The 57,671-nt window shown below is 65.5% G+C and carries 48 protein-coding genes (1 of these 48 running past the window's edge); 17 read left to right on the top strand and 31 right to left on the bottom strand.

What is annotated here, in order from left to right; genetic code table 11:
- Nucleotides 1-937, bottom strand: partial view of a glyceraldehyde-3-phosphate dehydrogenase gene (locus F3I62_RS17315; RefSeq protein WP_160490887.1) — the 5' portion only. 530 nt of this gene lie to the left of the window's left edge; only the first 937 of its 1,467 coding nucleotides appear in the window; the start codon lies at nt 935-937; the stop codon falls past the left edge of the window.
- A gap of 333 nt (nt 938-1,270) precedes the next feature.
- Complete coding sequence (locus F3I62_RS17310) at nt 1,271-2,620, bottom strand: amino acid permease (protein WP_160490886.1); 1,350 nt, start codon at nt 2,618-2,620, stop codon at nt 1,271-1,273.
- Between the two features lie 149 nt (nt 2,621-2,769).
- On the opposite strand from F3I62_RS17310, the gene mfd reads away from it, so the two are divergent.
- Nucleotides 2,770-6,210 carry a transcription-repair coupling factor gene (gene mfd / locus F3I62_RS17305; protein ID WP_160490885.1) on the top strand — a complete coding sequence of 1,147 codons (3,441 nt, stop codon included), beginning with the start codon at nt 2,770-2,772 and terminating at the stop codon, nt 6,208-6,210.
- Nucleotides 6,211-6,222: 12 nt separating this feature from the next.
- Complete coding sequence (locus F3I62_RS17300; protein ID WP_160490884.1) at nt 6,223-6,747, top strand: CsiV family protein; 525 nt, start codon at nt 6,223-6,225, stop codon at nt 6,745-6,747.
- A 124-nt stretch (nt 6,748-6,871) separates the two neighbouring features.
- Here the strand turns inward: F3I62_RS17300 and F3I62_RS17295 are convergent, their stop codons facing one another.
- From F3I62_RS17295 to F3I62_RS17285, 3 genes are read right to left on the bottom strand one after another with little or no spacing between them, the layout of a single operon-like run.
- Complete coding sequence (locus F3I62_RS17295; RefSeq protein ID WP_160490883.1) at nt 6,872-7,078, bottom strand: hypothetical protein; 207 nt, start codon at nt 7,076-7,078, stop codon at nt 6,872-6,874.
- 46 nt (nt 7,079-7,124) lie between these two features.
- Nucleotides 7,125-8,039, bottom strand: coding sequence for a response regulator (locus F3I62_RS17290; protein WP_160490882.1), 915 nt, complete (start codon nt 8,037-8,039; stop codon nt 7,125-7,127).
- Between the two features lie 3 nt (nt 8,040-8,042).
- Nucleotides 8,043-9,347, bottom strand: coding sequence for a sensor histidine kinase (locus F3I62_RS17285; protein ID WP_160490881.1), 1,305 nt, complete (start codon nt 9,345-9,347; stop codon nt 8,043-8,045).
- Nucleotides 9,348-9,601: 254 nt separating this feature from the next.
- Between F3I62_RS17285 and eat the strand changes: the two genes are divergently transcribed.
- From eat to F3I62_RS17260, 5 genes are all read left to right on the top strand, one after another.
- Nucleotides 9,602-10,975 carry an ethanolamine permease gene (gene eat / locus F3I62_RS17280; protein ID WP_160490880.1) on the top strand — a complete coding sequence of 458 codons (1,374 nt, stop codon included), beginning with the start codon at nt 9,602-9,604 and terminating at the stop codon, nt 10,973-10,975.
- Between the two features lie 75 nt (nt 10,976-11,050).
- Nucleotides 11,051-12,445 carry an ethanolamine ammonia-lyase subunit EutB gene (locus tag F3I62_RS17275; RefSeq protein ID WP_160490879.1) on the top strand — a complete coding sequence of 465 codons (1,395 nt, stop codon included), beginning with the start codon at nt 11,051-11,053 and terminating at the stop codon, nt 12,443-12,445.
- Entirely contained in the window at nt 12,445-13,206 is a 762-nt protein-coding gene (gene eutC, locus F3I62_RS17270) for an ethanolamine ammonia-lyase subunit EutC (protein WP_160490878.1), read from the top strand. Before F3I62_RS17275 ends, eutC begins: the two co-directional genes overlap by 1 nt.
- 51 nt (nt 13,207-13,257) lie before the next feature.
- A complete protein-coding gene (locus F3I62_RS17265) occupies nt 13,258-13,425 on the top strand; it encodes a DUF2897 family protein (RefSeq protein ID WP_160490877.1) in 168 nt (55 codons plus the stop codon).
- A 78-nt stretch (nt 13,426-13,503) separates the two neighbouring features.
- Complete coding sequence (locus F3I62_RS17260; protein WP_160490876.1) at nt 13,504-14,262, top strand: CPBP family intramembrane glutamic endopeptidase; 759 nt, start codon at nt 13,504-13,506, stop codon at nt 14,260-14,262.
- Here the strand turns inward: F3I62_RS17260 and F3I62_RS17255 are convergent.
- From F3I62_RS17255 to F3I62_RS17245, 3 genes are all read right to left on the bottom strand, one after another.
- Nucleotides 14,213-15,034, bottom strand: a complete 822-nt coding sequence (locus F3I62_RS17255) for a substrate-binding periplasmic protein (protein ID WP_372240149.1) — start codon at nt 15,032-15,034, stop codon at nt 14,213-14,215. The genes F3I62_RS17260 and F3I62_RS17255 overlap by 50 nt on opposite strands.
- 46 nt (nt 15,035-15,080) lie before the next feature.
- A complete protein-coding gene (locus F3I62_RS17250; protein ID WP_160490915.1) occupies nt 15,081-15,827 on the bottom strand; it encodes an ABC transporter substrate-binding protein in 747 nt (248 codons plus the stop codon).
- A gap of 167 nt (nt 15,828-15,994) precedes the next feature.
- Nucleotides 15,995-16,618, bottom strand: a complete 624-nt coding sequence (locus tag F3I62_RS17245) for a TetR/AcrR family transcriptional regulator (RefSeq protein WP_218572917.1) — start codon at nt 16,616-16,618, stop codon at nt 15,995-15,997.
- Between the two features lie 191 nt (nt 16,619-16,809).
- Here F3I62_RS17245 and F3I62_RS17240 point away from each other — a divergent pair, with 191 nt between their 5' ends.
- From F3I62_RS17240 to F3I62_RS17210, 7 genes are all read left to right on the top strand, one after another.
- On the top strand, nt 16,810-18,597 hold the full coding sequence (locus F3I62_RS17240; protein ID WP_160490875.1) for an acyclic terpene utilization AtuA family protein: 1,788 nt from the start codon (nt 16,810-16,812) through the stop codon (nt 18,595-18,597).
- A 14-nt stretch (nt 18,598-18,611) separates the two neighbouring features.
- Entirely contained in the window at nt 18,612-19,484 is an 873-nt protein-coding gene (locus tag F3I62_RS17235) for an SDR family oxidoreductase (protein ID WP_160490874.1), read from the top strand.
- Between the two features lie 4 nt (nt 19,485-19,488).
- Complete coding sequence (gene atuC, locus F3I62_RS17230; protein ID WP_160490873.1) at nt 19,489-21,105, top strand: geranyl-CoA carboxylase subunit beta; 1,617 nt, start codon at nt 19,489-19,491, stop codon at nt 21,103-21,105.
- Between the two features lie 19 nt (nt 21,106-21,124).
- Complete coding sequence (gene atuD, locus F3I62_RS17225) at nt 21,125-22,285, top strand: citronellyl-CoA dehydrogenase (protein WP_160490872.1); 1,161 nt, start codon at nt 21,125-21,127, stop codon at nt 22,283-22,285.
- A gap of 105 nt (nt 22,286-22,390) precedes the next feature.
- Nucleotides 22,391-23,200 carry an enoyl-CoA hydratase/isomerase family protein gene (locus F3I62_RS17220; RefSeq protein ID WP_160490871.1) on the top strand — a complete coding sequence of 270 codons (810 nt, stop codon included), beginning with the start codon at nt 22,391-22,393 and terminating at the stop codon, nt 23,198-23,200.
- A 19-nt stretch (nt 23,201-23,219) separates the two neighbouring features.
- Complete coding sequence (gene atuF / locus F3I62_RS17215) at nt 23,220-25,208, top strand: geranyl-CoA carboxylase subunit apha (protein ID WP_160490870.1); 1,989 nt, start codon at nt 23,220-23,222, stop codon at nt 25,206-25,208.
- Between the two features lie 79 nt (nt 25,209-25,287).
- Nucleotides 25,288-26,106 carry an NAD(P)-dependent oxidoreductase gene (locus F3I62_RS17210; RefSeq protein ID WP_160490869.1) on the top strand — a complete coding sequence of 273 codons (819 nt, stop codon included), beginning with the start codon at nt 25,288-25,290 and terminating at the stop codon, nt 26,104-26,106.
- Between the two features lie 126 nt (nt 26,107-26,232).
- Here the strand turns inward: F3I62_RS17210 and F3I62_RS17205 are convergent, their stop codons facing one another.
- The 9 genes from F3I62_RS17205 to F3I62_RS17165 form a co-directional block, all read right to left on the bottom strand.
- Nucleotides 26,233-27,819, bottom strand: a complete 1,587-nt coding sequence (locus tag F3I62_RS17205) for a mechanosensitive ion channel domain-containing protein (protein ID WP_160490913.1) — start codon at nt 27,817-27,819, stop codon at nt 26,233-26,235.
- A gap of 180 nt (nt 27,820-27,999) precedes the next feature.
- The gene (locus tag F3I62_RS17200) at nt 28,000-28,524 is read right to left on the bottom strand and encodes a hypothetical protein (protein WP_160490868.1); all 525 of its coding nucleotides are present in this window, start codon (nt 28,522-28,524) and stop codon (nt 28,000-28,002) included.
- A gap of 135 nt (nt 28,525-28,659) precedes the next feature.
- On the bottom strand, nt 28,660-29,475 hold the full coding sequence (locus F3I62_RS17195; protein WP_160490867.1) for a hypothetical protein: 816 nt from the start codon (nt 29,473-29,475) through the stop codon (nt 28,660-28,662).
- Complete coding sequence (locus F3I62_RS17190) at nt 29,472-30,056, bottom strand: RNA polymerase sigma factor (protein ID WP_160490866.1); 585 nt, start codon at nt 30,054-30,056, stop codon at nt 29,472-29,474. Before F3I62_RS17190 ends, F3I62_RS17195 begins: the two co-directional genes overlap by 4 nt.
- Complete coding sequence (locus F3I62_RS17185) at nt 30,057-31,832, bottom strand: VWA domain-containing protein (protein WP_160490865.1); 1,776 nt, start codon at nt 31,830-31,832, stop codon at nt 30,057-30,059.
- Between the two features lie 82 nt (nt 31,833-31,914).
- On the bottom strand, nt 31,915-33,348 hold the full coding sequence (locus F3I62_RS17180; RefSeq protein ID WP_160490864.1) for a PLP-dependent aminotransferase family protein: 1,434 nt from the start codon (nt 33,346-33,348) through the stop codon (nt 31,915-31,917).
- A 204-nt stretch (nt 33,349-33,552) separates the two neighbouring features.
- Entirely contained in the window at nt 33,553-34,362 is an 810-nt protein-coding gene (locus F3I62_RS17175) for an OmpA family protein (RefSeq protein ID WP_160490863.1), read from the bottom strand.
- Nucleotides 34,359-34,631 carry a DUF4398 domain-containing protein gene (locus F3I62_RS17170; RefSeq protein WP_160490912.1) on the bottom strand — a complete coding sequence of 91 codons (273 nt, stop codon included), beginning with the start codon at nt 34,629-34,631 and terminating at the stop codon, nt 34,359-34,361. Before F3I62_RS17170 ends, F3I62_RS17175 begins: the two co-directional genes overlap by 4 nt.
- Before the next feature lie 91 nt (nt 34,632-34,722).
- On the bottom strand, nt 34,723-35,553 hold the full coding sequence (locus tag F3I62_RS17165) for an ABC transporter substrate-binding protein (RefSeq protein WP_160490862.1): 831 nt from the start codon (nt 35,551-35,553) through the stop codon (nt 34,723-34,725).
- A gap of 113 nt (nt 35,554-35,666) precedes the next feature.
- Between F3I62_RS17165 and F3I62_RS17160 the strand changes: the two genes are divergently transcribed.
- Nucleotides 35,667-36,593 (top strand): alpha/beta fold hydrolase, encoded by a 927-nt coding sequence (locus tag F3I62_RS17160; RefSeq protein ID WP_160490861.1) that lies wholly within the window; start codon nt 35,667-35,669, stop codon nt 36,591-36,593.
- Between the two features lie 253 nt (nt 36,594-36,846).
- Here the strand turns inward: F3I62_RS17160 and F3I62_RS17155 are convergent, their stop codons facing one another.
- Nucleotides 36,847-37,776: an electron transfer flavoprotein subunit alpha/FixB family protein gene (locus F3I62_RS17155; protein ID WP_160490860.1), complete on the bottom strand. Its 930-nt coding sequence runs from the start codon at nt 37,774-37,776 to the stop codon at nt 36,847-36,849.
- The gene (locus F3I62_RS17150; RefSeq protein ID WP_160490859.1) at nt 37,777-38,526 is read right to left on the bottom strand and encodes an electron transfer flavoprotein subunit beta/FixA family protein; all 750 of its coding nucleotides are present in this window, start codon (nt 38,524-38,526) and stop codon (nt 37,777-37,779) included.
- Between the two features lie 308 nt (nt 38,527-38,834).
- Here F3I62_RS17150 and F3I62_RS17145 point away from each other — a divergent pair, with 308 nt between their 5' ends.
- The gene (locus F3I62_RS17145; RefSeq protein ID WP_160490858.1) at nt 38,835-40,517 is read left to right on the top strand and encodes an electron transfer flavoprotein-ubiquinone oxidoreductase; all 1,683 of its coding nucleotides are present in this window, start codon (nt 38,835-38,837) and stop codon (nt 40,515-40,517) included.
- 294 nt (nt 40,518-40,811) lie between these two features.
- Here F3I62_RS17145 and F3I62_RS17140 read toward each other — a convergent pair whose 3' ends face one another.
- From F3I62_RS17140 to F3I62_RS17085, 12 genes are all read right to left on the bottom strand, one after another.
- On the bottom strand, nt 40,812-43,199 hold the full coding sequence (locus F3I62_RS17140) for an RND family transporter (RefSeq protein WP_160490857.1): 2,388 nt from the start codon (nt 43,197-43,199) through the stop codon (nt 40,812-40,814).
- A 17-nt stretch (nt 43,200-43,216) separates the two neighbouring features.
- On the bottom strand, nt 43,217-44,296 hold the full coding sequence (locus tag F3I62_RS17135; RefSeq protein ID WP_160490856.1) for a YCF48-related protein: 1,080 nt from the start codon (nt 44,294-44,296) through the stop codon (nt 43,217-43,219).
- A gap of 199 nt (nt 44,297-44,495) precedes the next feature.
- A complete protein-coding gene (locus tag F3I62_RS17130; protein ID WP_160490855.1) occupies nt 44,496-45,854 on the bottom strand; it encodes a DUF1329 domain-containing protein in 1,359 nt (452 codons plus the stop codon).
- Between the two features lie 17 nt (nt 45,855-45,871).
- On the bottom strand, nt 45,872-46,162 hold the full coding sequence (locus F3I62_RS17125; protein WP_160490854.1) for a hypothetical protein: 291 nt from the start codon (nt 46,160-46,162) through the stop codon (nt 45,872-45,874).
- Between the two features lie 57 nt (nt 46,163-46,219).
- Nucleotides 46,220-47,590, bottom strand: a complete 1,371-nt coding sequence (locus F3I62_RS17120) for a DUF1329 domain-containing protein (RefSeq protein ID WP_160490853.1) — start codon at nt 47,588-47,590, stop codon at nt 46,220-46,222.
- A gap of 57 nt (nt 47,591-47,647) precedes the next feature.
- Complete coding sequence (locus F3I62_RS17115; RefSeq protein ID WP_160490852.1) at nt 47,648-49,564, bottom strand: DUF1302 domain-containing protein; 1,917 nt, start codon at nt 49,562-49,564, stop codon at nt 47,648-47,650.
- Between the two features lie 442 nt (nt 49,565-50,006).
- On the bottom strand, nt 50,007-52,664 hold the full coding sequence (gene pepN, locus F3I62_RS17110; protein ID WP_160490851.1) for an aminopeptidase N: 2,658 nt from the start codon (nt 52,662-52,664) through the stop codon (nt 50,007-50,009).
- Between the two features lie 14 nt (nt 52,665-52,678).
- Nucleotides 52,679-53,509: a DUF2797 domain-containing protein gene (locus F3I62_RS17105; protein WP_178122528.1), complete on the bottom strand. Its 831-nt coding sequence runs from the start codon at nt 53,507-53,509 to the stop codon at nt 52,679-52,681.
- A 9-nt stretch (nt 53,510-53,518) separates the two neighbouring features.
- On the bottom strand, nt 53,519-53,782 hold the full coding sequence (locus F3I62_RS17100; protein ID WP_160490850.1) for a YeaC family protein: 264 nt from the start codon (nt 53,780-53,782) through the stop codon (nt 53,519-53,521).
- Nucleotides 53,783-53,822: 40 nt separating this feature from the next.
- The gene (locus F3I62_RS17095; RefSeq protein WP_160490849.1) at nt 53,823-54,686 is read right to left on the bottom strand and encodes a rhomboid family intramembrane serine protease; all 864 of its coding nucleotides are present in this window, start codon (nt 54,684-54,686) and stop codon (nt 53,823-53,825) included.
- Nucleotides 54,683-55,657, bottom strand: coding sequence for a metallophosphoesterase (locus tag F3I62_RS17090; RefSeq protein WP_160490848.1), 975 nt, complete (start codon nt 55,655-55,657; stop codon nt 54,683-54,685). Before F3I62_RS17090 ends, F3I62_RS17095 begins: the two co-directional genes overlap by 4 nt.
- Before the next feature lies 1 nt (nt 55,658).
- On the bottom strand, nt 55,659-56,546 hold the full coding sequence (locus F3I62_RS17085) for an NAD(+) kinase (protein ID WP_160490847.1): 888 nt from the start codon (nt 56,544-56,546) through the stop codon (nt 55,659-55,661).
- 84 nt (nt 56,547-56,630) lie between these two features.
- Here F3I62_RS17085 and F3I62_RS17080 point away from each other — a divergent pair, with 84 nt between their 5' ends.
- A complete protein-coding gene (locus F3I62_RS17080) occupies nt 56,631-57,578 on the top strand; it encodes a DUF1853 family protein (protein ID WP_160490846.1) in 948 nt (315 codons plus the stop codon).
- Nucleotides 57,579-57,671 lie beyond the last annotated feature (93 nt).

Below are 57,671 nucleotides of genomic sequence, written 5' to 3'. Positions count from 1 at the left end.
CATTCACCGCCTTGAGCACCGGCACGATGGCGTTGGTGGTGCAGGAAGCAGCCGAGATGATCTTGTCGTCGGCGGTGATTTCGCCATGGTTGATGCCATGCACGATGTTCTTCAGCGCGCCCTTGCCCGGTGCGGTCAGCACCACGCGGTCGACACCCGGGCAGGCCAGGTGCTGGCCCAGGCCCTCGGCGTCACGCCAGACGCCGGTGTTATCGACCAGCAGGGCGTTCTTGATGCCGTACTGGGTGTAGTCGACTTCAGTCGGCGACTTGGCGTAGATCACCTGGATCAGGTTGCCGTTGGCGGTCAGGGTATTGTTGGCTTCATCGATGGTGATGGTGCCGTTGAACTTGCCGTGTACCGAGTCGCGACGCAGCAGGCTGGCGCGCTTGACCAGGTCGTTGGTCGCACCCTTGCGCACGACGATGGCGCGCAGACGCAGGCCGTCGCCACCACCGGTCTTCTCGATCAGGATGCGCGCCAGCAGGCGGCCGATGCGACCGAAGCCGTACAGCACCACGTCGGTGCCTTCGCGGCCGGAACCGTTCTGCTTGCCGACCACATCGCTCAGCTCGTCCTTGACGAACTGCTCGACGCTACGACCGGCGCCTTCGGCCTTGAACTTGCTGGCCATCTTGCCCAGGTCCACGGAAGCGGCGCCCAGCTTGAGCTCGCCCATGGCCTTGAGGATCGGGAAGGTATCGTGCACCGACAGTTCGCTGTCGCCAGCCAGGCGGTGACGGGCGAAGCGGTGAGCTTTGAGAATGTCGATCACCGAACGATTGATCAGACCACGGCCGTAGATCGAGGTCACCACACTGTTGTTGCGGTAGAGCTGGCCAATCATCGGAATCATCGCTTCTGCGAGGGCTTCGCGATCAATCCACTCACCGAGACACTGGTCGGGCTTCTGAGTCACGGGCAATACCTTCCACATGTAGGGGCTGAAAAAAGGGGCTACATTATGACGGCGCACGCGCGCCTGAGCAATGCGCACCTGTCGCCGCAGCGCGGCACAGCATCCCTGGGCCGGTTAATGGCAACTGCGCTCCCGGTTACGCGCTGCAAGGGCGATAAAGCGCAGGCTGGGTTGAGGAGCACCGCGACGAAGCCCAGCGAGCATGCCCGGCCTGCTGGGCAGACCAGGCTCGACGCCAACCGCCCCATGCGCGCCGCGAAATACGGGGCGGGGCCGGCGCCAGATGCGCCGCGCAGGGGCGGGTAAAAACTCACAGGGCCGGCAGCTGCAGCGCCGGCACCGGGCATCGGTTCAAGCGGATGCCCTGCGCCGGTCGGCGCGGTCGTTGCGCCACTTGATCCAGACATGCACCGGTATGCCGGCAAGCAGCAACAGGGTGCCCAGATAGACCGTCTCGGCACCGGCACCGTAGATGGCCCAGCCGCTGTAGAGAAAACCCAGCCCACCGAGCAGGCTGACCTTGAGCAGGGCGGCCCCCTGCAGCCCCTCCTTGCCCTTGAGACGAATCATCAATTCGGCAAGTGCACAGAAGGCGTAAGGCACCAGGCTGGCCATGACGGCCAGCAGGATGATCGCGTTGAACGCACCGACCAGGCCGTGGGCGAAGTTCATCACCACCAGGATCGAGGCCAGCAGGTTGGAAAACACCAGCGCATTGGCCGGCGTACCGAAGCGCGACAAACGCCCCAGGCTGCGCGGAAACACCCGGTCCAGTGCAGCGCCATACGGCACCTGGCCGGTCAGCAGAGTAAAGCCGTTGAGGGTACCGAAGGTGGCGATCACCGCCCCGACAGCCACCAGCACGCCGCCGAGCTCACCCCACATCGAGCGCGCCACATCGGCCAGCGGTGCGCTGGAGGCCGCCAGCTGATCGGCTGGCAGCACCCCCATGGCCACCGCCGACACGGCCATGTACACACTGGCCGCCAGCAGCACGCCGAACAGGGTGGCACGCGGGATGGTTTTCGCCGGCTCGACGACCTCGCCGGCCGGTACCGTGGCCGACTCCAGGCCGAGGAAGGCCCACAGCGTCACCGCCGCCGCGGCGGAAATCGCCGCCAGGTCGGACTGATCGCTGTGATTGAGCACGGCGAAGTGAGCGGGCTCCACCCACCACCAGCCCAGCACGCCGATCAGCAGCAGCGGCACCAGCTTGAGTACAGTGGTCAGCACCTGCACCGCCCCCGCCTCTTTCACCCCACGCACGTTGATCAGCGTCAGCACCCAGATGGCCACCAAAGCCGTCAACAGGCTGTAGGCCGAAGAATCGCCGATCGCCGGGAACAGGTAGCCGACATAGCCGGCCAGCGCCACCGCCACCGCGGCGTTTCCGGTCCAGAGGGTGATCCAGTAGCCCCAGGCAATCAGGAACCCGGCGAACTCGCCATAGCCCGCCTCGGTATAGGCATAGGGGCCACCCGTCTTGTGCACCAGTTGCGACAGCCGACCGAACAGGATCGCCAGCACCAGCGCGCCGCAAGAGGTCAGCAGCCAGCCGCCAAGGGAGATGGGGCCGTAGGGCGCCAGCGAGGCCGGCAGCAGAAAAATCCCCGAGCCGATCATGTTGCCCACCACCAAGGCGGTGCAGGCCATCAGGCCAAGCCCCCTGGAGGAAGAAGCAGACGACTGCTGTACAACCATGGACGCACTCCTTGAGTCGGTTGGCTGCAGTGTAGGCCGGCCCACACAGGGTAATGCAACCGTGCAAGCGCACAGCCGTTCGGCTGGCTCGCCGGCCACCCTGCACTTGGTTACAATCGCGACCCTGTTCCCCAGCCGTAGTGCCACCCGTGTCCGTACTGCACCTGCCGAAACTACCCGCCGCCAGCGGCAAGCAGCACTGGGGCAACCTGCCCGGGGCCGCGCTGAGCCTGGCGATTGCCGAAGCCGCCAGCGCCGCCAAGCGCTTCACCCTGCTGCTGACCGCCGACAGCCAGAGCGCCGAGCGCCTGCAGGAGGAGCTGGCGTTTTTTGCCCCGCAATTGCCAGTGCTGCACTTTCCCGACTGGGAAACCCTGCCCTACGACCTGTTTTCGCCGCACCAGGACATCATCTCCCAGCGCATCGCCGCGCTGTATCGCCTGCCACAGCTCAAGCACGGCGTGCTGGTGGTGCCGATCAGCACCGCCCTGCACCGCCTGGCGCCGACCCGCTTCCTGCTCGGCTCCGGGCTGGTGCTGGACGTCGGCCAGAAGCTGGATGTCGACGAGATGCGCGCGCGCCTGGAAGCCGCCGGCTACCGCTGCGTCGACACGGTCTATGAACATGGCGAATTCGCCGTGCGCGGTGCGTTGATCGACCTGTTCCCGATGGGCAGCGAGACGCCGTTCCGCATCGACCTGTTCGATGACGAGATCGAGACCCTGCGCACCTTCGACCCGGAAACCCAGCGCTCGGTGGACAAGGTCGAGTCGATCCGCCTGCTGCCGGCCCGCGAGTTCCCGCTGGACAAGAAATCCGTCACCGACTTTCGCGGCCGCTTCCGCGAGCGTTTCGACGTGGATTTCCGCCGCTGCCCGATCTACCAAGACCTCTCCACCGGCATCACTCCGGCCGGTATCGAGTACTACCTGCCGCTGTTCTTCGAGGACAGCGCCACCCTGTTCGACTACCTGCCGGCCGACACCCAGGTATTTTCCCTGCCGGGCATCGAGAAGGCCGCCGAACACTTCTGGAGCGACGCCCGCAGCCGCTATGAAGAGCGCAAGGTCGACCCCGAGCGCCCGCTGCTGCCGCCGGTCGACCTGTTCCTGCCGGTGGAGGACTGCTTCGCCCGCCTGAAGAGCTGGCCACGGGTGGTGGTCGACCAGGCCGACATCGAAACCGGCGTCGGCCGCGAACGCTTCGACGCCCGCGCCCTGCCCGACCTGGCGATCCAGGCCAAGGCCAGCGAGCCGCTGGCGGCGCTGCGCCGCTTCATCGAGGAATACCCGGGCCGCGTGCTGTTCTGCGCCGAATCCGCCGGCCGGCGCGAAGTGCTGCTGGAGCTGCTCGCCCGCCTCAAGCTGAAGCCCGTTGAGGTCGGCGGCTGGCCGGAGTTCGCCGAGAGTAAATCGCGCCTGGGCATCTGCATCGCGCCGCTGGACGAGGGCCTGCTGCTCGACGAGATCGCCCTGATCGCCGAAAGCCCGCTGTTCGGCCAGCGCGTCATGCAGCGCCGCCGCCGCGAGAAGTCGCGCGATGGCGGCGACAACGTGATCAAGAACCTCACCGAGCTGCGCGAAGGCTCACCGGTGGTGCATATCGACCACGGCGTGGGCCGCTACCTGGGCCTGATCACCCTGGAAATCGACGGCCAGGCCGCCGAATTCCTCGCCCTGATGTACGCCGAGGAAGCCAAGCTGTACGTGCCGGTGGCCAGCCTGCACCTGATCGCCCGCTACACCGGCAGCGACGACGCCCTCGCCCCGCTGCACCGGCTCGGCTCGGAAACCTGGCAGAAGGCCAAGCGCAAGGCCGCCGAACAGGTGCGCGATGTCGCCGCCGAGCTGCTCGACATCTACGCCCGCCGCGCCGCCCGCGAAGGCCATGCGTTCAAGGACCCGGCCGCCGACTACGCCACCTTCAGCGCCGGTTTCCCCTTCGAGGAAACCCCGGACCAGCAGACCGCCATCGAAGCGGTGCTGGCCGACATGCTCGCGCCCAAGCCGATGGATCGCCTGGTCTGCGGCGATGTCGGCTTCGGCAAGACCGAAGTGGCCATGCGCGCGGCCTTCATCGCCGTGCACAGCGGTCGCCAGGTGGCGGTACTGGTGCCCACCACCCTGCTCGCCCAGCAGCACTACAACAGCTTCCGCGACCGCTTCGCCGACTGGCCGGTGACGGTCGAGGTGATGAGCCGCTTCAAGTCGGCCAAGGAAGTCAACGAAGCCGTGGCCAAGCTGGCCGAAGGCAAGATCGACATCGTCATCGGCACCCACAAGCTGCTGCAGGACGATGTGCGCTTCAAGGACCTCGGCCTGTGCATCATCGACGAGGAACACCGCTTCGGCGTGCGCCAGAAGGAGCAGCTCAAGGCCCTGCGCAGTGAGGTCGATATCCTCACGCTCACGGCGACCCCTATCCCGAGAACGCTGAACATGGCGGTGTCGGGCATGCGCGACCTGTCGATCATCGCCACCCCGCCGGCACGCCGCCTGTCGGTACGCACCTTCGTCATGGAGCAGAACAACCCGACGATCAAGGAAGCCCTGCTCCGTGAACTGCTGCGTGGCGGCCAGGTGTACTACCTGCACAACGATGTGAAAACCATCGAGAAGTGCGCCGCCGACCTGGCCGAGCTGGTGCCGGAGGCACGCATCGGCATCGGCCACGGGCAGATGCGCGAGCGCGAGCTGGAACAGGTGATGAGCGACTTCTACCACAAGCGCTTCAACGTGCTGATCGCCTCGACCATCATCGAGACCGGCATCGACGTGCCCAGCGCCAACACCATCATCATCGAGCGCGCCGACAAGTTCGGCCTGGCCCAGCTGCACCAGCTGCGCGGCCGCGTCGGCCGCAGCCACCACCAGGCCTACGCCTACCTGCTGACCCCGCCGCGCAAGCAGATGACCGAAGACGCACAAAAGCGCCTGGAGGCCATCAGCAACGCCCAGGACCTCGGCGCCGGCTTCGTCCTGGCCACCCACGACCTGGAAATCCGCGGCGCCGGCGAACTGCTCGGCGACGGCCAGAGCGGGCAGATCCAGGCGGTGGGCTTCACCCTGTACATGGAAATGCTCGAACGCGCAGTCAAAGCCATCCGCAAGGGCGAGCAGCCCAACCTCGACCAGCCGCTCGGTGGCGGCCCGGAGATCAACCTGCGGGTGCCGGCGCTGATTCCCGAGGACTACCTGCCGGACGTGCATGCCCGCCTGATCCTCTACAAGCGCATCGCCAACGCCGCCGACGAGGATGGCTTGAAGGAACTGCAGGTGGAGATGATCGACCGCTTCGGCCTGTTGCCGGAGCCGACCAAGAACCTGGTGCGCATCACCCTGCTCAAGCTGCAGGCGGAAAAGCTCGGGATCAGGAAGATCGACGCCGGCCCGCAAGGCGGACGCATCGAGTTCGCCGCCACCACCTGCGTCGACCCGCTGACCCTGATCAAGCTGATCCAGAGCCAGCCCAAGCGCTACAAGTTCGAAGGCGCAACGATGTTCAAGTTCCAGGTGCCGATGGAGCGCCCGGAAGAACGTTTCAACACCCTCGAGGCCCTGCTCGAGCGTCTACTCTCGCAATCTGTTTAAAGGACTGACCCCATGCGCGCGTTCCGCCACTTCACCCTGCTGCTCTGCCTGCTGGCACCGTCGGCCTTCGCCGATGCGCTGTACCAGATCGAGGTCATCGTGTTCCGCCAGGCCGGCCAACCGGTGGTGGCCAGCCAGCCGGCGCCGGACGACTGGGCCCTGGGCGCCCAGCCGATCAGCGCCAGCGAGCGCCCGGTGGCGCTGACCGAAGTGGCCGACAAGCTCAACCCCGGCAGTGGTTACCAGGTGTTGCTGCACAAGGGCTGGACCCAGAGCCTGGGCGCGGTGCCGAGCAAGGCGGCGCTGAGCATCGGCAACGAACAGTTCGGCCACTACCCGGTGGAAGGCGCCATCGGCCTCACCCTGCTGGAGCGCCTGGTCGATATCGACGCCAATATCTGGGTCAACCAGTTCGACGCCGACGGCCTGCTCACCGGCAGCGAGCACATGAAGCAGCGCACTCGCCTGAAGAATGGCGAACTGACCTACCTGGACCACGGCAGCCTGGGCATGCTGGTGAAGATCCAGCCGCTCTGAGAACCTGACCACGCTTTCTCGCGGGGTGCGCCAGCGCGGAAATCGACAGGTTGCCGCGACTGGGAAAGATCCTGAACCACCCTGCTAAGCCCCGCCATGCGGGGCTTTTTCATGCGCGGCCGAACTACGAGAGAGCCGCGGCCGGCTGCTCGAGCGGCGGCGCCAGGCGGCCATCGGCGTCCCGCAGCGGCAGACGATGCGGGGCCGCCAGGCGCTGGCGCAGGCGCTCGACGAAGCGCTCGGCCTCTTCGCGCGAAGAGAAAGGCACGGCGCAGCGATCCAACTCGACCAGCCAGCCGCGCTCGGCGCGCGGGTTCAGGCGAATGTCCATCCGAATACTCCTTATCAATGAACCGAGGGCTCGGGCTGGCCGTGGCTCAGGCGCTGAGCCGTTCGCGCAGGCGGCCGAGCATGCCCAGCAGGCTGCCGACCCGCTCGCGTTCGGGCTGTTCGCGCGGCACCTCGGCCAGGCGAGTGACCACCTGCTGCGGCTGCGCACGGTAGATCAGCGCCTGCTCGGCCGCGGCGCGCAGGCCCTTGTCGAACAGGCCACGACGGATTGGCTTGGGCAGGTAGCGGAAGATCTGCGCCTCGTTGATCAGCTTGAGCAGCGCCTGGGTATCGCAGAACGGTGTCACCACCAGGCTGAGCAGCTGCGGGTGGGCCTGGGCCAGGCTCTTGAGCAGCGGCGCGGTGTCCTCGCCGGCCAGGCGCAGGTCGCTGACCAGCAGGTCGACCCGCTCGCCATTGAGCACCCGCAGCGCCTCGCCCAGGCTGGCCGCCCGCAGCAGGCGATGGCCGCCGGTCATGCAGAAGGCGCCCACGCAGTCGAAGGTTTCCTCGTCGTCATCCAGCAGCAGCAGGTTCAACGCCTGCGGCACGGCCGGCAATGTGCCAGGCGCCGGCAGCTGCTGCTGGCTGAGGGCGATCTGCGCCGCCTGGCGCAGGGTGAAGGCCATCTCCTGCGGGTCCCAGGGCTTGGTCAGGTAGCGGAAGATGCCGCCGCCGTTCAAGGCCTCGATCGCCGCCTCCAGGTCGGAATAGCCAGTCAGCAGGATGCGCATGGCGTCCGGCTGCAGCTCGCGGGCCTGGGCCAGCAGCTCGGCGCCGCTCATCTGCGGCATGCGCTGGTCGCTGACGATCACCTGCACCGGCTCGTGGCGCAGGCGTTCCAGGGCGCGCCGCGGGTCGCTCTCGGTGAGCACCTGGTAGTCGCGGCGAAACTGCAGGGCGAGGCTGCGCAGGATGCGCTCCTCGTCGTCGACGAACAGGATGCGGATCGGTTGGCTCATGCGTCAGGCGCTCCGTTGCAGGGCGGCAGCCTGGCCGTGCGGCAGGCTGATGAGGAAGCGCGTGCCGCGCCCCGGTTCAGACACCACGCGGATGCTGCCGCCGTGGTCCTGGATGATCTTGAAACTGATCGACAGGCCCAGGCCGGTGCCCTGGCCCACCGGCTTGGTGGTGAAGAACGGGTCGAAGATGCGCTTGAGCACCTCCGGCGGCATGCCGCGGCCGTTGTCCTGCACGGAGATCAGCACCTGCCGGGCGTCCGCCCAGCTCTTCAGCTGGATGCGGCCGAAGCCGTCCATGGCCTGGGCCGCGTTGTTCAGCAGGTTGAGCAGCACCTGGTTGATCTGCGAGGGCGCGCAGGCGATGCGCGGCAGCTCGCCGAGCTGCTGCTGCACCTCGGCCTTGTCCTTGATGTTGTTGCGAGCGATCAGCAGGGCGCTGCGGATGCAGTCGTTGAGATCGACCTCCTCGCTCATGGCGCGATCCAGGCGGGCGAAGTCCTTGAGGCCGACCACCAGTTCGCCGATCTGCTGCAGGCCGTAAGTGGTGTCGTCGAACAGTTGCGTCAGGTCGTCGCCCAGCAGCTCGGGGGCCGCCAGTTCGCGGGCCTGGGCAGCGCCGGCGAAGGCCTGTGCCAGGTCGGCTGCGCTGCAGGCCGGATCAGCCAGGCAGTCGCCCAGCCGGGCCTGGGCCTCGGCCAATTCGAGCAACGGCAGGGTCAGCTCGCGCAGCAGCTGCAGGTTGTTCGTCACATAGCCCAGTGGGGTGTTCAGCTCGTGGGCCACCCCGGCGACCATCTGCCCCAGCGAGGCCATCTTCTCCGACTGCACCAGCTGCGCCTGGGACTCCTTGAGCTCGACCAGCGCCTTGCGCAGCACCAGATTGCGCTGGGTCACCCGGTTTTCCATGGCCTTGAGCAGGTCGAGCACGGTGCCCAGGCCGCGATACAGGCCGTGTTCGTCGACCAGGATGAAGTCGTCGCGGATCGGCGACTGCAGCTGCGCGGTGATCTGCCGCGCCGCCTCCTCCAGGCTGGTGTGCTGGCTGACCACCAGCGGCGCCGGATTCATCACCTCGCTTACCGGCTTGCGCCCCCACAGGTCGCGGCCGAAGCGCTGCATGAAGATGTCCTGCAGGGTCGAGCGGCTGACCAGGCCCAGGGGCCGGCCGTACTCATCCACCACCGGCAGCGAGAGGAAGGCCTGGTGCTCGGGGCGCAACAACTGGTCGGCCACGTCGCTGATGCTGAGCGTGGCGAGCAAGGGCGAAATCGGCCGCAGCAAATGGGTCAGGGCGGGAACAACATCCATGAAACGAATCCCGAACAGTGCGAATGGCCGGCATTGAAGCAGCACCAGGTTGCCGTTGTGTGACAGGCGTCACGTCTAAACCGCTGCCTGCGCCTGTGCCGAAACGATTCGCCGGCCGCGCGCCGCGCACCAATCTGCAGCAGCCAGATCACGCCTGCGCCATGCAAGGCGCCGGCTGGCGCGGCTTGCGCCAACCTGGCACAGGCAGTGCACTGCATCGCCCATCTCAGGTTGAATGCACAGGGGAACAGCGCATGACCACACAACTCAAAGCCAGCCTCGGCACCCTGCACCTCTGGGGTATCGCCGTCGGTCTGGTGATTTCCGGGGAATATTTCGGCTGGAGCTACGGCTGGGGCGTGGCGGGAACCCTCGGGTTCCTGATCACCGCGCTGATGGTGGCGGCCATGTACACCTGCTTCATCTTCAGCTTCACCGAGCTGACCACCGCCATTCCCCATGCCGGCGGCCCGTTCGCCTACAGCCGCCGCGCCTTCGGCGAGAAAGGCGGGCTGATCGCCGGCCTGGCCACGCTGATCGAGTTCGTCTTCGCCCCGCCGGCCATCGCCATGGCCATCGGCGCCTACCTCAACGTGCAGTTTCCCGGGCTCGATCCGAAGCACGCGGCGGTCGGTGCCTACCTCATCTTCATGGGCCTGAATATCGTCGGGGTGAGCATCGCCGCCACCTTCGAGCTGGTGGTGACCGTGCTGGCCGTGGCCGAACTGCTGGTGTTCATGGGCGTGGTCGCACCGGGCTTCAGCTTCAGCAATTTCGTGCTCAATGGCTGGGCCGGCAGCAACGACTTCGGCCTGCCGGCGATTTCCGGGATCTTCGCCGCCATCCCCTTCGCCATCTGGTTCTTCCTCGCCATCGAGGGCGCGGCAATGGCCGCCGAGGAAGCCAAGGACCCCAAGCGCACCATTCCCAAGGCCTACCTGAGCGGCATCCTGACCCTGGTCGCGCTGGCGCTCGGGGTGATGATCATGGCCGGCGGCGTCGGCGACTGGACCGCCCTGTCCAATATCAACGACCCGCTGCCACAGGCCATGAAGACCGTGGTCGGCGAAAACTCCGGCTGGCTGCATATGCTGGTGTGGATCGGCCTGTTCGGCCTGGTGGCCAGCTTCCACGGCATCATCCTCGGCTACTCGCGGCAGTTCTTCGCCCTGGCCCGCGCCGGCTACCTGCCCAAGGGCCTGGCCAAGCTGTCGCGCTTCCACACCCCGCACCGGGCGATCCTCGCCGGCGGCGTGGTCGGCATCGCGGCGATCTACAGCGACGGCCTGATCAACCTGCAGGGCATGAGCCTGACCGCGGCGATGATCACCATGAGCGTGTTCGGCGCCATCGTCATGTACATCATGAGCATGCTCAGCCTGTTCAAGCTGCGCCAGAGCGAGCCGAACCTGGAGCGCAGCTTCATGGCCCCGGGCTACCCGCTGGTACCGGGCATCGCCCTGGCCCTGGCGCTGGTCTGCCTGGTTGCCATGGCCTGGTTCAACACCACCATCGGCCTGATCTTCCTCGGTTTCATGGCGGTCGGCTTCGCCTACTTCCAGCTCACCGCCCGGCAACGCGCCGATGCGCCGAGCGATGTGCTGCTGACCGGTGAAGCCGCAACCTAAAAGCTCTATGCTGCAACCCGAGCCCCGGCATGCCGGGGCTCGTTTTTTCACTCGTACACTCGGCTGGAGCCCGCCATGCCCTTCCAGACCACCGTCGGCAGCCAGGTCTATCGCTTCGCCGACCTCAAGACCCTGCTGGCCAAGGCTAGCCCGGCGCGCTCCGGCGACTACCTGGCCGGCCTCGCCGCCGCCACCTACGAAGAACGCATGGCGGCCAAGCTGGCCCTGGCCGACGTGCCGCTGAAAGCCTTCCTCAACGAGGCGCTGATTCCCTACGAGCAGGACGAAGTCACCCGCCTGATCATCGACCGCCACGACGCGCGCGCCTTCGCCCCGATCAGCCACCTGACCGTCGGCGACCTGCGCGACTGGCTGCTGCTCGACAGCAGCGACAGTGCCACCCTGAGCGCCGTGGCCATGGGCCTGACCCCGGAGATGGTGGCCGCGGTGAGCAAGCTGATGCGCAACCAGGACCTGATCCTGGTGGCGAAGAAGTGCCGGGTGATCACCCGCTTTCGCAACACCATCGGCCTGCCCGGCCATCTCTCGGTGCGCCTGCAGCCCAACCACCCCACCGACGACGTGCGCGGCATCGCCGCCAGCCTGCTCGACGGCCTGCTGTATGGCTCAGGCGACGCCACCGTCGGGATCAACCCGGCCAGCGACTCGCTGCCGACCCTGATGCGCCTGTGGCAGATGATGGACGAGGTGCGCCAGCACTTCGACATCCCCATGCAGAGCTGCGTGCTCACCCACGTCACCACGCAGATCCAGGCTATCGAGGCCGGCGCGCCGATCGACCTGGTGTTCCAGTCGATCGCCGGCAGCGAGAAGACCAACGCCAGCTTCGGCGTGTCGCTGGCCATCCTCAAGGAAGCCCACGAGGCGGCGCAGAGCCTCAAGCGCGGCACAATCGGCGACAACCTGATGTACTTCGAGACCGGCCAGGGCAGCGCGCTGTCGGCCGGCGGCCACCATGGCGTCGACCAGCAGACCTGCGAGGCCCGCGCCTATGCCGTGGCCCGCGAGTTCAGGCCGCTGCTGGTCAATACCGTGGTCGGCTTCATCGGCCCGGAGTACCTGTACGACGGCAAGCAGATCATCCGTGCGGGGCTGGAAGACCACTTCTGCGCCAAGCTGTTGGGCCTGCCGATGGGCTGCGACGTGTGCTACACCAACCATGCCGAAGCCGACCAGGACGACATGGACAGCCTGCTGACCCTGCTCGGCGCGGCCGGCATCAGCTTCATCATGGGCATCCCCGGCGCCGACGACATCATGCTCAACTACCAGAGCACCTCGTTCCACGATGCGCTGTACCTGCGCTCGCTGCTGGGCCTCAAGCGTGCCCCGGAATTCGATGCCTGGCTGACCCGCATGGCGATCACCGAGCCTTGCGGCGCGCTGCGCGAGATCGGCCGCGGCCACCACCTGCTCAAACAACTGCCCTTCGTTTCGGGAGCCGCCTGATGAGCGACCAGGACCTGACGCAACACAACCCCTGGGACGAACTGCGCGCGCACACCTCGGCACGCATCGCCCTGGGCCGGGTCGGTTCGAGCCTGCCGACCCGCGAAGTGCTCAAGTTCGGCCTGGCCCACGCCCAGGCCCGCGACGCCGTGCACCGCCCGCTGGACTTCGCCGAACTCAAGCAGCAGCTGCGCCATGCCGGCTTCCGCACCCTGCAGGTGCACAGCAATGCCGCCGACCGGCAGACCTACCTGCTGCGCCCGGACCATGGCCGCCACCTCAGCGAGGAATGCCGCGTGCGCCTGCTGCACGAACTGGCCGCACCCGAGCTGGCCATCGTCCTCGCCGACGGCTTGTCCTCGGTGGCCATCCAGCGCCATGCCCTGCCCCTGCTCGAGCTGTTTCGTGAGCGTTTCGATACGGACTGGGCCAACACCCCGGTGGTGCTGGCCGAGCAGGGCCGCGTGGCGATTGGCGACGGCATCGGCGAAGCCCTGCGCGCGCGCCTGGTCATCGTGCTGATCGGCGAACGGCCGGGGCTGAGCTCGCCAGACAGCCTGGGCATCTACCTCACCTACCAGCCGCGGCCGGGCATGATGGACAGCCAGCGCAACTGCATCTCCAACGTGCGCCCCGAGGGCCTGCCCTATGCCCTGGCCGCGCACAAGCTGGAGTTCCTCGCCCGCCAGGCCCTGCGCCTGCAGCTGTCCGGGGTCGAGCTGAAGGACGACAGCGGCCTGCAAAGCGTGCTGGGCAACTGACAGGCATTGCGTACGGGGTTATGGTGGAACTCTTAACCGAAGGAGAATCCCATGCCCTGGTACGCCTGGTTGATCATGATCCTGGCGCTTGGCTCGATCGTCGGCAGCCTGATGCTGCTGCGCGACAGCGCGCGCAAGCTGCCGCTGAGCGAGGAACAGCTCAAGCGCATCCATGAGCGAAATGTCGAGCAGGATGCCAAGGACGCCAAAGACCGCTAAGCACGGTCCACCTGCCGCCGAATATCCGCTACTCGTCCCGCCCCGGATGGCATCCGGGCCACGCCACAAGGATGTCGAATGCCGCTGCACCTGCGCCTGCTGCTACCGGTGATCGCCCTCGGCCTGGGCCTGGCACTGGGCTTTATCCAGCCACCGGGCCTGCTGTTTGCCATCCTGCTGATCGGCTGGCTGCTGTTTGCCGGTCCCTACCTGCCGCACTGGCTGTGGTGGTCGGGCAGCCTGCTCGCCGGCATCGCCCTGGCCGCCCACCTGCTGCCCGGCTTCCAGCCCGTCGAGCTGTGGCCACCACGGCGAATCAGTACGGATGCCCTGCCCTACGCACTGCGCCTGTCCTGGGACAAGCTGCTGCTCGGCCTGACCCTGCTGGCCTGGTGGCTGGGCCAGCCGTCACGCGCACGACACTTGGGCGCGCGCGTTTGGCTGGTCATGGGCCTGACCTTGCTGCTGGTGCCGCTTCTGGCGTGGGGCGTGGGGCTGCTGGCCTGGCAGCCGAAGTGGCCGCAGGACCTGGGGCTATGGCTGGCGGTGAACCTGGGGGTGGCCGTGCTGGCCGAAGAGTTGCTGTTCCGTGCCTGGCTGCAACCGCAGCTGATCAAACTGCTGGGCCTGTGGCCGGGGCTGCTGCTGACCGCCGCGCTGTTCGGCGCCGCGCATATCCCGTTCAGCCCGCTATTCGCCCTGGTCGCCGCCCTGGCCGGCCTCGGCTACGGCCTGGTGTTCCACTGCAGCGGGCGCCTGAGCCTGGCCATCGCCCTGCACGGGGCGGTCAATCTGCTGCATCTGCTGTTGCTGAGCTACCCGCTACGCGTGGCTTGACCTCGATGCCATAGGGCGCGAACACACGGGTCAGCTGGCCGTTGACGCGCAACTGCTGCATCAGCTGGCGAAAGCGCTCGGCGCTGATCGGCGCCTGCGGCCGCAGGATCGCATAATGCCGGTAGACCTGATCCACCCACTCGGAAACCAGCAGCTGCTCACGCACCTCGGGGTTTTCATGCAGATAGGCGCCCAGCCACGAGCGGGTGATCGGCGCCACATCGGCACGCCCGCGCAGCACCATGTTCAGGTTGCTTTCATGGGAATAGGTCAGCTTGGCCTGGAAGTTTTCCTCCAGCCAGAGCGGATCGTTGTTGAAACCGGCAAAGCCGTAGTGGTAGCCGTTGAACAAGGCCATGCGCTTGTCCATCAGGTTTTCGAAGTAGCGTTGGTCGCGCCCCTGCTGCACCCGGGCGATGAAGATCTCGGCATCTTCCAGGCCCAGGTCAATGCGCGCCCCGGGTATGCCCTGCCAGCCCCAGTCCGGGTTCTCGAAGATGGCCATGTCGATGCGGCCCTGCTGCAAATCGCCGAAGCGCCGATTCAGCGAAGTGGCCCGCAGGACGAACTGGTAGTCGCCCTGGATCTGGTTGAGCGCCGCGACCAGCTCGCTGAGCAGGCCCTGCTGCACGCCCTGCTCCGGCTTGATCACGTAGGGCGGGAAATGCACGGCCGCGATCTGCACGGTTTGCGCGGCCATGGCCGTGCCACCGCCCATGCCGAGCAGTACCAGCAGACAGGCTTGCCAGCGTCCGCGACCCCAAAGCTCCATACTGACCCCACCGACAACTTTCCTTCGCCAAGCCTAGCCCAGCGTGTCACAGCTGCATAGGGTCGGCCTGCTCCAGCGCGGCGTCCGTGGTGGCGTGCAGCTGATAGCGTTCGAGCAACTGCGCCAGCCGGCCACTGGCCTGCAGGCGAGCCAGCAGCTCGGCCAGCGCCTGCGCCCCGAGCGGGCCGTTGCGGCGCAGCAGGGCATGGTGGTGGTAGACCTGATCGGTGCGCGCGGACACCAGCAGCTGCTCGCGCTCCTGCGGGTTGCTCTGCTGGTACAGGTGCAGGTAGGAGCGCGGCACCACGCTGAGGTCGGCGCGACCATGCAGCAGCATGCGCAGGTTGCTGTCGTGGGAATAGGTCAGCACGGCCTTGAAGGTACGGGTGAGATAGTCCTGGTCCGCATTGAAACCGGCGAAGCCGTAGTGATAGCCGTTGTACAGGGCCATGCGCTTGCCCTTGAGGCTGGCGAAATAGTCCTGGCCACGGCCGGGCTCGGCGCGGGCGACATACACCTCTGCATCGCTGATGTGCAGGTCGAGCTTGTCCAGCTCGACGCCCTGCCAGCCCCAGTTTGGCGACTCGAACAGGATCAGGTCATAGCGCCCCTGGGTGAAATCCCGGTAACGCCGGGTGACCGAGGTCGGCAGCAGCTCGAAGCGGTAGTCGTCCTGGGCCGCGTTCAGCGCCGCCAGCAGCTCGGGCAGCAGGCCACCGGGCGCCGGGTTCTCCGGCTTGGTCACATAAGGCGGGAAATGATAGGCGCCGACCCGTACCAGTTGCGCGGCCATGGCGGGTGGCAGCAGACACAGGCTCAGCGTGAGCAGCAATAGGCGGGCAAGCACAGACAACGCGAACACCTCGAGCGGGAGCAGGCACCATGGGCAACAACGCTACAGCCAACCACGTCCCTGTTCCCGCACATTCGCGGGGCTACCTGCAGCTTAGCCCATCTGGCTCAACCTTCCTTGATCACCAGCGCCAGGGCTTCCTCGGCCAGCTGGTCGAGGCTCATCTTGCCGTCCGGGCGGAACCAGGTGGTGGTCCAGCTCAGCGCACCGGTGAGGAAGCGCCGCAGGATGAAGGGGTCGCCCTTGACGTAGCCGGCCGCGCGGGCCTCGCCGAGCACGTTCAGCCAGATCTGCTCGTAGGCATCGCGCAGCTCCAGGATATGCGCCCGCCCCTCTTCCGACAGCGAGCGCCATTCGTACACCAGCACGCCCATGGCCTCGCCGGTGCCGCCCATGATCGACTGCAGCTCGCAGCGGATCAGCGCCAGTACCCGCTCGCGCAGGCTGCCGGCATCGGCCAGGGCGGCGTGCATCAGCGCGGTGTTGTAGCGCACCGTTTCCTCCATCACCGAGCGGAGGATTTCGTCCTTGCTCTTGAAGTGGTGAAAGATGCTACCGGACTGGATGCCCACCGCGCCGGCCAGGTCGCGCACCGTGGTGCGCTCGTAGCCCTTGCTGCGAAACAGGTGGGCGGCAGTCTGCAGCAGCTTGCCGCGGGCACTTTCCGGGTCAGTCACCTGGCCGCTGGCTACCAGTTGCTGCATCACGGCGCGAGCCTTGTGATCGTCCAAACGTGTTTCTCCGGCTAAACAGAAGGCAGGGCTGTGATTGCCTGCATGAATAAGGCTGATATGGACGAAATTTACGGCGCTCAAGCCACCCAAGCAAGCGCTTGGGTAAAAAGTTGCCACCAAGACTTTTAAACCAAGCGCTTGCTTGGTAATGTTTCACCACCTTATCCGCGTCGATGGAACCACCCACCATGAGCAAGACCGTCCGCATCGGCTGTGCCTCCGCCTTCTGGGGCGATACCTCCAGCGCCGCCGCCCAGCTGGTTCGCGGCACCGAGCTGGACTACCTGGTATTCGACTACCTGGCCGAAGTGACCATGTCGATCATGGCCGGGGCACGGATGAAGAAACCGGACGAAGGCTACGCCACCGACTTCGTCGAAGTGCTCGCGCCGCTGCTCGGCGAGATCGCCGCGAAGAACATCCGCGTGATCAGCAACGCCGGCGGGGTCAACCCCAGCGCCTGCGCCGCGGCCCTGTCCGCTGCCTGCGCCAAGGCCGGTGTCGAGTTGAAGATCGCCGTGCTGCATGGCGATAACCTGCAACCCAAGCTAGGCGAACTGGTCAAGGCCGGCACCGTGGAGATGTTCACGGGCGCCGCGCTGCCGCCGATGTGCGTATCGGTCAACGCCTACCTCGGCGCGCCGGGCATTGTCGAAGCGCTGAAGCTCGGTGCCGACATCGTCATCACCGGCCGCGTGGTCGACAGCGCGGTGGTCAGCGCGGCCCTGGTGCACGAATTCAACTGGGCCTGGAACGACTACGACAAGCTGGCCCAGGCCGCCCTGGCCGGCCATATCATCGAATGCGGCGCACAATGCACCGGCGGCAACTTCACCGACTGGCGCGACGTACCGGACTACGAACATATCGGCTTCCCGGTAGTGGAAGTCGCCGCCGACGGCAGTTTCGTGGTCGGCAAGCCCGAAGGCACCGGCGGTCTGGTCAGCACCCTGTCGGTCGGTGAGCAGATGCTCTACGAAATCGGCGACCCACGCGCCTACTACCTGCCCGACGTGATCTGCGACTTCACTCAGGTCGAGCTGACGCAGGTCGGCGCCAACCGCGTCGAGCTGAAAGGCGCCCGCGGCCTGCCGCCGACCAATCAATACAAGGTCAGTGCCACCCACCCGGACGGCTTCCGCTGCACCGCCAGCTGTCTGCTGGCCGGCATCGACGCAGTAGCCAAGGCCGAGCGGGTCAGCCAGGCGATCATCGCCAAGACCGAGGAGATGTTCGCCGCACGCGGCTGGGGGCCCTACAAAGAGGTGTGCATCGAATTGCTCGGCTCCGAGGCCACTTATGGTTCGCGTGGCCAGCGCCGCGACACCCGCGAAGTGGTGGTCAAGATCGGCGTGCGCCATGCCAAGAAGGAAGCCCTGGTGCTGTTCTCCCGCGAGATCGCCCAGGCCGCCACCGGCATGGCGCCGGGCCTGACCGGCATAGTCGGCGGGCGCCCCACCGTGTACCCGGTGATCCGCCTGTTCAGCTTCCTGGTGGACAAGAGCGCCTGCAGCCTGGAAGTGGAGCTCAACGGTGAGCGCAGCCCGCTCGCCCTGCCCCAGCTGGATGCCTTCAGCCCGGCGCAGATCGCCGCCGACGTCACTGTGCCAGCCGCCAGCGGCCAGGCCGACGCCAGGGTGCCGCTGATCAAGCTGGCCGTGGCCCGCTCCGGTGACAAGGGCAACCACAGCAATATCGGCGTGATGGCCAGAAAGCCCGAGTATCTGGCCTGGATCGCGGCTGCACTGAGTGAAGGCGCCGTGGCCGAATGGATGCAGCACGTGCTTGACGGCCAGACCGGCAAGGTCAGCCGCTGGTACCTGCCGGGCAGCCACAGTCTCAACTTCCTGTTGGAGAACGCCCTGGGCGGCGGCGGCGTGGCCAGCCTGCGTATCGACCCGCAGGGCAAGGCCTTCGCCCAGCAGTTGCTGGAGTTCCCGATTCCGGTGCCGCGCGCACTGGCTGACAGCCTGTAACAAGGACAACAACAATGGCATACGACTCAGTGTTCAAACCCGGCCTGTTCAGCGGCCAGACCATCCTGGTCACCGGCGGCGGCAGCGGCATCGGTCGCTGCGTGGCCCACGAACTGGCCCACCTGGGCGCCCATGTGGTGCTGGTCGGGCGCAAGCTGGAGAAGCTGGAAAAGACCGCCGGCGAAATCGCCGAAGACGGCGGCAGCGCCAGCTTTGCCGTGTGCGACATCCGCGAGGAAGACGCGGTCAAGGCCATGGTCAAGGCGGTGATCGCCGAGCGAGGGCCGATCCACCACCTGGTCAACAACGCCGGCGGCCAGTTTCCCGCGCCACTGGTGTCGATCAACCAGAAGGGCTTCGAGACCGTGGTCAGAACCAACCTGGTCGGCGGCTTCCTGATCGCCCGCGAAGTCTTCACCCAGAGCATGAGCAAGACCGGCGGCAGCATCGTCAACATGCTCGCCGACATGTGGGGCGGCATGCCCGGCATGGGCCACTCCGGCGCCGCCCGCGCCGGCATGGAGAACTTCACCAAGACCGCCGCCTACGAGTGGGGCCACGCCGGCGTGCGGGTCAACGCCGTGGCGCCGGGCTGGATCGCCTCCAGCGGCATGGACACCTACCCGGAATCCATGAAGAACATGATCCGCAACCTCAAGGACCACGTGCCGCTGCAGCGCATCGGCACCGAGTCGGAAGTGGCGGCGGCCATCGTCTTCCTGCTCTCCCCCGGCGCCAACTTCATCAGCGGCAACACCATCCGCATCGACGGCGCGGCCAGCCAGGGCACCCGTGCCTGGACGCTGGGCAAGGCGAAGAACAGCGAGTCCTACAACGGCTTCCACCGGGCCTATGTGCCCGAAGTACTGAAAGACCAGGGAGAGTGATGCGATGCCGGTGATTCAGTCCGAACTCGACGTCCACGGCGACAGCTTCGCGCAGAACCGCGAGGCCATGCTGGCGACCATCGCCAGCTTCCGCGACGTCGAACAGAAGGTGCTGGACAAGGCCGCCGAGGCCAAGCCCAAGTTCATCAAGCGCGGCCAGTTGCTGCCGCGCGAGCGCATCAACCTGCTGCTCGATTCCGGCGCGCCGTTCCTCGAACTGGCCTCGCTGGCCGGCTACAAGTTGCACGACGACAAGGACGGCACCCAGGCCGGCGGCGGCATCATTGCCGGCATCGGCTACGTGGCCGGCGTGCGCTGCCTGGTGATCGCCAACAACAGCGCGATCAAGGGCGGCACCATCTCGCCCACGGGGCTGAAGAAATCCCTGCGCCTGCAGCAGATCGCCGTGGAAAACAAACTGCCGGTGATCACCCTGGCCGAGAGCGGCGGCGCCAACCTCAACTACGCTGCCGACATCTTCGTCGAAGGCGCGCGCGGCTTCGCCAACCAGGCGCGCATGTCGGCCATGGGCCTGCCGCAGATCACTGTGGTGCATGGCTCCAGCACCGCCGGCGGCGCCTATCAGCCGGGCTTGTCCGACTACGTGGTGGTGGTGCGCGGCAAGGCCAAGATGTTCCTCGCCGGCCCGCCGCTGCTCAAGGCCGCCACCGGCGAAGTGGCCACCGACGAGGAGCTGGGCGGTGCGGAGATGCACGCTCAGGTCGCCGGCACCGCCGAATACCTGGCCGAGAACGACGCCGACGGCGTGCGCATCGCTCGTGAGATCGCCGGCCTTCTGCCGTGGAACGCACAGCTACCGGCACGCCCGGCCAAGACCTGGAGCGAGCCGCTGTACCCGGCCGAAGAGCTGCTCGGCATCGTCCCGGCCGACGCCAAGAAGCCCTACGACGTGCGCGAGATCATCGCCCGCATCGCTGACGGCTCGCAGTTCCTCGACTTCAAGAACGAGTTCGACAGCCAGACCGTCTGCGGTCACCTGGCCATCGAAGGCCAGCCCTGCGGTTTCATCGGCAACAACGGGCCGATCACCCCGCGCGGCGCGGCCAAGGCGGCGCAATTCATCCAGCTGTGCGACCAGAGCAACACGCCGATCCTGTTCTTCCACAACACCACCGGCTTCATGGTCGGCACCGAGTCGGAACAGAACGGCGTGATCAAGCACGGCTCCAAGCTGATCCAGGCGGTGGCCAACGCCCGCGTGCCGAAACTGACCATCGTCGTCGGCGGCTCCTACGGTGCCGGCAACTACGCCATGTGCGGTAGAGGGCTTGATCCGCGCTTTATCTTCGCCTGGCCCAACAGCAAGACCGCGGTGATGGGCGGCGCCCAGGCCGGCAAGGTGCTGCGCATCGTCACCGAGGACAAGCACCGCAAGGAAGGCAAGGAAGCCGACCCGAAGATGCTCGACATGCTGGAAATGGCCACCGCGCAGAAGCTCGACAGCCAGTCCACCGCGCTGTACGGCACTGCCAGCCTGTGGGACGACGGCCTGATCGACCCGCGTGATACGCGCAAGCTGCTCGGCTTCCTGCTGGACATCTGCGCAGAAGCAGAAGTACGCCCTCTCAAATCCAACTCGTTCGGCGTCGCCCGCCTGTAACCCTTCGGAGAACAACAAGATGATCTTTACCCAGGAACACGAAGAACTCCGCCGCACGGTGCGCAACTTCGTCGACAAGGAAATCAACCCGCACGTCGACGAGTGGGAAAAGGCCGGAAAATTCCCCATCCACGAGATCTTCAAGATGGCCGGTGACCTCGGCCTGCTCGGCATCTCCAAGCCGGAGAAATTCGGCGGCATGGGCCTGGACTACAGCTACTCGATCGTCGCCGCCGAAGAGTTCGGCACCATTCGCTGCGGCGGCATCCCGATGTCGATCGGTGTGCAGACCGACATGTGCACCCCGGCCCTGGCGCGCTTCGGCTCCGACGAACTGCGCGAGGAATTTCTCAAGCCGGCGATTGCCGGCGACATGGTCGGCTGCATCGGCGTCTCCGAAGTCGGTGCCGGTTCCGACGTCGCCGGGTTGAAGACCACCGCGCGCAAGGACGGCGACGACTATGTGATCAACGGCAGCAAGATGTGGATCACCAACTCCCCTAGCGCCGACTTCATGTGCCTGCTGGCCAACACCAGTGACGACAAGCCGCACGTCAACAAGTCGCTGATCGTGGTGCCGATGAACACCCCGGGGGTGAGCGTCAGCCCGCACCTGGACAAGCTCGGCATGCGCAGCTCGGAAACCGCCCAGGTGTTCCTCGACAACGTGCGCGTACCGCAGCGCAACCGCATCGGCCATGAGGGCGCCGGCTTCATGATGCAGATGCTGCAGTTCCAGGAAGAGCGCCTGTTCGGCGCGGCCAACATGATCAAGGGCCTGGAATACTGCGTCGACAGCACCATCGAGTACTGCAAGGAACGCCAGACCTTCGGCGCGCCTTTGATCGACAACCAGGTCATCCACTTCCGCCTGGCCGAGCTGCAGACCGAGATCGAATGCCTGCGCGCGCTGGTCTACCAGGCCACAGAGATGTACGTGAAGGGCCGCGACGTGACCAAGCTGGCCTCCATGGCCAAGCTCAAGGCCGGACGCCTCGGCCGTGAAGTGTCCGACGCCTGCCTGCAGTACTGGGGCGGCATGGGCTTCATGTGGGACAACCCGGTGTCGCGCGCCTACCGCGACGTGCGCCTGGTCTCCATCGGCGGCGGTGCCGACGAGATCATGCTGGGCATCATCTGCAAGCTGATGGGCATCCTGCCGGGTAAAAAGAAGGGTTGATCCGTAGGGTGGATGTCGCTCTTTACATCCACCAAGACACCGCACGGTGGATCGGTAAAGCGTGATCCACCCTACGACCCGCCCTACTTCAATGGAGCGCTAACGATGTCTCTACCAAACACCGAAACCCTGCTGCTGGAACTGGTCGAAGGCGTGCTCTACGTCACCCTCAACCGCCCGGACAGCCGCAATGCCATGAGCCTGGCGATGGTCGAGGAACTGCGCGCGGTGCTGCGTGCGGTACGCGGCGACCAGGCCGTGCGCGCCCTGGTGCTGCGCGGCGCCGACGGCCATTTCTGCGCCGGCGGCGATATCAAGGACATGGCCGGTGCGCGGGCACGCTCTCAAGGTGAAGGGGGTGGCGACGCCTACCGCGAGCTGAACCGCGCCTTCGGCAGCCTGCTGGAAGAGGCCCAGTACGCGCCACAGGTGCTGGTCGCCGTGCTGGAAGGCGCAGTGCTCGGCGGTGGCTTCGGCCTGGCCTGCGTCTCCGACATTGCCATCGCACACCAGGGCGCCAAGTTCGGTCTGCCGGAAACCAGCCTGGGCATTCTGCCGGCGCAGATCGCCCCGTTCGTGGTCAAGCGCATCGGCCTGACCCAGGCCCGTCGCCTGGCCCTCACCGCTGCCCGCTTCAACGGTGCCGAAGCCCTGCGCCTGGGCCTGGTGCATTTCAGCGAAGCCGACGACCAGGCCGTGGTCGACCGCCTCGCCGAATGCCTGCAGCAGGTTCGCCAGTGCGCCCCCGGCGCCAACGCGGCGACCAAGGCACTGCTGCTGGCCACCGAGACGGAAAACCTCGGCAGCCTGCTCGACCACGCCGCCGGCCAGTTCGCCGAGGCGGTGCTGGGCAGCGAAGGTGCGGAAGGCACCATGGCCTTCGTGCAGAAGCGCAAGCCCTCCTGGGCTCAATAACAACAGTAGGAGCACGACGATGCCCGCCTTCAACAAGATCCTCATCGCCAACCGTGGCGAGATCGCCTGCCGGGTGATGCGCACCGCGCAGGCCCTGGGCTACCGCACCGTGGCGGTATACTCCACCGCCGACGCCGGCGCGCGCCATGTGCAGCTGGCCGACGAGGCCGTGTGCATCGGCCCGGCCCAGGTCAATCAGTCGTACCTGGTGATCGACAACATCATCAAAGCGGCGCAGAAGACCGGCGCCGACGCGATCCACCCCGGCTACGGCTTTCTCTCCGAGAACGCCGACTTCGCCCGCGCCTGCGAGGCGGCCGGCATCGTCTTTATCGGCCCGACCGTGGAAGCCATCCACCTGATGGGCAGCAAGCGCCTGTCGAAGATCGCCATGCTCGAAGCCGGCGTGCCGTGCATCCCCGGCTACGAGGGCGCCGCGCAGGACGACGAGACCCTGACCCGCCAAGCCCAGCACATCGGCTACCCGCTGATGATCAAGGCCAGTGCCGGTGGCGGTGGCCGCGGCATGCGCCTGGTGCACGAGGCCGGCGAATTGCTGGCGCAGATCCGCACCGCCCGCTCCGAGGCGCAGAACGCCTTCGGCTCCGGCGAGCTGATTCTCGAGCGCGCGGTGATCCGCCCACGCCATGTGGAAATCCAGGTATTCGGCGACCAGCACGGCAACATCGTGTATCTGGGCGAGCGCGACTGCTCGGTGCAGCGCCGCCACCAGAAAGTGGTCGAGGAAGCGCCCTGCCCGGTGATGACGCCCGAGCTGCGTAAAGCCATGGGCGAGGCGGCAGTGAAGGCCGCGGCCTCGGTCAACTATGTCGGCGCCGGCACCGTGGAGTTCCTGCTGGATCAGAGCGGCGAATTCTTCTTTCTGGAAATGAACACCCGCCTGCAAGTCGAGCATCCGGTCACCGAGCTGATCACCGGCCAGGACCTGGTGGCCTGGCAGATCCGCGCCGCCGAGGGCCAGCAGCTGCCGCTCAAGCAGGACGAGATCCACCTCACCGGCCACGCCATGGAGGTGCGTCTGTATGCCGAGGACTCGGCGCACAACTTCCTGCCGCAGACCGGCGCAGTGCTGCGCTGGGAACCGGCGCTGCTCGATGGCATCCGCATCGACCACGGCCTGGTCGAAGGCCAGGCCGTCACCCCGTTCTACGACCCGATGCTGGCCAAGGTCATCGCCTACGGTGCCACCCGTGACGAAGCCCGGCGCAAGCTGGCGCGTGCGGTCGAGGACTGCGTGCTGCTGGGCGTCAATGGCAACCAGCGCTTCCTCGCCAACCTGCTCAAGCACCCGGAATTCGCCGCCGGCAGCGCCACCACGGCGTTTATCGGTGAGCACTTCGCCGACGACCCGAGCCTGACGCCGCAAGCACCGGCTGCCGCCGAGCTGGCCAGTGCCGCCGCCCTGCTCTACCAGGCCTCGGCCAACGCGCGCGCGCACCAGGGCGGCCTGGCCGGCTGGCGCAACGCCGGCGGCGCGCCCTGGCACTTCGTGCTCAAGCAGGGTGAGCAGAAACACGTGGTGGAACTGCAAGTGCTGGAGTCCGGCGCCCAGCCACTGCTGCGCGCCCAGGTCGGCGACAGCCAGGTCGAACTGCGCCTGCTGGCCAGCGACGGCCGCTGGGCCAGCCTGGAACTGGATGGCATCCGCCAGCGCCGCGCCTATCACCTGGCCGGCGAGCAGGTATGGCTGTACGGCCATGCCGGCAACCTGGAACTGACCGACGTCACCCACGAACCGGCCGGCGGGCAGAACGCCGCCAGCTCGGGCACGGTCAAGGCGCCGATGGATGGGGCGATCGTCGAAGTGCTGGTCAGCGAAGGTCAGCAGGTCAGCAAGGGCCAGCTGCTGGTGGTGCTGGAAGCGATGAAGATGGAGCACCCGCTCAAGGCCGGCATCGATGGCGTGATCCGCCGAGTCCAGGTCAGCCAGGGCGACCAGGTGAAGAACCGCCAATTGCTGGTGGAAGTCGAAGCCGCAGAAACCTGAAACCGTAGGGTGCGCCGTGCGCACCAGAGTCCCCATGGTGCGCACGGCGCACCCTACGCAATGCACAAGGAACCTCCCCATGTCCCTGCAAGGCAAAACCCTGTTCATCACCGGCGCCAGCCGTGGCATCGGCCGCGAGATCGCCCTCAAGGCCGCAGCCCAGGGCGCCAATATAGTGATCGCCGCCAAGAGCGCCGAGGCCCATGCCAAGCTGCCGGGCACCATCCACTCGGTGGCCGCCGAGGTCGAGGCCGCCGGCGGCAAGGCCCTGGCCCTGCAACTGGACGTGCGTGACGAAGAAGCGGTGAAGGCCGCCATGGCCCAGGCCGCGGCCCACTTCGGCGGCATCGACGCGCTGGTCAACAACGCCGGCGCCATCCGCCTCAAGGGCGTCGAGCACCTGGAGCCCAAACGCTTCGACCTGATGTTCCAGATCAACAGCCGCGCGGTGATGGTCTGCAGCCAGGCAGCCCTGCCCTACCTCAAGCAGAGCAAGGGCCACATCCTCAGCCTGTCGCCGCCGCTCAACCTCGACCCCAAGTGGTTCGCCAGCTACGCCCCCTACACCACCACCAAGTACGGCATGAGCATGCTGACCCTAGGCATGCACGAGGAATTCAGGAAATACGGCATCAGCGTCAACTCGCTGTGGCCGAAGACGGTGATCGCCACCGCCGCCATCGAGTTCGAGGCCGGCGGCCCGGCGGTGATGAAGGCCGCGCGCCTGCCGGCGATCATGGCCGACGCCGCCTGCGCCATCCTCGCCAGCAGCGAACGCACGATCAGTGGACGCCTGCTGATCGACGAGGAAATCCTCCGCGAACAGGGCCAGAGCGACTTCGAGCAGTACCGCTTTGATCCGACCGGCAAGCTGATGACCGATCTGTTCGTCGACTGACGCACCAATCCGGATACTGACCGACAGGGCTCTGGTGCTGGCCAGCATCGCCCACGGGCTGTAGCGGCAACGCAGCTCGACTTTCAACGGCCTGCCAAGCAAGCCCATTGGCCAGTGCAACGGCTCTCAGGCGCTCGGTGGTTCGCGCCGTGCTGGCTCCGGATACCACTGCTCCGGAGGCACCACCTTGGCATTCCGTGGATCGGTGATGTAGTGCGGCGACATGATCTGCACGCCGTATTCGTTGAACACATCCTGGATACTGGCATGCAGCGCAGTGAGCAGCTGCACGCGCGGTTGCGGCTGGGGGGAAATGACCTGGGCCACCAGCCGATATTCGGGGTAATAGTCGGACAAGGCCATCTGGAAGACCTGCGGCGCAGGGTTGGCGACGATTCCGGGAGTACGCCGCGCCGCCTCGATGAGCATGGCTTCCACCTGCCGCCAGGGTGTGTCATAGCCGATGGTGACCTGGGTATCGACCACGTAACCGGAACCCTGCACGGCACGCGAGTAGTTCTTGGTCACCGAGCCGGTGATCATCGAATTGGGCAACGTCAACACCTCGCCCAGACCGGTACGAATACGGGTGGTGAACATGCCCATCTCGATCACCGTGCCTTCGTACTCGCCGATCCGCACATACTCACCCAGCCTCAGGGTATGGGTATAGGTCAGAATCAGCCCAGAAGCGGCCTGCCCCACCACGCTGGACGCGCCCAGCGAGATCATCAGGCCGATCAGCACCGAGAGTCCCTTGAAGGCCTCGGTTCCAGCCCCCGGCAAGTAGGGGTAGGCCATGGCCAGGGCAAACAGCCAGATGCCCAGGGCGGTCAAGCGCGAAGTGGGCTGCAGGGTTTCGCTGTTCAGCCAGGACAGGTTGCTGCCTGGCATGGCAAGACGCCTGAGCAGGCGCTGGGCGAAACCACTGACCCCACGCGCGATGAAGAAAATCGCGACTGCAATGCCCAGACCGGGCATGGCGCCGATCATGCTATCGAACAGGTAACGGGCGACACCCAACAGGTAGTCATTCAGGTTTTCGCCCCATGGCCGCGTGTAGGGGAAGCACGACAGAACAAAACTCAGCCACTCATAGCCCAGCAGCACGATGATCAGCCAACGCACAAGGATCAGGATACGAGTGACCAGCGGATAGAGCTGCCGCGAGTCAATCACCTGGGCACCACCCAGTTTCAGTTCCTCGGCCTTCTGCTGCATCACCGCCGCAAGCACATGCCGCACCTTGGTCTGCAGGAAATAGATCAACCGCACCAACGCGGCGAACAGCAGAGTTGCCAGCACGGAATAGAACGTCGCCAGGAGCATGAAATTCACATCGCGACTTTCCCGGGTCTCGCTCACCACCAGGCGCAGATTGGCAGCGGCGGCTTCGGCAGCCTGCCGTGCAGAATCCTGCAGCACGGGATCGATATCTCCAGGCGTCACGATGAAAGCACGGCGGCCATCGAGCAAGACGATGTAGCTTGCTTGGATCGCCTGCAGCGTCACCGATAAATCACCACTGCTCTGCAGCACCTCGTTGATCGCAGCATGGGCACGCGCGGCACGCACTTGCGGTGTTTCGCCAAGCAATGCGGAGCGGAAAGTCAGGATAGTGCGATTGGCGACCTTTAGCGGTGCACCACTCTCGCTACGGCTGAAGGCATTCTCTGCGTTGTGAGTATCTGCCCCCGCTAAAGCCGGCAACATCAGCAACACGGCCAAAGCACAGCCCACAGCGGCGTCCAGTAATCTTCGCATCAGGGAATCTCCTTGCATTTCCACTAATAACGCAGGAAGCCTTCATTACTGCATGAGTCATATCCAACGGCTGTAGAGGACGCAGCCAGGGGCCAACATCTCATATCCAAGGATGCCATGCACGATCGACTAGTGACGGAACTCGAACTGCATCTCGGCGCCTTCCACCGAGTCCCAGTAGTCCTTACTCTGCTCGTTGGTGATCAGCCGGCCATTGAGCTGGAACGGCCCCGGCTCGGCTGGCCTCTCGCCGAACAGCGGAGGCAGCAGAGGCTCGGACGGCAACTCCGCCAACGGCTCGTCCAACTCCATCTGTTCGACCAACTCGGCGGGCAGGCGCAGATCCAGCCTGACTGTAGGCGACTGGGGATTTACCGACGGGACGCGGTCCTTGTCGGCCTTCGCTCGGTTTACCGGAGCAAGCGGCAGTTTGTCCGCCGGCACCAGGCGAACATCCGCCTGGCTCTGCGGCATGACTGATTTGGCCAGCGCAGCGGGCGCGCTAGCGGCAACGACACTCGACTCGCCCGCCGGGTTGGTCGCCGGCTCGATTTCCGGTGACGCCGGTACCGGCTTGGGCGACGTGGGTGGCTCATCGCAAGCGGACAACAGGCCCAGAGTCAGCAGCAGGAGGGTTATACGCAAAGCGGTCATGGCGGCAGGGTCGAGACAGGATGCTTTATGCTCGCCCCTGCCCGCCGTTCTGGCAAGCAGGCTACTCTGCCACCGTCCAACTGTGGTTCTCAGCGCCCGCTTGGGGCTTCAGAAGCCGGCATTTCGCCGGGCTGGCTAGCGGGAACTGGCCGGCTTTAGCGCCTCGTCCTGCAGGCGCTTGAGCTCGGCGTCCAGGTCCAGTTGCGGGTACTCCGGGCGTAGGGCCTGCAACAGTTTATCGGCCTCATCCTGCCGGCCTTCCGCACGCAGGCGCAGCACGTTGTGCAGGCGCAGCTCCAGTGGCGGTGCTTCGTCGATCGCGGAGTGCCCCTCGCCCTCGATTGCCGCCCGGGCCTGCTCGTTGGCAGCCGCTTCGGCTTTGCTTTCGGCCGCTGGCGAGAGCGCGCTGGCATCGACGGCAGCATCGCTCAGCGCCTCGACCGGCGAGGCGGCCTGTGGCTTGGCCAGAGGCATCTGCCGCGCCATGCTCGCGGCCGCTGCAGGCGCGGCATGGGACTCAGTCGGCTCGATGCTGCCGGCCATGGACTCGGCCATCTCGGCTTTCTTCTTCTCCGGCTCGGCGAGCTGCTTGCGCGCCTCAAGAGCCGGCGCCATTTCCCGCAGGACCGGCGCCGCGGGTGCCTCGGCCGCCACCGGCGCAGGCCTATCGTAGGCAGTGGGCGCCTGCTCCTGGGTGCGCCAGGTCAGGCTCAGGCCGATGCCCAGCGTGGCCAGGCCGGCAAACGCCACCGACCAGCGGGTACGGCTGCCGCGGCCGAACAGCCAGCCATGCAGGCGCTGGGCGACGCTCGGCGTAGCCGGCGCGATGGCCTGACGGGCGGCGGCGAGGATCAGCGCATCCACGGCGGCAGATGGCTCGCCCTGGCTGTGCTGGCGAAAATGCTGCAGCAGTTGCTGTTCCTGCTGCAGGTCTTTGTCCTGTTGGCTCATGCGGATACCTCCTCGGCCGAAGCCGGATCGGCCAGCAGCCGACGTAACTTGTTCAACGCGTAACGCAGACGACTCTTCACGGTTTCCGCCGGGGTCTGGGTGAGGTCGGCGATCTCCTGCAATTCCAGATCGCCGTGGGCGCGCAGCAGGAACACCTCGCGCTGCTCCTCTGGCAAATCGGCCAGGGCCGCCTGCAGGCGCTCCTGGTCGCGACTGAGCAGCAGTTGCTGCTCGGGCCCGGGACCTGGGTCGGCGCTGGCGTGCTGCTGCTCGTCGTACTCATCGAGCTTTCCCTGGTGGCGACCGGACTTGCGCCATTGGTCGATCAGGCGGTTACGCGCGATCTGGTACAGCCAGGTCTTGAACAGCACCGCCTCGCGTTGCTCGCTGGCGCTGCGGATCAGGCTCATCCAGGTGTCCTGGAACACCTCCTCGGCCAGGGCGTGATCGCCACACAGGCCCAGCAGGAAACGAAACAGGCCGAGGCGATGGCGCTCGTACAGCTGCGCGAAAGCTCCGGCATCGCCTTGGCGATAACGCCGCAGCAGCGCGGCGTCATCGTCTCTCATCGGTTGGTTCAATTAGTCGGCCCTGACTTGAACGTTTTGCGGAGTTTGCAGGCTTTGCGCGAGTTCGACCAGTTGCACGAACTCGGCACGCAGGCCGTAGCGGTCCTCGCCCTTGGCGCCACGGGCCAGCTTGGCGCTGTCGGCCAGGCCGAACTCGCCGGTGTACTTGCCCTCCTTGAGCTGCTGGGCGAAGGCAGCCACGGCGGCGGCGAAGCGCAGGTCCTCGCTGGCCTGGGCGATCGGGGTAACACTCTCGCCCTTGCCGATCGGCACCTCGACCAGTTTGCTCGCCCCACCCTCTGGCGCCTTGTAGCGCAGGCGCAGCCAGGCGATCTCGCCAGGTTTACCCGCGCCCTTGCCGGACTCGGCGTAGCGCAGCGGCTCCAGCCAGCCCTTGGCGCCGACCGGGACGATTTCATACAGCGCGGTCACCGTGTGCCCGGCACCGATCTCGCCGGCGTCGATCTTGTCGTTGCTGAAATCTTCGCGCTTCAGCGCGCGGTTCTCGTAGCCGAGCAGACGGTATTCGCTGACCTCGGCCGGGTTGAACTCGACCTGGATCTTCACGTCCTTGGCCACTACGGCGAGGGTCGAACTGAGCTGATCCACCAGCACCTTGCGCGCCTCGCGCAGGTTGTCGATGTAGGCGTAATTGCCGTCGCCAGCGTCGGCCAGCTGCTCCATCAACTGCTCGTTGTAGTTGTCGGTGCCGAAGCCCAGGGTGGTCAGCGACACGCCGCTCTTGCGCTTGTCGGCGGCGAGATGCTTGAGGGTCTCGAAGTCGCTGATGCCGACGTTGAAGTCGCCGTCGGTGGCCAGCAGGATGCGGTTGATGCCGTCCTTGAGCAGGCCCTTCTGCGCCTCCTGGTAGGCCAGCTGGATGCCCGACTCGCCGGCGGTGGAGCCGCCGGCGCTGAGCTGGTCGATGGCCGCGCGGATCTTGGCCTTCTCGCTACCGGCGGTGGATTCCAGCACCACGCCGGCCGTGCCGGCATAGGTGACCAGGGCCACGCGGTCCTGCGGGCGCAACTGGTCGACCAGCAGCTTGAGGGTGCTCTGCACCATCGGCAGGCCTTCGCGGCGATCCATGGAGCCGGACACGTCGACCAGGAACACCAGGTTGGCCGGTGGCAGCTCGGCTGCGCTCAGGTCGGAAGCCTTGATCGCCACGCGCAGCAGGCGGGTCTGCGGGTTCCACGGTGAGGCGGCCAGCTCGGTGCCGACGCCGAACGGCGTGTCGCCCGTCGGTTGCGGGTAGGCATAGGGGAAGTAGTTCACCAGCTCCTCCAGGCGCACCGCGTCCTTGGGCGGCAGGCTGCCGTCGTTGAGGAAGCGCCGCACGTTGGCGTAGCTGCCGGTGTCGACGTCGATGCTGAAGGTCGACACCGGTTGCTCGGCCACGGCCTGCACCGGGTTGTCGGCGACCTTCTGGTACTGCTCGCGGTACAGGTCCTGGTAGCCGAACTGGACGCTGTCGGCCAGCGGCGCCGGGGCGATCATCGGCACGCTCTGCGGCATCGACTTGCGCGCGTCCATGGCGCCGGCGACGCTGGCGGCTTCGGCTTCGGCTTCGGCTTCGGCTTCGGCCTTGACCGGGGCGGTATAGGCGGTGTTGGCCTCCACCTGCTCGCGCAGCATTTGCTGCTGCACGACCGGTTCGGCCGGCTTGGCCGCGGCCTTCTTCTCGGCGTCGTTATTGGCGGCGCTGCAGGCGGCCAGCGCCAGGGCCAGGCCGGCGCTGAAGCCGGCGAGCAGGGGTTGGCGGATCGGGGTAACGGTGGTGGACATGCTGGCGATCTCCTCGGGCGAATGCTTGGTTCGCTCAAGTAGACGAGGCCGCCACCCGGTTCGGGTTAAGCCGGCAGCAGCATCACTGCAACGCTTCCTGGCACAACTGCCCGGCGAGCCTGCCGAGGGTCATCATCGCCCGCTCGGATTCGCGGTCCCAGGGGATGCCACAGGTCAGGCGCAGGCAGTTGTTGAACTGCTCGGTGTTGCTGAAGATCAGCCCCGGCGCGATGCTGATGCCCTGCTGCAAAGCCCGCGCATGCAGGTCGCGCACGTTGACCCGCCCCGGCAGGCTGACCCAGAGGATGAAGCCGCCGTTGGGCCGGGTCATCTGCGTGCCTTCCGGGAAGTACTGCTGCACCGCCAGCTGGTAGGCGGTCATGTTCTTGCGGTACTCCTGGCGGATATAGCGCAGGTGGCGGTCGTAGCCGCCGTTCTCCAGGTAGGCGGCCACGCCCATCTGGGTCACGCTGCAAGCCGAGTGGGTACTGAAGGTCTGCAGGCGCCCGATCTCGTCCTGGTGGCGGCCGGCAATCACCCAGCCGATGCGCACCCCCGGCGAGATGGTCTTGGAGAAGCTCGAGCAGTACACCACCTGGTCGTCGCGATCGTAGGCCTTGAGCGCCTTGCTGCGCCCCGGCTCGAACAGCAGTTCGCCGTAGATGTCGTCCTCGATCACCTGGATGCCGTAGTCGGCGGTGAGCCTGAGCAACTGCTTCTGGCGCTCCTCGGGCATGCTGCCGCCCATAGGGTTGCTCAGCCGTGCGGTCAGCACCAGGGCCTTGATCGGCCACTGGTTGGCCGCCAGCTGCAGCGCCTCCAGGCTCATGCCGGTGGTCGGGTCACTGGGGATCTCGATGACCTTGAGGCCGAGCAGTTCGGCCAGTTGCAGCAGGCCGTAATAGGTCGGCGACTCGGCGGCGATCAGGTCGCCGGGCTTGGTCAGCACGCGCAGGGCCATGTGGATGGCGTCCACGCAGCCGTGGGTGATCACCACTTCCGAGGGGTCGACCACCACGCCGGCGTCGCGCATGCGGATCGCCACCTGGCGGCGCAGCGGCTCGAAGCCGGGGCTGAACATGTAGCTGAAGGCCTGCGGGCTGTGGAAGCGGGTGACCTTGGCCAGTTGCTGGTGCAGCGCGCGCACCGGCAGGTAGTCCACATGCGGCACGGCGGCGCCGAGGGGAAACATGTTTTCCTGGCGCGAGTCGGTGAGTACCTGGTTGATGATGCTGCTGCGGGTGACCAGGCCCGGCAGCTCGACCCGGGCGATATCGGGGGTCGGCGCGGTCAGCGAGGCGCTCTGGTGCACGTAGAAGCCGGATTGCGGGCGGGCGCGGATCAGCCCCTGGTCTTCCAGGTTGGCGTAGGCCTGCAGCACGGTGGCATGGCTGACGCTGAGCTGCGAACTCATCTTGCGCACCGAGGGCACCCGCTCGCCGGGCTGATAGACGCCGCGGCGGATATCCTCGGCCAATTGCTGGGCGATGCGTTGGTAGAGCAACAAGCTGGTCATTACGACAAATCCTTGGACATCTGTGCCACTGAACCAGAACAGTAGCCCATCAGACCCAGACAACAGCAGTACAGTTCCCCTCTATATCGGCAATACAGTGCGATCCGCAGCAGCTCAAGCAGCCCTCTGTACCCCTGCCCTCGCCTGCCGGGCAGAAAAAACCCCGGGGCGGGAAGCGTCCGGGGTTGCGGGTACGGGGCGGCATCAGCGACCGGGCTGCAGCTTGCCCTTGTCGTCGGAGAACACGATCTCGACCCGGCGATTCTGCGCCCGCCCGCGGCTTGAGGCGTTCTCCGCCACCGGATAGGCTTCGCCGTAGCCTTCGACGCTGATGCGCTGGCTGTCGATACCGAGGTCGACCAGCACATCGGCCACCGTCTGCGCCCGGGCGCGGGACAGCTCGAGGTTCTCCCTGGCGTCGCCGCGGCCGTCGGTATAGCCCTCGATGCGCACGATGCGCCGCGGGTTGAGCTGGAGGAACTGCACCAGCTTGAGCAGCGTGCGGTTGGCCGAGGTCTTCAGTTCGGCACGACCGGCATCGAACAGCACGTCGCCCAGTGTCATCACCAGGCCACGCTCGGTTTCGCTGGCAGCCAGGCTGACCATCTGCTCTTCCAGCCACTGCCCCTGCTGCTGCACGCTGAGCAGCTTGGCCTCGCGCAGGGCCAGCTGCAGGCGCTGGCGCTCCAGTTCGAGCTTGGCGGCCCGCTCCTGGTTCAGGCTCAGCTCACTGTGCTGGCTGGCGATATCGCTGTAGCGCTGGCTGAGGTAGGCGTAGTGCAGCACGTCCGCGTTGCTGCCCCAGTAGTTGGACAGGCGTTGCGCGCGGGCCAGCGACTCGCCGGCGCGGATCACGTCCTTCGGCGCGCTGCGCAGCACATCGGCGTTTTCCTTGACCTTCTGGAAGTGGCTCTCGGCCTCGACCAGAGCCTGCTGGCTGTCCTGGCTGGCACAGCCGCCAAGTGCGCTCAGGGCCAGCAGCAGGGCGCTAGCCAGGTAGTTGCGGCGGCTCACTGCTGATCCCCCAGTTGCTTGCGCAGGCGCGTGATGCGGGTATTGAGCTCAAGCAATTGCGTCTGGCTCTTCTGCGTCAGCACCTTGGCCTCGGCCAGGCGCGCATCCAGCTCGGCCTGCTCGGCGAAGACCCGGGCGCGCTTGTAGTCCTCTTCACCCATGTTCTTTTCCGCGCGGGCGAGCTTGCGCTCGGCCATCTGCATTTCCGGGATCTGCTCGTCGGCACCCACGGCGCGGGCCTGTTCCACCGCCTTGGCGGCCAGGCTCATCTGCGCGGTCGGCGCCGGGTCGTTGGCGCAGCCGGCCAACGCCAGCGTGGCCAGAGCGACGCATGCAATTCGCTTGTTCACTGAACGGTTCCTACTCACTAGGCGGGGGACTGACGGCCTGCAGCTGTTGCGCTTTCCAGCGTTGCAGATTGCTCTGCAACAGCGTCTCGGGCAGGCCGGAGGCGGTCAATTCTGTCATCTTTTTCGCCAGCTGTCCGCGCAACCAGGGATCGTTGCAGGCCGAGCTGTGCGACAGGGTGAGAAACAGACCCTCGCTGGAGATCGGCGGTTCCAGCGCCTGCAGATCTTCCTGCAAGCCCAGGCTATCGACCAGCGCCACGCCGGGATAGCGCTCGTACAGCACGTATTCGGTGCGCCCGAGCAGCAGCTTCTGGAACGCCTGGGTCAGGCTGGGTACGTTCTCCAGGGTCAGGTTGGCCTTGGCGAAGGCATCGAACTGCTGGCCGAAACTGTTGCCGACCAGGGTGCCGCCGAGCTTGCCGCGCAGGTCGTCCCAGCCGAGGTAGGGAAACTCCTTGCCCTTGCGCACCCAGACCACGCTGGGGGTGACATAGAAGGCCGGATGCACGTAGTCCATGCTTTCCAGGCGCGGCAAGGTGAGGAAGGCGCCGGCCAGCAGATCGATGCGACCGGTGCGCACCTCGTCCTGGGCGCGCGACCAGGGGCCGCTGTGGATCACCTCGATTTCCACACCGATGTCCTGGCCAATGCGCTGCAACAGCTCGGCGTTGGCACCGATCAGCTTCTGCGGGTTCTGCGGGTCACGCCAGAGATAGGGCGGATATTCCGGATTGCCGGTGGCGACCAGGCGTTCGCACTTGCCAACGGCCAGCGCCAGCCCGGGAGCCAGCAGCAGCGCCAGCAGCAAGAGCGAAGACTTGAGAAATGGCTCAGCGCGCATAAAGTGTCCCGACTTGATGTTCGACAGGGCATGGGTCATATCTGACTGCCCGCAATCGTATTAATGCTAGCTTAAAAGCAGCTCTAAATAATTATTAGCGATAAGGAATCGCCATGAAAAAACTTCTCTTCGCGCTGGTCCTGCTGCTGGCCGGTGCAGCCGGGGCCCTGTACCTGTCGCCCGGCGCCCTGATTGGCGGCGTGCAATGGGTCGAGCGCGGCCTGGCCGGCCTGTCGACCGAGCAGGTGCAAGTCGGCGAACTGCGGATCCACTACTACGAAGGCGGCCCGGCGGACGGCGAAACCATCCTGATGATCCATGGTTTCGGCGCCAACCGCGACAACTGGTTGCGCTTCGCCCGCCATTTCACCGCACGCTACCATGTCATCGCCCTCGACCTCCCCGGCTTCGGGGAGAGCAGCAAACCCGATGCCAGCTATGACGTGGCCGCGCAGACCGAGCGCGTGCAGGCATTCATCGAGACGCTGGGCATCGACAAGCTACACCTGATCGGCAACTCCATGGGTGGACACATTGCCGCACTCTACGCCGCCCGCTACCCACAGCAGGTACTGAGCCTGGCCCTGCTGGACAATGCCGGCGTCACTTCGCCGAAGCAGAGCGAGCTGTTCCAGCGCCTCGAGCGTGGCGAGAACAACCCGCTGGTGGTGCGCAACGCCGCGGACTTCGAGAACCTGATGAACTTCGTCTTCGTGGCCCCGCCGCCCCTGCCGGACGCACTGAAACAGCACTTCGCCGAGCAGGCCATGGCCAATAGCGCGCACTACGAAAAGATCTTCACGCAACTGCGCGAGCACTATGTGCCGCTGGAGCCGGAACTGCCGAAGATCACGGCGCCGACCCTGCTGCTGTGGGGCGACCGCGATCGCGTGCTCGACGTGTCCAGCATCGCGGTGATGCAGCCGCTGCTGCAGAAATCCAGCGTGGTGATCATGAAGGATTGCGGCCATGCACCGATGATCGAACGGCCGGAGGAAACCGCCGGCCACTACCAGAGCTTTCTCGACGCGCCACGCTGAGCCGGGATCGCCGGGCTCGCGGCCGAGGCCGCGCCTAGCGGAGCGTTCGGGGAAACGAAGCAACAAAAAATGCCCGAAAGCCATTTTTGACGTCGCGCCGCGACGACCCGAAGGGTGGCTGCCAAGAATGGCAGATCACAAAAACGCCGGGAGCGTTTTTGCGTGCAAGCCCCGAAGGGGTGAAGCACATGGATGTGCTGAACACAAAAAACCCGCTCGATGAGCGGGTTTTTTGTGGGAGCAGGAAGCTGGCTTACACCAGTTTTTCCAGTTCCGGTACGGCTTCGAACAGGTCAGCCACCAGGCCGTAGTCAGCCACCTGGAAGATCGGGGCTTCTTCGTCCTTGTTGATGGCGACGATGACCTTGGAGTCCTTCATGCCCGCCAGGTGCTGGATGGCACCGGAGATGCCGACCGCGATGTACAGTTGCGGAGCGACGATCTTGCCGGTCTGGCCAACCTGCATGTCGTTCGGTACGAAACCGGCGTCGACAGCGGCGCGCGAGGCACCCACGGCAGCGCCCAGCTTGTCGGCCAGGGCGTACAGATGCTTGAAGTTGTCACCGTTCTGCATGCCACGGCCGCCGGAAACGACGATCTTGGCAGCGGTCAGTTCCGGACGATCGGACTTGGCCAGTTCTTCGCCGACGAAGGCCGATTTGCCAGCATCAGCCGAACCGCTCACCGCTTCAACGGCAGCGGAACCGCCTTCGGCGGCAACCGGGTCGAAACCGGTGGAGCGCACGGTGATCACTTTCACGGCAGCCGAAGACTGCACGGTAGCGATGGCGTTACCGGCATAGATCGGGCGCTTGAAGGTGTCGGTGCTTTCCACGGCGATGATCTCGGAGATCTGATCGACGTCCAGCTGGGCAGCAACGCGCGGCAGCACGTTCTTGCCGTTGCTGGTGGCGGCAGCCAGGATGTGGCTGTAGCCCTTGCCCAGTTCGGCAACCAGCGGCGCAACGTTTTCCGGCAGCTGATGGGCGTAGGCAGCGTTGTCGGCAACCAGAACCTTGGCTACGCCAGCGATCTTGGCGGCAGCTTCGGCAGCAGCGGCGCAACCGGCACCGGCAACCAGAACATGGATGTCGCCACCGATTTTCGCGGCAGCGGCAACGGTGTTCAGCGTGGCAGGCGCCAGGGCAGCATTGGTGTGTTCAGCGATAACCAGGATAGTCATTTAGATTACCTTCGCCTCGTTCTTCAGTTTCTCGACCAGTTCAGCCACGGACTTGACCTTGATGCCGGCGCTGCGGGCAGCAGGCGCTTCGACTTTCAGGGTCTTGACGGTGGAAGCGGTGGAAACACCCAGGGCGTCCGGGGTAACCACGTCCAGCGGCTTCTTCTTGGCTTTCATGATGTTCGGCAGCGACGCGTAGCGCGGTTCGTTCAGGCGCAGGTCGGTGGTGACGATGGCCGGCAGATTCAGCGCAACGGTCTGCAGACCGCCGTCGATTTCGCGGGTCACGTTGACCTTGTCACCAGCCACTTCGACTTTCGAAGCGAAGGTGCCTTGGCCGTAGCCGGTCAGGGCGCCCAGCATCTGGCCGGTCTGGTTGTTGTCGCTGTCGATGGCCTGCTTGCCCAGGATGACCAGCTGCGGCTGCTCTTTATCAACCACGGCTTTCAGCAGTTTGGCCACGGCCAGAGAGTTCAGCTCGTCGTTGGACTCGACCAGGATGGCACGGTCAGCACCCAGAGCCAGAGCGGTACGCAGCTGCTCCTGAGCGGTGTTCGGGCCGATGGTGACGACGACGATTTCGCTCGCAACGCCTTTTTCCTTCAGGCGTACGGCTTCTTCCACGGCGATTTCGCAGAAGGGGTTCATCGACATCTTGACGTTGGCGAGGTCGACGCCGGAGTTGTCCGCTTTGACGCGAACTTTGACGTTGTAGTCGACCACTCGTTTGACAGCTACAAGAACCTTCATGGATTCCTCGTTACTCTCCGGTGAATAAGAATGTCGCCAAGTCGAGCCTGGCCGGTGATGCAGGTCGGCCGGAACCGACGGTCAGCCCATACGGCGAACGCAAAACCGCCCGTATCTTGACCGGAACACCTTTTTCGGTCAACACGAAAAACCGCCCTTGCATCCGCCGCCAAGCCTTGTCCTGCCGGGCTTTAACAAAATTCAAACAAACGTTTGTATTGGACGGGCGCGGGCGCGTAGATATAATGCCCACGCGCAGGCCAGAGAAAGCCTAGCCCCAAAGCAAAATCAATAACACCGAAGAAGCCTTGAGTAGGAGATTCTCTGTGGAACGCGAATTTATGGAATTCGACGTCGTCATCGTCGGTGCCGGTCCGTCCGGGCTGTCCGCCGCCTGCCGACTGAAACAGAAGGCCGCCGACGCCGGCAAAGAAATCAGCGTCTGCGTGGTCGAGAAGGGTTCCGAAGTCGGCGCACACATCCTCTCCGGCGCGGTGTTCGAGCCGCGCGCGCTGAACGAGCTGTTCCCCAATTGGCAGGAGCTCGGCGCCCCGCTGAACACGCCGGTCAAGCGCGACGACATCTACATGCTGAAGAGCGCCGAAAGCGCGATCAAAGTCCCCGACCTGTTCGTGCCGAAAACCATGCACAACGAGGGCAACTACATCATCTCCCTGGGCAACCTGTGCCGCTGGCTGGCCCAGCAGGCCGAAGCCCTGGGCGTCGAGATCTACCCGGGCTTCGCCGCCCAGGAAGCGCTGATCGACGAGAATGGCGTGGTGCGCGGCATCGTCACCGGCGACCTGGGTGTCGACCGCGAAGGTCATCCGAAGGAAGGCTACTACACCCCCGGCATGGAACTGCGTGGCAAGTACACCCTGTTCGCCGAAGGCTGCCGCGGCCATATCGGCAAGCAGCTGATCCAGAAATTCAACCTGGACTCCGAAGCCGACGCCCAGCACTACGGCATCGGCATCAAGGAAATCTGGGACATCGACCCGGCCAAGCACGAGCAGGGCCTGGTGGTGCACACCGCCGGCTGGCCGCTGAACGTGGTCGGCACCGAGAACACCGGTGGCTCCTTCCTCTATCACCTGGAAAACAACCAGGTGGTGGTCGGCCTGATCGTCGACCTGTCCTACGCCAACCCGTTCCTCTCGCCGTTCGACGAGTTCCAGCGCTACAAGCACCACCCGGTGATCAAGCAGTACCTGGAAGGCGGCAAGCGCGTGGCCTATGGCGCTCGCGCCATCTGCAAGGGCGGCCTGAACTCGCTGCCGAAGATGGTCTTCCCGGGCGGCGCCCTGATCGGTTGCGACCTCGGCACCCTGAACTTCGCCAAGATCAAGGGCAGCCACACTGCCATGAAGTCCGGCATGCTGGCCGCCGACGCGGTAGCCGACGTGCTGCTGGCCGACGGCCAGGGCGGCGATCTGCTCAATGGCTACGTCGATGGCTTCAAGGCCAGCTGGCTGTACGACGAGCTGTTCCGCAGCCGCAACTTCGGCCCGGCACTGCACAAGTTCGGCCCGCTCGTTGGCGGCGGCATCAACTGGCTGGACCAGAACATCTTCGGCGGCAAGATCCCCTTCACCCTGCACGACACCAAGCCGGACTACGCCTGCCTAAAGCCCGCTGCAGAATCGAAACGCATCGACTATCCGAAGCCGGACGGCAAGCTGAGCTTCGACAAACTCTCCTCGGTGTTCCTCTCCAACACCAACCACGAGGAAGAGCAGCCTTGCCACCTGAAACTGGCCGACGCCAGCATTCCGCTCGGCAAGAACCTGCCGCTGTACGACGAGCCGGCACAGCGTTACTGCCCAGCCGGCGTGTACGAGATCGTCACCCAGGAAGACGGCGAGAAGAAGTTCCAGATCAACGCGCAGAACTGCGTGCACTGCAAGACCTGCGACATCAAGGACCCGGCCCAGAACATCACCTGGATCGCTCCGGAAGGCACCGGCGGCCCGAACTACCCCAACATGTAATTCGAGACGCACCGAAGAAGCCGCCGCAAGGCGGCTTTTTCTTGCCTGCGATTCCACGCGGGCAGACATGCAGCCCCTCGCCCGCCACTCGACAGCGGCAACCAAAACCGCCCGTACCACTGCCACCACGACGCCACGGCTTGCACGCTACCGGCGCCTAGCCCATTTCCCGCAGGTACGGCTTCAGCCGTGCGGCTTCGCGGCTAAAGCCGCGCCCACAGCAAACAGCGCAGCAGCAAACAGCGGGCAACAAAAAGGGCTCCCGAAGGAGCCCTCTTGCACAGCGCTACAGGATCAGTGCGCGAACAGCGAACCGCCCACCTTGCCGGCCAGCTTCTCCGGCTTGATCAGGAAACGGGCCAGGGCTGGCAACAGCCACAGGGCGCCGAACATGTTCCACAGCAGCATGAAGGTCAGCATCAGACCCATGTCGGCCTGGAACTTGATCGCCGAGAAGATCCAGGTCGCCACGCCGATGGCCAGGCACAGACCGGTGAACAGCACGGCCTTACCGGTAGACTTCAGGGTCTGGTAGTAGGCCTCCTGCAGGGTCATGCCGGCGCGCAGGAAGCTTTCCAGGCGGCTGTAGATATAGATGCCGTAGTCGACACCGATACCCACGCCCAGCGCGATCACCGGCAGGGTCGCCACCTTCACGCCGATGCCCAGCCAGGCCATCAGAGCATTGCCGAGGATGGAGGTAAGGATTAGCGGCAGGATGATGCACAGCATGGCGCCGAACGAACGGAAGGTGATCAGACACATCACCGCCACGCAGATGTACACCAGCACCAGGATGATCAGCTCGGACTTGGCGATGACCTCGTTGGTCGCCGCCTCGATGCCGGCGTTACCGGCGGCCAGGAGGAACTCCAGCCCCTCCTTGTTGTGCTCCTTGGCGAACTCCTGCACCACATCGACGGCGCGCTTGAGGGTCGCGGCCTTGTGGTCGTTGAGGAACACCAGCACCGGCGCCAGCGAACAGTCGGCGTTGTACAGGCCGTCCGCACGGGCGATCGAGTTGTTCAGCACGTCCGGGTTGCGCGACAGGGTTTCCCATTTCAGGTTGCCCTCGTTCATGCCCTTGATCACCTGCTTGGACACGCTGACCATGGAGATAGCCGACTGCACGCCCTCGGTGTTCTCCATGCGCCACATCAGCTCGTCCATCGGCGCCAGGGTCTCGTGGGTCGAGCAGCCCTCGTTGGCCGTCTTGACCATCACCACCAGCACGTCGGAGCTGGTCGAATAGTTGCTGATGATGAAGTTGTTGTCCTGGTTGTAGCGCGACTCCGGACGCAGCTCCGGCGCACCCTGATCGAGGTCGCCGATCTGCAGGTTGGCCTTCTGGTACCAGAAGCCGCCGACGCCGGCGGTCAGGGCGATGACCACCGAGACCGGCGCCACCACCGGGTGAGCAAAGTTGGACAGCAGGCGCCAGAAAGGATGGTCACGCACCGCGTCCTTCTTGCTGCGCTCGACCGCCTTGTTGCTGATGCCAATATAGGAAATCGCCACCGGTAGCAGGATCAGGTTGGTGAACACGATCACCGCCACGCCGATGGAAGCGCCGATGGCCAGCTCGCGAATCACGCCGATGTCGATCACCAGCAGGGTGATGAAGCCGACGGCGTCCACCAGGATGGCGATCATGCCCGGCAGGAACAGCTGGCGGAAGGTGCGCCGCGCCGCGGTCAGGGCGTTGTCGGCGTCGCTCGACTGCAGGGCGATACCGTTGATCTTCTGCACGCCATGGGAAATACCGATGGCGAAGATCAGGAACGGCACCAGCATCGAGTAGGGGTCGAGACCGAAGCCGACCAGATGCATCAGGCCCAGCTGCCAGACCACCGCGATCAGCGTGGTCGACACCACCGAGATGGTCGAACGGATGCACCAGCTGAACCAGTACAGCAGGACCAGGGTGATGCCCAGGGCGATGCCGAAGAACGCCACCACCATGATCAGGCCGTCGATCAGGTCACCGACCTTCTTGGCGAAGCCGACAATGTGGATCTGCACATTAGGGTTCTGCGCCTGGAACTTGTCGCGGATCTTTTCTTCCAGCTCGTGGGAGAACTGGCGATAGTCGAGCTTGAGCAGCTCGCTCTGGTTTTCCGGATTCGGGTAGGACTCCAGCAGCGGCACGTCGACGATGCTCGACTTGAAGTTGTTCGCCACCAGGCGCCCGACCTGGCCGGACTTGAGCACGTTGCCGCGCAGCTCTTCGAGGCTCTCAGGCGAGCCGTCGTAGGTCTGCGGGATCACCTCGCCGCCATCGAAGCCTTCCTCGGTCACTTCGGTCCAGCGCACGCTGGGGCTCCACAGCGACTTCAGGCCGGAACGGTCAACGCCGGAGATGTAGAACACCTCGTCATGGATCTGCTTGAGCGTCTCCATGTATTCCTTGCTGAAGATGTCGCCGTCCTTGGCCTCCACGGAAATACGCACGGTATTGCCGAGGTTGGCCAGGTCGTTGCGGTGCTCCATCATCTTCTGGATGAAGGGATGGTCGAGCGGAATCATCTTCTCGAAACTGGTCGAGGGGCGAATCATCGACGCCTGCCACAGCAGCACGGCGGTGACCAGCAGACAGAGAGTGATCACTATCGGCCGGTTGTTGAAAATCAGGCGCTCGAGAAAGGTCGCCTTGTCCTGGTGATGGCTACTCATCGTACTCATACCCTAAAAAGCCCGGCTTATTGTTGTTGGCCCGGTGCGGCGCCATTCGCGTCTGCTGCCAGCACGCCGCCCTGTCCGACCAGAATCAGCTTGCCCGCGGCATCCTCGGTCACGGCCGCCAGCGAAGCACGGTCGGCACGGTTGATCACCGTGAAGCTGCGCCCGGAGTCGCTGCTGGTCAGCACGCTGCCGCCATGCCCGACGATGACCACGGAGCCATCCTTGAGCAGGCTGCCACCGGACAGGCCGAACTCCAGCGTGCCGGTATCGGAGCGCAGCTGCAGGGCTTGCCAGGTGTTGCCGAAATCGGTCGAACGGAACAGGTTGCCGCGCAGGCCGTAGACCAGCAGGGTGTTCGAGCTGGCAGTGCCCAGCGCGCCGAACAGCGAGCCCTCGTAAGGGCCGCTCACGCGCTCCCAGGTCTGCCCCCAGTCGGCGGAGCGGAACATGCTGCCCTGCTCGCCCACCACGAACAGGCCGGCATCCTTGACGGCGGTGATGCCGTTGAGGTGATAGCCGTCTTCGTTGTCCAGGCGATCGCTGACATCGCTCCAGGTCTGCCCGCCGTCACTGGTTTCCAGCAGGGCGCCGTAGGCACCGACGGCATAGCCGCGATTGGCGTCCTGGAACCAGATATCCAGCAGTGGCGCCTCGCGCTCGAGGTCTTCGTGCTGCAGGGTCCAGTTGGCACCGCCATCGACGGTGGCGAGGATCTGTGCGTCGTGGCCGACGGCCCAGCCCTTCTTGTCATCGATGAAGAACACTCCGGTCAGCATCTGCCGCGACGGTACGCGCGCCTGCACCCAGTTGCGCCCGGCATCGTCGGAAAACAGGATGTGCCCGCGATCCCCCACTGCGACCAGACGCTTGCCGGCATGGGCAATGTCCAGCAGCAGGCTGGTGACCGCTTTCGGCGATTCGATGGAAAACACGGCAGGCGCATCCGCGGCAGCGGCCTGCACCGGAGCAGACAAGGCAAGGACGGAAACGGCGCCGAGCAGTGACAGCGCTTTCGCCAGCGGCGACAGGAAACGGGTGGAAACCTGAACGGAGTACAGGCTGCCGGAGCGGGTGGGCCGCAGAGCGGGCTCACGCATAAAACTTCCCCCTTATTCTTATAGGTGGGTGCATGCCTTATTGGCAGACCCCGCATGCTATACAGCTTTGGAAAAACCTGACAATCGACATGACGTTATGTTTTGTTAAGCGCCCTGGCCCGGCCCTTTGCGCCCGGTTGCCCGGCTGCGGGCCGGCGCCGCGACAACACCCGCGGCCCCGACCACTGTAGCCGCTTGCTCAGCGGGTGCCGAGGCGGCGCAGCGTCGCCACCGAGAAGTGGCTGGCCTCCGGGGCCGGCTGGCTGAAATCGCTGGTGCCCCGCTCCTCGTTGTCCAGGTTCTGCACGTAGTAGCGCCCGGATTGCAGGTCATGGAACACATCCAGCGCGGACCAGGTGGTCGGCAGCTCGTAGTAGTTCTTCAGGTAGGCCAGCGAGACGCGCCACAGTTCGCCGCGGCTGTCGTACTGGTCGACCGCGGCAACCTGCCAGCTGTCCTCGTCGAGGTACAGGGTGCGCTTGGCATAGACGTGACGCGCGCCCGCCTTCAGCTTGCCCTCCACCACCCAGACCCGGTGCAGCTCGTAGCGGGTGAACTGCGGATCGAGATGCCCGGGCTTGATCAGTTGCTCGTACTTCACGTCCGGGCTGGACAGCCGGTAGTTGTTGTAGGGGATGTAGATCTCGCGCTTGCCCAGCAGCTGCCAGTCGTAGCGATCCGGCGCGCCGTTGAACATGTCCTTGTCGTCCGCGGTCATCAGGTTGTCCGCGGTGGTCAGGGGCGTGTCATAGGCCACGTTCGGCGCCCGCCGCACACGACGCTGGCCGGCAGCATAGGCCCAGGCCTGGCGGGCCTGCTCGACCTGGTCGAGGGGCTCGTGCACCAGCAGCGCACCACCGGCCAGACGCGCCGGCGCCTTGGTCTCAGCCATGTAGTAGAACAGCAGGTTATCCAGATCGGCGGCCGAGCCGTTCTGCTGGTAGTAGTTGAACAGCGCCTCCTGGCGCACGGTCACCAGGCCGTAGCTGCCGTTGCGCTGCACGCTGGCATCCGAGGACTGGCGCACCGCATAGGTGCCGCGGTAGCGCACGATGTGGTTCCACAGCGCCTCGACGCCATCCTGGGCAATCGGGAAGGGAATGCCGCCATAGGCCCCGGAGAAACCGTTGCCGTCCTTCAGCAGCTTGGCCTCGGTCGCGTTCTTGCGGGTGTTGTCATACACCCACTGCGGCGCCGATGCGCTGCGCCGGGTCGGGTAGACCGGGATCTGGAAGCTGTCCGGGTAGGCCTTGAACAGGGCGATCTGGCCCGCGGTCAGGTTGCCCTGGTACTGCTCCAGGTTGACCTTGGTGATGGTGAACAGTGGCTTGTCGTCCGGGAACGGATCGACATGATGACGTCCGGCGCCGGCGTAGCCCGCCGGTGGCTGGGTGATGCCGCCGCTCCAGGGCGGAATGGTGCCCGCGGCATTCGCCGCCTTGTCGCCACCCAACGGTGTCAGGCTGACGCCCAGCTTTTGCGCTTCCTGCGGCGACACGGCCGCCATGGCATTCGACAGGCAAACCAGCAAGCCCGCCGCCAAAACTCCTTTCAACATTGCCTTGCTCCACTCGTTCATGCCAGCACGTGCCGGCCAACTCTACACATCACCGCCAGATTTTGCCGGAAGCCTGCAGTCTTTCCGGGTAGCCCCACAGCAATGCCCGGCGCGCGTGTCGACTGGCGCGCCGGGGCGAAGGCCGAGGTGATGACCCGCTGGCCGGGCTGGCAGGCTGCCAGCACGACCGCGCGGGAGTTAAGCAGATTATCCCTGGGCAAAGCGCCAAGCAGCGCACGCAGGCGGAGCAAGACCATGCGGTCGAAAAACAGCCAAAGGGTCATGCCGCAAAATGCCAACGCGATCACGCTGGCGCGGCATCCTACAGCAAGCCGGCCGCCCCGTGGCAGCCGGCAGCGCAACCCTCAGCGGGTGCCGCGACGGCGCAGGGCGGAAGGCGTGAACTGGCTGTCCTCGGGCAGCTTCTGGAAGAAATCGACGGTGCCCGGCTCCTCGCTGTCGAGGTTCTGCACGTGATAACGACGGCCCTGCAGGTCGTGGTAGGCCTCCATCGCCGACCAGGTGGTGGGCAGGTCGTAGTAGTTCTTCAGGTAGGCGATCGACACGCGCCACAGCTCGTTGCGCCCGTCGTACTGGTCGACCACCGCGGCCTGCCAGCTGTCCTCGTCGAGGTACAGGGTGCGCTTGGAATAGATGTGCCGCGCACCGGACTTCAGGGTGCCCTCGACCACCCACACCCGGTGCAGCTCGTTGCGCGTCAGCGCCGGGTTGAGGTGGCCGACCTGCAGCAGGTCGGCGTACTTCACCCCCGGCGCGGAAATCCTGTAGTTGTTGTAGGGGATGTAGATTTCCTTTTTGCCCAGCAGTTTCCAGTCGTAACGATCCGGGGCACCGTTGAACATGTCGGTGTCGTCGGCGGTGCGCAGGCCTTCGGAAGCGGCGATCGGCGTGTCGTAGGCCAGGTTCGGCGCCCGCCGCACGCGGCGCTGGCCGGCGCTGTAGGCCCAGGCCTGGCGCTGCTCCTTGACCTGGTCGAGGGTCTCGTGGACCAGCGCCGCACCGCCGGCCAGGCGCGCCGGGCTCTTGGTGAAGGACAGGTAGTAGAACAGGATGTTGTCCAGGTCGGCGTAGGCACCTTGCGGGTCGTAGTAGCGGAACAGCGCTTCCTGCTCCGAGACCACCGGCGAATAGGCGCCATTGCGCTGCACCGCCACTTCCGCCGAACGGCGCACGATGTAGCTGCCGCGATAGCGCACGATATGGTTCCACAGCGCCTCGACACCGCTCTGCGGGATCGGGAAGGGAATCCCGCCATAGGCATCGGCGAACCCGTTGCCGCCATCCAGCAGCCTGGCCGTGGCGGCATTGCGGATGCTGTTGTCGTACACCCACTGCGGCGCCGAAGCGGAACGCCGGGTCGGGTAGACCGGCATCTGGAAGCTGTCCGGGTAACTGTTGAACAGGGCAACCTGCCCCGCCGTCAGCTGGTTCTTGTACTGCTCCAGATTGGCCTTGGTGATGGTGAACAGCGGCTTGTCGTCCGGGAACGGGTCGACATGGTGCCGCCCCTTGCCCTGGTAGCCGGCCGGGGCCTGGGTGATGCCACCGGTCCAGGCGGGAATGCTGCCGTCCGCATTGCCGGCCTTTTCCGCGCCGAAGGGCGTCAGGCTGGAACCCAGCCTGGCGATGTCCTGGGGCGCCACCGCCGCCAGTGCGCTGCTGGCGCAGAGCGCGAGGGTGAGCGCCGCGCCGATCCGCATGGGTTTGTTGAACATGGTGTTTCTCCGTGATCAGTCGGGCCCGGCCGCAATGCGCCGGGCCCGCGCAAGGGATTAGAAGGAGTACTTGACGTTGAGCCCGAGGTTATCGCGGTCGCGCCCGCTGTTGTTCTGCCCGCCACCGTAGAACTCGGTGTACTGCAGCTCGGCTTCCAGGTTGTTCAGGTAGCTGGCGCGCAAGCCGAGCGAATAGGCCATGGCGCCCTCGACGAAGTTGCCGGTCTGGTGCGAATTGCCCTGGAAGTTGTGCTTGAACACGCCGAAGGGCGCCAGGTTGACCCCGGCGTAGACGTCGTTCCAGGTGCCATAAAGGGCCAGGGTGTAGCCGTAGGCATCGCGGCTCAGCTGGTCATCGTCGTCATAGCCGGAGACATAGGCGCCATTGGGCCGACCGGCGAAACCGCGCTCCACCCCGTCATAGGCAACGTAGGTCAGATCGCTGCCCCGCACATGCTCGGAGGCCAGTTCGGCCACGCCGAACAGCGAATCGAAGCTGAGCCCCGCGCCGAAGTTGTAGATGGTCCCCAGCGAGGCGTTGTAGGCCTCCACCCGCTCGTAGTTGTGGAAGACGGGGCTGCGGCACAACTGCTTGCCGGAGATATCGGCACAGGCCTGATCCCCCGCCACGCTGCCATCGTAGATGTCGGTGCCCCCGAAGATGCCCTGCCCCAGCAGATCGCCGAGCAGGTCGTTGGTGGCACTGATGCCCACCGGCAGGTTGGGCCGGTAGGCCAGTTCGCCGAACACCGAGGCCTCGCCGATGGTGGTGTTGAAGCTGAAGCCGTAGACGCGGATATCCTCCACGTACTCGCGGCGGGCGATGGCGTTGCTGGCGGCGTCGAAGGTGGCTATCGCCGGTGCGAAAAATCCCTGCGCCGCCCCCAGCGCTGCCATGTCGACCCCTTGATAGGCGCCCATGTCCACCGCGATCTGCGGCTCCTTGGCGTGGTAATTGATGTAGTACAGACCGAACTCGGTGAGGTTCAGCTCCTCGGCCACATAGCGCAGGGCAAAGCCGAACTGGCCGTCGTTCTTGGCGTTGATGTCACTGCCAACATTGGCCACCTTGAACACGTTGTGCTGCGGATCGAGATAGGCGTTCGGCCCGAAAGGCCCGTTGCCCACCAGACCGGAGGCCACCTCGTTCAGGTAGCCCGCCATCACCGTACCGACCAGCGGGTTGTCATACGCGGTGTAGGCCGTAGTGCCGCCAGCGGCGAACAGATCGGTCTCGGAGAAGTAGGTGCCGACCGGATCGATCGCACTCTCCTTCCAGTTCCATTGGTAGAAGGATTCCAGCGACAGGTTGTCGGTCAGGCCGATGTTGAAGTTGAAGGCCTCCACCGGTACCAGCACCTCCTTCAGCTCCGAGCCCGGCAGGCGGAACTTGGCGGCATCCACCGGGTTGGTGGTGTTGATCCCACCGCGATAGAAGATGCCCTCGCCCCAGTTGAATACCTGGCTGCCGACCTTGACGGTCAGCGGCATATTGCCCACATCCCAGTTGCCGAACAGATAGGCGTCGAGAATCTGCGCATCGCGCCCGGCCTTGTGCCGGGTCTCATAGGTGAAGCTGTTGTCGTCGGGGTAACCCTGGCTGGGACGGTAGTCGTCGTTGTCGTTGCGCTTGTCCATGATCTGCGTGTCGTAGAACGCAGTGCCACGCATGAACAGGCCGTAGTTCTGGTAGTTGGCCTCCAACTCGGAGGTGAGCTTGAACACCTCGGAGACCAGCCCGGTATCGAAGTTGCGATTGCCATCGTTGCCGTTGGTGTCATCGTTGGTCTTGTCGCGGCCCTGTACGCGCCACAATTGGCCGTAAGAAACCGTGGTGTCGAGCGAGCCGCTGACCTGATCCTCGGCGAGGCTGAATTCCACCGCCTGGGCTGGCAATGCCAGCAAGCCGGCCAGGGCAAAACCCGCACGAGCGGGAGCCAGACCCAGTGAAGCGTTGCGCAAGGGCATATCCATCTGAAGCTCCATGGATTGTTCGTTCTTGTTATGGGCGCATGCTCATCTGCAGCCGGCCTGTCATTGCGATGCCTGACTGCAAATGCGTGGCAACTGCCAATACAAGATCGATACCAGAAGCGCTCCGGCCTCCGGTGTTTTTTCAGGCGAGCGCGAGTGCCGAAAAAACCGGGCAGCGACTGCTTAAAAAACCAGCAGGGAAGACAAAATATTCAGCATTGTCTCGATCCGACCGTGGCTTTGGCGCAATCGAACCTTGAATAATCTGACGGGATTTTTGAGGCAGGAAACCCAGTAAAACCGGGCCTTGCAGAGGGAAAAACTGATCAGGCGGAAAGGAAACAGAATGACGCGCAGGGGTAACAGATAACGCTACCAAGCAAGCGCTAGGTAACACTGCTTGCGACCTTTCCCCGCGGGCAGGAAAGGGCCGCAAGAAGCATCAGGCCAGGCTCTTGCTGACCACCTCGAAGACATCGCTGGACAGCTCGCCGGAGGCCAGGATGCGCTCCAGTTCGCCACGCATCAGCGCCTGGCGCTGCTCGTCGTACTTGCGCCAGCGCGTCAGCGGGCCGAGCTGGCGCGAGGCGATCTGCGGATTGGAGGCGTTCAGGCTGATCACCTGGTCGGCCAGGAAGCGGTAGCCGCTGCCGTCGGCCGCATGGAAGTTGACCAGGTTCTGCCCGGCGAAGGCACCGATCAGCGCACGCACCTTGTTCGGGTTCTTCAGGGTGAAGGCCGGGTGCTGCATCAGCGCCTGTACCCGCGCCAGGCCACCCGGCTGGGTGCTGGCGGCCTGCACGCTGAACCACTGGTCCATGACCAGAGCGTTGTCCTTGAAGTGCTCGGCGAAGGACTTCAGTGCCTCGTTCTTCTCCGCTTCAAACGACGAGTTGACCAGCACGGCCAGGGCGGCGAGGCGCTCGGTCATGTTGTCGCAGACTTCGAACTGCTCCAGACAGGCGGCCAACACCTCCGGCTTGCCGGTCAGCATCAGGTAGGACAGCGCAATGTTCTGCAGGCTGCGGCGGGCGAAATGCGCCGACTCGGCGACATAGGCGGTGCTGCGTGACAGCGCGCGGTTGGCCTGGTAGCGCGCCCACAGCGGCGCGAACAGCGCGCTGGCCAGCTCGCCGCGAGCAAACTCGCGGGCGGCGTGGATGGCGTCGACATCGGCCACTTCGCTGATCTCGGTGAGGTAGCCCTCGCCCGGCAGCGAGAGCATTTCGGCGACCATGGCCTGATCCAGGCTGGCGTTTTCCAGCACGCTGCGCAAGGCGCTGACCAGGCGCTGATCCAGCACCAGCGGCTCGCCGCGTTGATGCTGACCGATCAGCTCCTGCAGCACCTGCACGGCCAGCTGCTGGCCGGCTTCCCAGCGGTTGAAACCGTCGCTGTCGTGCTGCATGAGGAACATCAGCTGGTCGCGGCTGTAGGGGAAGCTCAGCTTGACCGGCGCGCTGAAGCCACGCAGCAGCGAAGGCAGCGGCTTGGCCTCAAGGTTAAGGAAGGTGAAAGCCTGCTCGGCCTGGGTTACTTGCAGCACGCGGGAGCGCCCTACCGGCCTGTCTTCACCGACCAGCTGCAACGGCAGTTCGCGGCCCTCTGCATCCAGCAGCGCCAGCTCCACCGGGATGACGAACGGCTGCTTGTCATTCTGCCCCGGGGTGGCCGGGCAGCTCTGGCGGAACTGCAGGCGGTAGCTGTTGGCCGCCGCATCGTAGCTCTCGCTGACTTCCAGGCGCGGCGTGCCGGCCTGGGTGTACCAGCGCTTGAACTGGCTCAGGTCGACGCCGCTGGCATCTTCCATGGCCTTGACGAAGTCGTCGCAGGTCACCGCCTGACCGTCGTGGCGGGCGAAATACAGGTCCGAACCCTTGCGGAAGGTCTCCGCGCCGAGCAGGGTGTGGATCATGCGCAGCACTTCGGAACCCTTCTCGTAGATGGTCAGGGTGTAGAAGTTGGAGATTTCCATGTACGCATCCGGGCGCACCGGGTGGGCCATCGGGCCGGCGTCCTCGGCGAACTGGTGGGTACGCAGGTAGGCCACGTCCTCGATGCGCTTGACCGTGCGCGAGTTCATGTCGGCCGAGAACTCCGCATCGCGGAACACGGTGAAGCCTTCCTTGAGCGACAGCTGGAACCAGTCGCGACAGGTCACCCGGTTGCCCGACCAGTTGTGGAAGTACTCGTGGGCTACCACCGCTTCCACGCGCTGGTGAGCGGCGTCGGTGGCGGTCTCGGCGCGGGCCAGCACGCAGCTAGAGTTGAAGATGTTGAGGCCCTTGTTCTCCATGGCACCCATGTTGAAGTCGTTGACCGCAACGATCATGAAGATGTCCAGGTCGTACTCGCGCCCGTACACCTCTTCGTCCCACTTCATCGACTTCTTCAGGCTGTCCATGGCGTGCTGCACCTTGTCGATGTTCTCCGGCTCGACGTAGATGCGCAGGGTGACTTCCCGGGCGCTCAGGGTGGTGAAGGTATCCTCCACGCACCACAGGTCGCCGGCGACCAGGGCGAACAGGTAGGCCGGCTTCATGAACGGGTCTTCCCAGGTCGCCCAGTGGCGGCCGTCGCCTTCGCTGCCGCTGGCGATCGGGTTGCCGTTGGACAGCAGCACCGGGTAGCTGTGCTGTTCGGCACTGAGCGTGGTGGTGAACTTGCTCATCACGTCCGGGCGGTCGAGGTAGTAGGTGATCTTGCGGAAGCCCTCGGCCTCGCACTGGGTGCAGTACATGCCGCTGGACTTGTACAGGCCTTCCAGCGCGGTGTTGCTTTCCGGGTGGATGCGCACGCTGCTGTCGATGACGAAGCGTTCCTGGGTCGGCTGCAGGGTCAGGTGGCTGTCGTCCAGCTGGTAGTCGGCGGCGCTCAACTGGCGATCATCCAGCTTGAGCTCCAGCAGCTCCAGTTGCTGGCCGTCCAGCACCAGCGGCGGCAGGCCGGCGCCGCAGGCCGGATTGCGGCGCATCAGCAGTTGCGCGTGGACCAGGGTGTGGTCCTCGTACAGCTCGAAAGTCAGGTGGGTCTCGTCGATCAGGTAGTCGGGGGCCTGATAGTCCTTGAGGTAGATCATTTTCGGCTGTTCGGTACGCATCGGCTTGTGGCCTCTTATTCGGTGAGTACGGCGACCTGGTAGGCCGTGTATTTGCGCAGGTTGATCACGCCCGTGTCGAGAATCAGGTACTGGCCCTTGATGCCCTTGAGGACACCCTCCACCACCGGGGTCTTCTCCAGGTCATGGCTGGCCACCTTGGTCGGGTAGGCGTCTACCGGATAGCGGATCTCCACTACCTCGGCATCGCCGACCGGCTGGATCGCCTGCAGGCCGAAACGCTGCTGCAGCGCGGCAATACCCTCGGCGCAGCTGCTCATCAGCTGCTCGCGCACCGCCGGCAGGTCGACCGGCTCGGCATCGCCCTTGAGCAAGGCGCGCCAGTTGGTCTTGTCCGCCACCTGGCTGCGCAGCAGGTCTTCGACGAAGCCGGACTGCTGGCGGGTGGCCACGCGGAAGATCGGCAGCGCCTGGCTGGCGCCCTGGTCCAGCCAGCGCGTGGGAATCTGGCTGGCACGGGTGATGCCGACCTTGATCCCCGAGGAGTTGGCCAGGTACACCACATGCTCGGTCATGCAGAACTGTTCGCCCCACTGCGGCTCGCGGCAGGTACCGGCGTCGTAGTGGCAGCGCTCGGGGCTCATGATGCAGCTGTCGCACTGCGCCAGCTTGGTGAAGCAGGGGTAGCAGTAGCCCTGGGCGAAGCTCTTCTTGGTCTTGCGCCCGCAGTGACTGCAGTGGATCGCGCCGAGGAACTCCAGGCGGATGCGCTGGCCCAGCAGCGGGTTGACCGGTATTTCCCGCTCGTCCAGGCGAAAGCTGTACTGCACCGGCGCATCCAGGCGCGCCGCCATCTTGCTCAGCGCACCGCGCCCTAACTCATTCATCAAGCGCTCTCAGTGCAGGGTGTCGTTGGACTTGAACAGGATGTTAGGGATCGGTTCGGCATGCGACTCGCAAGCCTGTTCGCCCATGTAGCCGGTGCGTTCTTCCTCGGGCAGGTTCTGTACTTCCCAGGCGATCATCGCCTGCAGCGACAGCTCCTTCTGCTCCTGGGTGAGCTTGCGGCCATCCGGCCACTTGCCGATTTCCACCGCCAGTTTCAGGTTCTGGTAGATCTCGGGGGTGATGTTTTCGATCATTTCGGCAAAGGATGACATCGGCAACTCCAACAGCAAATCACGGAAACAGGCGGCCAGTTTACCGGCGCGCACGCGCCAGCGCACCGCCCAACAGGCCAGCGGCACATCCGGCCAGCAGGCCGCCGACATGCGCGGCGTTGGCGATGGCGCCGAAACCGAGCAGGTCGATGGCGCCGCTCAGGCACACCAGCAGCCAGATCAACATCATCGCCAGCACCCCCCGCGGCAGGACGTAGGCCGGGGTCGGCGCCAGCAGCTGGAAGATCCAGCAGTAGCCAAGCAGGCCGTAGAGCACCCCGGACAGGCCGCCGAACAGGCCGGCACCACCGAAGCCGAACTGCGCCAGATTGGACAGCAGGCTGAACACCAGGGTCAGACCGAGCAGCATCAGGCCGCCCTGGCGTGCCTCGATGCGCCGCCCCAGCTCCCAGTACCACATGGCGTTCATGGCCAGGTGCAACCAGCCGAAGTGGATCAGCATCGGCGTGACCAGGCGCCACCACTGCCCGGCCTGCAGGCTGTCCGGCCAGGGCGTGAAATAGGCGTACTGGCCGGCGATCCGGTAGTCCTGGAAAGTCAGCCAGTGCATGGCGGCGTGGTTGCCGCCCAGTCCGGTGAGCGCGGCGACGATCAGGGTGAGCAACAGCATCAGCGCGGTCAGCGGGCTGGCGCGCAGCTGGCTGAGGATGCCCGGGCGCGACGTGCGTCGTTCGGCAACGGGCAACAGCGCCGCCGCGTCGCCCTGGGGGTAGCGCTGGAACAGCCCGCGCACGCCTTCGGCCTGGGCTTCATCGGCCACCCACAGCACCTGCTCGCCGGACTCCTCGCTGACCCGGTGCGGCACCCGGAGCTGGCGCAACAGGGCGATAAAGCCGCTCAGGTCCTCGCCCAGCGGTCGGCGCAGGGCCGCCACGGCGTTCATCGCGGCGCCTCCGGCGGATCGACCTCGACCCAGACGAACTTGTCCGGATCGATCTGGCTTTCCTCGTCGAGACGATAGGCCACCAGCTTGCCGGCCATCACCGCGCTGTAGTCCAGGCAGGCCAGGTTGGCGCGAATCGGCGCCGGGCGGCCGCGGCGCCAGTAGTGGCCGACGAACAGCATCGGCTGGTCCAGGCCGTATTGCAGCAGGCGATTGCGGTCGGCCGGCGACAGCGGCGTGCGGGCCACATCCTCGGGCAGCGCATCGGGCTGGAACACCACATCGCCGTAGGTCTGCGGGTTGTCTTCCCAGAACTTGGTGCGGAAGAAGGCGCGGCTGAAGCCCTCCTCACTGGTCAGGGTCAGGCCCTGGGGCAGGCGCATGTCGGTGCCGCGCAGCAGGCGCTCGAACACCCGATTGGCGAAGCTGCCGGCCACCGCGGAGGCCTGGACGAAGGCCTGGTCGATGCGCCCGTCCGGGTACTGCTTGCGCAGGCTCTCGATCAGCCCGCCGTCCCAGCAGGCATGCACCAGGCGGAACCGCCCGGCGTCGATGAACAGCGGCAACTGGTAGAACCAGGCGAGGAAATCGTGCCAGTCGCCGGGATGGCCTTCGAACTGCTCCAGGGTCTGTTGCAGCAGGCGCTTGTGCCGCGGCGTGTGCTCGCGCACGAAGTGCCGGCGGCTGTCGGCCGGGGCCGGGGTGACCCAGCCGAGGGCGTTGTACTCGTGGTTGCCCATGATGCACAGCGCCTCGCCGGCGGCGACCATGTCGTGAACCAGGTGCAGCGCCTCGCGGATATGCGGGCCGCGGTCGATGATGTCGCCGAGGAACAGCGCCATGCGCCGCGGGTGGCGCCAGACGCCGGCCTGGCGCTGGTAGCCCAGCTGGGCCAGCAGACGCTCCAGGCTATGCGCACAGCCGTGCACATCGCCGATCAGGTCGTAGCCGCGGGCCGGGTCGAGGTACATGTCAGTCCTGCCCACCGAGGCGGCTGCCCCAGCCGAGCTTGGTGCGGCAGGCCTCGTAGTAGTTGTGGTCGAGTGGGTGGATCAGGCGCAGCTTCTGCGGCTTCTTGGCCACCGTGATGGTGTCGCCGGGCGCGCAGGTGAAGTGGTTCTGGCCGTCGCAGGAGACCAGCGGGTAGATCGGCAGGTCGGCGGCCACCACCACCTTCAGCTCGCTGTTGCCGTCGACCACGATCGGCCGGCTGGACAGCGTGTGCGGGTACATCGGCACGATGACCATGGCGTCCAGCTTGGGGTGCATGATCGGCCCGCCGGCGGACAGCGAATAGGCGGTGGAGCCGGTCGGGGTGGCGATGATCAGGCCGTCGGCCTTCTGGCTGCAGACGAACTGGCCGTCGATGTACAGCTCGAATTCGATCATCTTGGTCGACTTGCCCGGGTGCAGCACCACGTCGTTGAGCGCGTCGCCCTGGCCGATGGCTTCGCCGTGGCGACGCACTTCGGCCTCCAGCAGGAAGCGGCTCTCTTCGAGGAAGTTGCCTTCGAGCACCTCGGCGACCTTCACTTCCAGCTCGTCCGGACGAATGTCGGTGAGAAAGCCCAGGCTGCCGCGGTTGATGCCAAGCACCGGGATCTGGTGGCGGGCCAGGGCGCGCGCGGCGCCGAGCATGCTGCCGTCGCCGCCGACCACTATCACCAGGTCGCAGAATTCGCCCAGCAGCTTGCGCGACGAGGTCTGCAGACCGTGACCGGGCAAGGCCTCGGCGATGGTGTCTTCGAGGATCACGTGCAGATGACGTTCGAGCAGGAAGTTTTTCAGGCGGCGAATGGTATCGAGCGCCTGGGAGCTGCCCAGACGACCGATGATGCCGATATTGCGAAATTGCTCCATGGGGCGCTCTGCAACGGGAGGAATGCCCGGATTATGGGCGAAAGGCCGGCACAGCGGCAAACCGGCCTCGGCTATGCTCGGCAAATGAACAGCCTGCCCCTGCTCGACGAACTGCTCGGCCAGCTGCGCCAGCCCCAGGTACGCGACCTGGCCTGGACCCTGCTCGCCCCGCCACTGCTGCACGGTGACGCGCAGCTGCCACTGCGCCACCCGCTGGCCGCCAGCATCTGGCTAGCCGAGCCGCAACACCTGGGCGAATGGCTGCTGCGCCAGGAACACGACTGCAGCGCCCTGCAGCACTTTCTCGCGGGCGGCTCCAGCCGCCTGGGGCGCTACTACGAACGCCTCTGGCAATTCGCCCTGCAGGCGGTGCCGGATGTGCAGCTGCTGGCCGCCAACCTGGCGATCCGCGCCCAGGGCAAAACCCTCGGAGAACTGGATCTGCTGCTGCGCGATACTGACGGCGTGCATCACCTGGAACTGGCGATCAAGCTCTACCTCGGGCCACGCCGGCATCCCGGCGAAGACCCCGACCACTGGCTGGGTCCGGCCAGTGAGGATCGCCTGGGGCTCAAGCTGCAGCACATGGCCGGGCACCAGCTGCCGCTTTCGGCAACGCCGCAGGCACGCAGCGCCTTGGCCGGCATCTGCCAGGAACCACCGCGCCCCGGCATGTGGCTGAGCGGCTACCTGTTCTACCCCTGGGCAAGCGACTGCCAGGCGCCGGTCGGCGCCGATTCGCAGCACCTGCGCGGGCGCTGGCTGCATCGGCGGGAATGGACGACTTTCACCGAACGGGATACAGATGCGCACTGGCAGGTTCTGCCGCGCCAGGCCTGGCTGGCGCCGGCACGCCTGGAGGCGGATCAGCTGTGGGGCGCCGGCCGCTTGGCCGACTGGCTGCAGCAGTTGCCTGCCGACGCCCCCGCGCAACTGCTGGTGCGCCTGCAGCCGGGTGCCGATGGTGACTGGCGGGAAGCCGAGCGAGCCTTCCTCGTCAGTGACGACTGGCCGAACCGCGCCTATCCATAGAAGAGCGCCGGTGGCCAGCGCGCCCCATCGCCGTAATGCTGGGGAAGCGCAGCATGATCCGCCCTACCCCGGCTGAACGTCCGCATAGGCTGG

Origin of the sequence: Pseudomonas sp. R-28-1W-6 (genome assembly GCF_009799925.1) — a bacterium.
Lineage (GTDB): Bacteria > Pseudomonadota > Gammaproteobacteria > Pseudomonadales > Pseudomonadaceae > Aquipseudomonas.
Note: the sequence above shows the minus strand (reverse complement) of the source record. Positions and strands in the feature narration are given on the sequence as shown.

What these genes read in the sequence shown, in the direction of transcription:
- F3I62_RS17310 (WP_160490886.1), bottom strand. Translation starts at nt 2,620, where the DNA reads ATGGTTGTACAGCAGTCGTCTGCTTCTTCCTCCAGGGGGCTTGGCCTG.
- F3I62_RS17300 (WP_160490884.1), top strand. Translation starts at nt 6,223, where the DNA reads ATGCGCGCGTTCCGCCACTTCACCCTGCTGCTCTGCCTGCTGGCACCG.
- F3I62_RS17295 (WP_160490883.1), bottom strand. Translation starts at nt 7,078, where the DNA reads ATGGACATTCGCCTGAACCCGCGCGCCGAGCGCGGCTGGCTGGTCGAG.
- F3I62_RS17290 (WP_160490882.1), bottom strand. Translation starts at nt 8,039, where the DNA reads ATGAGCCAACCGATCCGCATCCTGTTCGTCGACGACGAGGAGCGCATC.
- F3I62_RS17285 (WP_160490881.1), bottom strand. Translation starts at nt 9,347, where the DNA reads ATGGATGTTGTTCCCGCCCTGACCCATTTGCTGCGGCCGATTTCGCCC.
- eat (WP_160490880.1), top strand. Translation starts at nt 9,602, where the DNA reads ATGACCACACAACTCAAAGCCAGCCTCGGCACCCTGCACCTCTGGGGT.
- F3I62_RS17275 (WP_160490879.1), top strand. Translation starts at nt 11,051, where the DNA reads ATGCCCTTCCAGACCACCGTCGGCAGCCAGGTCTATCGCTTCGCCGAC.
- eutC (WP_160490878.1), top strand. Translation starts at nt 12,445, where the DNA reads ATGAGCGACCAGGACCTGACGCAACACAACCCCTGGGACGAACTGCGC.
- F3I62_RS17265 (WP_160490877.1), top strand. Translation starts at nt 13,258, where the DNA reads ATGCCCTGGTACGCCTGGTTGATCATGATCCTGGCGCTTGGCTCGATC.
- F3I62_RS17260 (WP_160490876.1), top strand. Translation starts at nt 13,504, where the DNA reads ATGCCGCTGCACCTGCGCCTGCTGCTACCGGTGATCGCCCTCGGCCTG.
- F3I62_RS17255 (WP_372240149.1), bottom strand. Translation starts at nt 15,034, where the DNA reads ATGGAGCTTTGGGGTCGCGGACGCTGGCAAGCCTGTCTGCTGGTACTG.
- F3I62_RS17250 (WP_160490915.1), bottom strand. Translation starts at nt 15,827, where the DNA reads ATGGCCGCGCAACTGGTACGGGTCGGCGCCTATCATTTCCCGCCTTAT.
- F3I62_RS17240 (WP_160490875.1), top strand. Translation starts at nt 16,810, where the DNA reads ATGAGCAAGACCGTCCGCATCGGCTGTGCCTCCGCCTTCTGGGGCGAT.
- F3I62_RS17235 (WP_160490874.1), top strand. Translation starts at nt 18,612, where the DNA reads ATGGCATACGACTCAGTGTTCAAACCCGGCCTGTTCAGCGGCCAGACC.
- atuC (WP_160490873.1), top strand. Translation starts at nt 19,489, where the DNA reads ATGCCGGTGATTCAGTCCGAACTCGACGTCCACGGCGACAGCTTCGCG.
- atuD (WP_160490872.1), top strand. Translation starts at nt 21,125, where the DNA reads ATGATCTTTACCCAGGAACACGAAGAACTCCGCCGCACGGTGCGCAAC.
- F3I62_RS17220 (WP_160490871.1), top strand. Translation starts at nt 22,391, where the DNA reads ATGTCTCTACCAAACACCGAAACCCTGCTGCTGGAACTGGTCGAAGGC.
- atuF (WP_160490870.1), top strand. Translation starts at nt 23,220, where the DNA reads ATGCCCGCCTTCAACAAGATCCTCATCGCCAACCGTGGCGAGATCGCC.
- F3I62_RS17210 (WP_160490869.1), top strand. Translation starts at nt 25,288, where the DNA reads ATGTCCCTGCAAGGCAAAACCCTGTTCATCACCGGCGCCAGCCGTGGC.
- F3I62_RS17205 (WP_160490913.1), bottom strand. Translation starts at nt 27,819, where the DNA reads ATGTTGCCGGCTTTAGCGGGGGCAGATACTCACAACGCAGAGAATGCC.
- F3I62_RS17200 (WP_160490868.1), bottom strand. Translation starts at nt 28,524, where the DNA reads ATGACCGCTTTGCGTATAACCCTCCTGCTGCTGACTCTGGGCCTGTTG.
- F3I62_RS17195 (WP_160490867.1), bottom strand. Translation starts at nt 29,475, where the DNA reads ATGAGCCAACAGGACAAAGACCTGCAGCAGGAACAGCAACTGCTGCAG.
- F3I62_RS17185 (WP_160490865.1), bottom strand. Translation starts at nt 31,832, where the DNA reads ATGTCCACCACCGTTACCCCGATCCGCCAACCCCTGCTCGCCGGCTTC.
- F3I62_RS17180 (WP_160490864.1), bottom strand. Translation starts at nt 33,348, where the DNA reads ATGACCAGCTTGTTGCTCTACCAACGCATCGCCCAGCAATTGGCCGAG.
- F3I62_RS17170 (WP_160490912.1), bottom strand. Translation starts at nt 34,631, where the DNA reads ATGAGCCTGGCCGCCAAGGCGGTGGAACAGGCCCGCGCCGTGGGTGCC.
- F3I62_RS17165 (WP_160490862.1), bottom strand. Translation starts at nt 35,553, where the DNA reads ATGCGCGCTGAGCCATTTCTCAAGTCTTCGCTCTTGCTGCTGGCGCTG.
- F3I62_RS17160 (WP_160490861.1), top strand. Translation starts at nt 35,667, where the DNA reads ATGAAAAAACTTCTCTTCGCGCTGGTCCTGCTGCTGGCCGGTGCAGCC.
- F3I62_RS17155 (WP_160490860.1), bottom strand. Translation starts at nt 37,776, where the DNA reads ATGACTATCCTGGTTATCGCTGAACACACCAATGCTGCCCTGGCGCCT.
- F3I62_RS17150 (WP_160490859.1), bottom strand. Translation starts at nt 38,526, where the DNA reads ATGAAGGTTCTTGTAGCTGTCAAACGAGTGGTCGACTACAACGTCAAA.
- F3I62_RS17140 (WP_160490857.1), bottom strand. Translation starts at nt 43,199, where the DNA reads ATGAGTACGATGAGTAGCCATCACCAGGACAAGGCGACCTTTCTCGAG.
- F3I62_RS17135 (WP_160490856.1), bottom strand. Translation starts at nt 44,296, where the DNA reads ATGCGTGAGCCCGCTCTGCGGCCCACCCGCTCCGGCAGCCTGTACTCC.
- F3I62_RS17130 (WP_160490855.1), bottom strand. Translation starts at nt 45,854, where the DNA reads ATGTTGAAAGGAGTTTTGGCGGCGGGCTTGCTGGTTTGCCTGTCGAAT.
- F3I62_RS17120 (WP_160490853.1), bottom strand. Translation starts at nt 47,590, where the DNA reads ATGTTCAACAAACCCATGCGGATCGGCGCGGCGCTCACCCTCGCGCTC.
- F3I62_RS17115 (WP_160490852.1), bottom strand. Translation starts at nt 49,564, where the DNA reads ATGGATATGCCCTTGCGCAACGCTTCACTGGGTCTGGCTCCCGCTCGT.
- pepN (WP_160490851.1), bottom strand. Translation starts at nt 52,664, where the DNA reads ATGCGTACCGAACAGCCGAAAATGATCTACCTCAAGGACTATCAGGCC.
- F3I62_RS17105 (WP_178122528.1), bottom strand. Translation starts at nt 53,509, where the DNA reads ATGAATGAGTTAGGGCGCGGTGCGCTGAGCAAGATGGCGGCGCGCCTG.
- F3I62_RS17100 (WP_160490850.1), bottom strand. Translation starts at nt 53,782, where the DNA reads ATGTCATCCTTTGCCGAAATGATCGAAAACATCACCCCCGAGATCTAC.
- F3I62_RS17095 (WP_160490849.1), bottom strand. Translation starts at nt 54,686, where the DNA reads ATGAACGCCGTGGCGGCCCTGCGCCGACCGCTGGGCGAGGACCTGAGC.
- F3I62_RS17090 (WP_160490848.1), bottom strand. Translation starts at nt 55,657, where the DNA reads ATGTACCTCGACCCGGCCCGCGGCTACGACCTGATCGGCGATGTGCAC.
- F3I62_RS17085 (WP_160490847.1), bottom strand. Translation starts at nt 56,546, where the DNA reads ATGGAGCAATTTCGCAATATCGGCATCATCGGTCGTCTGGGCAGCTCC.
- F3I62_RS17080 (WP_160490846.1), top strand. Translation starts at nt 56,631, where the DNA reads ATGAACAGCCTGCCCCTGCTCGACGAACTGCTCGGCCAGCTGCGCCAG.